The 43,491-nt window shown below is 32.6% G+C and carries 48 protein-coding genes; 21 read left to right on the plus strand and 27 right to left on the minus strand.

All coding sequences use genetic code 11. The annotated features are described in order from the left end of the window. The 3 genes from AC9UFV_RS04970 to AC9UFV_RS04980 form a co-directional block, all read left to right on the plus strand. Window positions 1-3,138, plus strand: a 3,138-nt coding sequence (locus AC9UFV_RS04970) for a PKD-like domain-containing protein (protein ID WP_509573411.1), incomplete at its 5' end; no start/stop codon positions are given. Between the two features lie 127 nt (window positions 3,139-3,265). Next, the gene (locus tag AC9UFV_RS04975; RefSeq protein ID WP_509573413.1) at window positions 3,266-5,245 is read left to right on the plus strand and encodes an endonuclease; all 1,980 of its coding nucleotides are present in this window, start codon (window positions 3,266-3,268) and stop codon (window positions 5,243-5,245) included. Window positions 5,246-5,272: 27 nt separating this feature from the next. Next, window positions 5,273-5,818: a hypothetical protein gene (locus tag AC9UFV_RS04980; RefSeq protein WP_509573415.1), complete on the plus strand. Its 546-nt coding sequence runs from the start codon at window positions 5,273-5,275 to the stop codon at window positions 5,816-5,818. Between the two features lie 230 nt (window positions 5,819-6,048). Here AC9UFV_RS04980 and AC9UFV_RS04985 read toward each other — a convergent pair whose 3' ends face one another. Then, entirely contained in the window at window positions 6,049-6,348 is a 300-nt protein-coding gene (locus AC9UFV_RS04985; RefSeq protein WP_396138726.1) for a type II toxin-antitoxin system RelE/ParE family toxin, read from the minus strand. Next, the gene (locus tag AC9UFV_RS04990) at window positions 6,348-6,593 is read right to left on the minus strand and encodes a type II toxin-antitoxin system ParD family antitoxin (protein WP_396138725.1); all 246 of its coding nucleotides are present in this window, start codon (window positions 6,591-6,593) and stop codon (window positions 6,348-6,350) included. Before AC9UFV_RS04990 ends, AC9UFV_RS04985 begins: the two co-directional genes overlap by 1 nt. A 31-nt stretch (window positions 6,594-6,624) precedes the next feature. Between AC9UFV_RS04990 and AC9UFV_RS04995 the strand changes: the two genes are divergently transcribed. Beyond that, entirely contained in the window at window positions 6,625-6,750 is a 126-nt protein-coding gene (locus tag AC9UFV_RS04995; RefSeq protein ID WP_509573418.1) for a hypothetical protein, read from the plus strand. A 74-nt stretch (window positions 6,751-6,824) separates the two neighbouring features. Here AC9UFV_RS04995 and AC9UFV_RS05000 read toward each other — a convergent pair whose 3' ends face one another. From AC9UFV_RS05000 to AC9UFV_RS05020, 5 genes are all read right to left on the minus strand, one after another. After that, complete coding sequence (locus tag AC9UFV_RS05000) at window positions 6,825-7,343, minus strand: hypothetical protein (RefSeq protein ID WP_509573420.1); 519 nt, start codon at window positions 7,341-7,343, stop codon at window positions 6,825-6,827. Window positions 7,344-7,689: 346 nt separating this feature from the next. Then, on the minus strand, window positions 7,690-8,559 hold the full coding sequence (locus tag AC9UFV_RS05005) for a hypothetical protein (protein WP_509573422.1): 870 nt from the start codon (window positions 8,557-8,559) through the stop codon (window positions 7,690-7,692). Window positions 8,560-8,730: 171 nt separating this feature from the next. Next, a complete protein-coding gene (locus tag AC9UFV_RS05010; RefSeq protein ID WP_509573424.1) occupies window positions 8,731-9,303 on the minus strand; it encodes a PhnA domain-containing protein in 573 nt (190 codons plus the stop codon). Between the two features lie 68 nt (window positions 9,304-9,371). After that, on the minus strand, window positions 9,372-9,830 hold the full coding sequence (gene coaD, locus AC9UFV_RS05015) for a pantetheine-phosphate adenylyltransferase (RefSeq protein WP_509573425.1): 459 nt from the start codon (window positions 9,828-9,830) through the stop codon (window positions 9,372-9,374). 71 nt (window positions 9,831-9,901) lie between these two features. Further along, window positions 9,902-10,873: a D-alanine--D-alanine ligase gene (locus tag AC9UFV_RS05020; RefSeq protein ID WP_509573427.1), complete on the minus strand. Its 972-nt coding sequence runs from the start codon at window positions 10,871-10,873 to the stop codon at window positions 9,902-9,904. A gap of 183 nt (window positions 10,874-11,056) precedes the next feature. On the opposite strand from AC9UFV_RS05020, the gene AC9UFV_RS05025 reads away from it, so the two are divergent. Both AC9UFV_RS05025 and AC9UFV_RS05030 read left to right on the plus strand, forming a co-directional pair. Beyond that, the gene (locus AC9UFV_RS05025) at window positions 11,057-11,659 is read left to right on the plus strand and encodes a PASTA domain-containing protein (protein WP_509573429.1); all 603 of its coding nucleotides are present in this window, start codon (window positions 11,057-11,059) and stop codon (window positions 11,657-11,659) included. After that, entirely contained in the window at window positions 11,649-12,692 is a 1,044-nt protein-coding gene (locus tag AC9UFV_RS05030) for an RluA family pseudouridine synthase (protein ID WP_509573431.1), read from the plus strand. The genes AC9UFV_RS05025 and AC9UFV_RS05030 overlap by 11 nt, the downstream gene beginning before the upstream one ends. A gap of 33 nt (window positions 12,693-12,725) precedes the next feature. Here AC9UFV_RS05030 and AC9UFV_RS05035 read toward each other — a convergent pair whose 3' ends face one another. Then, on the minus strand, window positions 12,726-13,292 hold the full coding sequence (locus AC9UFV_RS05035; protein ID WP_509573433.1) for an autotransporter outer membrane beta-barrel domain-containing protein: 567 nt from the start codon (window positions 13,290-13,292) through the stop codon (window positions 12,726-12,728). A gap of 125 nt (window positions 13,293-13,417) precedes the next feature. Here AC9UFV_RS05035 and yaaA point away from each other — a divergent pair, with 125 nt between their 5' ends. Then, complete coding sequence (gene yaaA / locus AC9UFV_RS05040; protein WP_509573436.1) at window positions 13,418-14,176, plus strand: peroxide stress protein YaaA; 759 nt, start codon at window positions 13,418-13,420, stop codon at window positions 14,174-14,176. 155 nt (window positions 14,177-14,331) lie between these two features. Here the strand turns inward: yaaA and AC9UFV_RS05045 are convergent, their stop codons facing one another. The 4 genes from AC9UFV_RS05045 to AC9UFV_RS05060 form a co-directional block, all read right to left on the minus strand. Next, window positions 14,332-14,901, minus strand: a complete 570-nt coding sequence (locus tag AC9UFV_RS05045) for an anthranilate synthase component II (protein ID WP_509573439.1) — start codon at window positions 14,899-14,901, stop codon at window positions 14,332-14,334. A gap of 122 nt (window positions 14,902-15,023) precedes the next feature. Then, complete coding sequence (locus tag AC9UFV_RS05050; protein ID WP_509573442.1) at window positions 15,024-15,587, minus strand: YceI family protein; 564 nt, start codon at window positions 15,585-15,587, stop codon at window positions 15,024-15,026. Between the two features lie 26 nt (window positions 15,588-15,613). Continuing rightward, window positions 15,614-16,246, minus strand: a complete 633-nt coding sequence (locus AC9UFV_RS05055; protein WP_509573445.1) for an NAD(P)H-dependent oxidoreductase — start codon at window positions 16,244-16,246, stop codon at window positions 15,614-15,616. 20 nt (window positions 16,247-16,266) lie between these two features. Further along, the gene (locus AC9UFV_RS05060; RefSeq protein ID WP_509573524.1) at window positions 16,267-16,722 is read right to left on the minus strand and encodes a MarR family winged helix-turn-helix transcriptional regulator; all 456 of its coding nucleotides are present in this window, start codon (window positions 16,720-16,722) and stop codon (window positions 16,267-16,269) included. 186 nt (window positions 16,723-16,908) lie between these two features. Between AC9UFV_RS05060 and AC9UFV_RS05065 the strand changes: the two genes are divergently transcribed. Both AC9UFV_RS05065 and rocD read left to right on the plus strand, forming a co-directional pair. Continuing rightward, the gene (locus AC9UFV_RS05065) at window positions 16,909-17,214 is read left to right on the plus strand and encodes a rhodanese-like domain-containing protein (protein ID WP_509573448.1); all 306 of its coding nucleotides are present in this window, start codon (window positions 16,909-16,911) and stop codon (window positions 17,212-17,214) included. A gap of 78 nt (window positions 17,215-17,292) precedes the next feature. Next, window positions 17,293-18,573 carry an ornithine--oxo-acid transaminase gene (gene rocD, locus AC9UFV_RS05070; protein WP_509573451.1) on the plus strand — a complete coding sequence of 427 codons (1,281 nt, stop codon included), beginning with the start codon at window positions 17,293-17,295 and terminating at the stop codon, window positions 18,571-18,573. 38 nt (window positions 18,574-18,611) lie between these two features. On the opposite strand, the gene AC9UFV_RS05075 is transcribed toward rocD, so the two are convergent. Further along, window positions 18,612-18,950: a CCC motif membrane protein gene (locus AC9UFV_RS05075; RefSeq protein WP_509573454.1), complete on the minus strand. Its 339-nt coding sequence runs from the start codon at window positions 18,948-18,950 to the stop codon at window positions 18,612-18,614. Between the two features lie 11 nt (window positions 18,951-18,961). Then, window positions 18,962-19,228 (minus strand): DUF2752 domain-containing protein, encoded by a 267-nt coding sequence (locus AC9UFV_RS05080; protein WP_509573526.1) that lies wholly within the window; start codon window positions 19,226-19,228, stop codon window positions 18,962-18,964. 119 nt (window positions 19,229-19,347) lie between these two features. Here AC9UFV_RS05080 and AC9UFV_RS05085 point away from each other — a divergent pair, with 119 nt between their 5' ends. Beyond that, the gene (locus AC9UFV_RS05085; protein WP_509573456.1) at window positions 19,348-19,530 is read left to right on the plus strand and encodes a hypothetical protein; all 183 of its coding nucleotides are present in this window, start codon (window positions 19,348-19,350) and stop codon (window positions 19,528-19,530) included. Continuing rightward, window positions 19,523-20,074: a DUF8465 domain-containing protein gene (locus AC9UFV_RS05090; protein WP_509573459.1), complete on the plus strand. Its 552-nt coding sequence runs from the start codon at window positions 19,523-19,525 to the stop codon at window positions 20,072-20,074. The genes AC9UFV_RS05085 and AC9UFV_RS05090 overlap by 8 nt, the downstream gene beginning before the upstream one ends. 12 nt (window positions 20,075-20,086) lie before the next feature. Here the strand turns inward: AC9UFV_RS05090 and AC9UFV_RS05095 are convergent, their stop codons facing one another. Next, window positions 20,087-20,617, minus strand: a complete 531-nt coding sequence (locus AC9UFV_RS05095; RefSeq protein WP_509573462.1) for a hypothetical protein — start codon at window positions 20,615-20,617, stop codon at window positions 20,087-20,089. A gap of 183 nt (window positions 20,618-20,800) precedes the next feature. On the opposite strand from AC9UFV_RS05095, the gene AC9UFV_RS05100 reads away from it, so the two are divergent. Beyond that, complete coding sequence (locus AC9UFV_RS05100) at window positions 20,801-21,925, plus strand: cysteine desulfurase family protein (protein ID WP_509573465.1); 1,125 nt, start codon at window positions 20,801-20,803, stop codon at window positions 21,923-21,925. Here AC9UFV_RS05100 and dnaB read toward each other — a convergent pair whose 3' ends face one another. After that, window positions 21,926-23,479, minus strand: coding sequence for a replicative DNA helicase (gene dnaB, locus AC9UFV_RS05105; RefSeq protein ID WP_509573468.1), 1,554 nt, complete (start codon window positions 23,477-23,479; stop codon window positions 21,926-21,928). A gap of 140 nt (window positions 23,480-23,619) precedes the next feature. Further along, a complete protein-coding gene (locus tag AC9UFV_RS05110) occupies window positions 23,620-24,573 on the minus strand; it encodes an acetyl-CoA carboxylase carboxyltransferase subunit alpha (RefSeq protein ID WP_509573471.1) in 954 nt (317 codons plus the stop codon). A 266-nt stretch (window positions 24,574-24,839) separates the two neighbouring features. Here AC9UFV_RS05110 and AC9UFV_RS05115 point away from each other — a divergent pair, with 266 nt between their 5' ends. Beyond that, window positions 24,840-25,529, plus strand: coding sequence for a phosphatase PAP2 family protein (locus AC9UFV_RS05115; RefSeq protein ID WP_509573474.1), 690 nt, complete (start codon window positions 24,840-24,842; stop codon window positions 25,527-25,529). Between the two features lies 1 nt (window position 25,530). Here AC9UFV_RS05115 and AC9UFV_RS05120 read toward each other — a convergent pair whose 3' ends face one another. The 6 genes from AC9UFV_RS05120 to AC9UFV_RS05145 all read right to left on the minus strand — a co-directional run bounded on the left by AC9UFV_RS05120 (window position 25,531) and on the right by AC9UFV_RS05145 (window position 31,372). Then, the gene (locus tag AC9UFV_RS05120) at window positions 25,531-27,171 is read right to left on the minus strand and encodes an ArnT family glycosyltransferase (RefSeq protein ID WP_509573477.1); all 1,641 of its coding nucleotides are present in this window, start codon (window positions 27,169-27,171) and stop codon (window positions 25,531-25,533) included. Further along, window positions 27,153-27,893, minus strand: a complete 741-nt coding sequence (locus tag AC9UFV_RS05125; protein ID WP_509573480.1) for a glycosyltransferase family 2 protein — start codon at window positions 27,891-27,893, stop codon at window positions 27,153-27,155. The genes AC9UFV_RS05120 and AC9UFV_RS05125 overlap by 19 nt, the downstream gene beginning before the upstream one ends. A 121-nt stretch (window positions 27,894-28,014) precedes the next feature. Continuing rightward, window positions 28,015-28,899, minus strand: a complete 885-nt coding sequence (locus AC9UFV_RS05130; RefSeq protein WP_509573483.1) for a DMT family transporter — start codon at window positions 28,897-28,899, stop codon at window positions 28,015-28,017. Next, on the minus strand, window positions 28,886-29,968 hold the full coding sequence (locus AC9UFV_RS05135) for an LptF/LptG family permease (protein ID WP_509573486.1): 1,083 nt from the start codon (window positions 29,966-29,968) through the stop codon (window positions 28,886-28,888). Before AC9UFV_RS05135 ends, AC9UFV_RS05130 begins: the two co-directional genes overlap by 14 nt. 7 nt (window positions 29,969-29,975) lie before the next feature. Continuing rightward, window positions 29,976-31,106, minus strand: a complete 1,131-nt coding sequence (tgt, locus tag AC9UFV_RS05140) for a tRNA guanosine(34) transglycosylase Tgt (protein WP_509573489.1) — start codon at window positions 31,104-31,106, stop codon at window positions 29,976-29,978. A gap of 143 nt (window positions 31,107-31,249) precedes the next feature. Then, window positions 31,250-31,372 (minus strand): hypothetical protein, encoded by a 123-nt coding sequence (locus AC9UFV_RS05145; RefSeq protein ID WP_509573492.1) that lies wholly within the window; start codon window positions 31,370-31,372, stop codon window positions 31,250-31,252. Between the two features lie 113 nt (window positions 31,373-31,485). Between AC9UFV_RS05145 and AC9UFV_RS05150 the strand changes: the two genes are divergently transcribed. Continuing rightward, window positions 31,486-32,334 (plus strand): transketolase, encoded by an 849-nt coding sequence (locus AC9UFV_RS05150; RefSeq protein ID WP_509573493.1) that lies wholly within the window; start codon window positions 31,486-31,488, stop codon window positions 32,332-32,334. 53 nt (window positions 32,335-32,387) lie between these two features. Then, window positions 32,388-33,341, plus strand: a complete 954-nt coding sequence (locus AC9UFV_RS05155; RefSeq protein WP_509573496.1) for a transketolase family protein — start codon at window positions 32,388-32,390, stop codon at window positions 33,339-33,341. A gap of 53 nt (window positions 33,342-33,394) precedes the next feature. Here the strand turns inward: AC9UFV_RS05155 and AC9UFV_RS05160 are convergent, their stop codons facing one another. Then, window positions 33,395-33,916, minus strand: a complete 522-nt coding sequence (locus AC9UFV_RS05160) for a DUF7935 family protein (RefSeq protein ID WP_509573499.1) — start codon at window positions 33,914-33,916, stop codon at window positions 33,395-33,397. A 95-nt stretch (window positions 33,917-34,011) separates the two neighbouring features. Here AC9UFV_RS05160 and AC9UFV_RS05165 point away from each other — a divergent pair, with 95 nt between their 5' ends. The 3 genes from AC9UFV_RS05165 to AC9UFV_RS05175 all read left to right on the plus strand — a co-directional run bounded on the left by AC9UFV_RS05165 (window position 34,012) and on the right by AC9UFV_RS05175 (window position 37,868). Beyond that, on the plus strand, window positions 34,012-34,782 hold the full coding sequence (locus AC9UFV_RS05165; RefSeq protein WP_509573501.1) for a sulfite exporter TauE/SafE family protein: 771 nt from the start codon (window positions 34,012-34,014) through the stop codon (window positions 34,780-34,782). A 98-nt stretch (window positions 34,783-34,880) separates the two neighbouring features. Then, window positions 34,881-37,205, plus strand: a complete 2,325-nt coding sequence (locus tag AC9UFV_RS05170) for an ATP-dependent helicase (protein WP_509573504.1) — start codon at window positions 34,881-34,883, stop codon at window positions 37,203-37,205. A 42-nt stretch (window positions 37,206-37,247) separates the two neighbouring features. Further along, window positions 37,248-37,868, plus strand: a complete 621-nt coding sequence (locus tag AC9UFV_RS05175; protein ID WP_509573507.1) for an L-threonylcarbamoyladenylate synthase — start codon at window positions 37,248-37,250, stop codon at window positions 37,866-37,868. 80 nt (window positions 37,869-37,948) lie between these two features. On the opposite strand, the gene AC9UFV_RS05180 is transcribed toward AC9UFV_RS05175, so the two are convergent. Genes AC9UFV_RS05180 through AC9UFV_RS05190 form a run of 3 tightly spaced genes read right to left on the minus strand, consistent with a single transcriptional unit; the run spans window position 37,949 to window position 40,274 of the window. Further along, window positions 37,949-38,779, minus strand: a complete 831-nt coding sequence (locus tag AC9UFV_RS05180; protein ID WP_509573510.1) for an OmpA/MotB family protein — start codon at window positions 38,777-38,779, stop codon at window positions 37,949-37,951. A 57-nt stretch (window positions 38,780-38,836) separates the two neighbouring features. Then, the gene (locus AC9UFV_RS05185; RefSeq protein WP_509573513.1) at window positions 38,837-39,817 is read right to left on the minus strand and encodes a glycosyltransferase family 2 protein; all 981 of its coding nucleotides are present in this window, start codon (window positions 39,815-39,817) and stop codon (window positions 38,837-38,839) included. 10 nt (window positions 39,818-39,827) lie between these two features. After that, window positions 39,828-40,274 carry a type I restriction enzyme HsdR N-terminal domain-containing protein gene (locus AC9UFV_RS05190; RefSeq protein WP_509573515.1) on the minus strand — a complete coding sequence of 149 codons (447 nt, stop codon included), beginning with the start codon at window positions 40,272-40,274 and terminating at the stop codon, window positions 39,828-39,830. A gap of 88 nt (window positions 40,275-40,362) precedes the next feature. Here AC9UFV_RS05190 and holA point away from each other — a divergent pair, with 88 nt between their 5' ends. The 3 genes from holA to ettA all read left to right on the plus strand — a co-directional run bounded on the left by holA (window position 40,363) and on the right by ettA (window position 43,399). After that, window positions 40,363-41,367, plus strand: a complete 1,005-nt coding sequence (gene holA / locus AC9UFV_RS05195) for a DNA polymerase III subunit delta (protein ID WP_509573517.1) — start codon at window positions 40,363-40,365, stop codon at window positions 41,365-41,367. Between the two features lie 86 nt (window positions 41,368-41,453). After that, a complete protein-coding gene (locus AC9UFV_RS05200) occupies window positions 41,454-41,636 on the plus strand; it encodes a CAL67264 family membrane protein (protein WP_509573519.1) in 183 nt (60 codons plus the stop codon). Between the two features lie 68 nt (window positions 41,637-41,704). Continuing rightward, complete coding sequence (gene ettA / locus AC9UFV_RS05205) at window positions 41,705-43,399, plus strand: energy-dependent translational throttle protein EttA (protein WP_509573521.1); 1,695 nt, start codon at window positions 41,705-41,707, stop codon at window positions 43,397-43,399. The last annotated feature ends 92 nt before the right edge of the window (window positions 43,400-43,491 follow it).

Below are 43,491 nucleotides of genomic sequence, written 5' to 3' on the forward strand. Positions count from 1 at the left end.
ATAACGGCATTACCAACAGCTGCTATATCTTACGCAGGAACCCCATTCTGTACTACCTTAACTACCGGTCAAGCGGTTACTTTAACAGGAACAGCAGGCTACACTGGAGGGGTTTATAGTGGAACAGTAGGATTGACTATTGATGCTACTACTGGAGCTGTAACACCAAGTACAAGCACCCCAGGAAACCACACTATTACTTATACAATAGTTGCCGCTGCAGGATGTGCTCAGGTTGTAGCTACTGCAAATATTATTATTACAAAAGCACCAACAGCTACTATATCATACGCTGGAACCCCATTCTGTACAAGCTTAACAACAGGACAGGCGGTTACATTAACAGGAACGGATGCATATACAGGAGGAGCCTACAGCTCAACTGCTGGTTTATCAGTTGATGCTACCACAGGAGCGATCACACCAAGTACAAGTACTGCAGGAAACTATGTAGTAACTTACACAGCACCAGCAAGTGCAGGTTGTGCTTCAGTACCAACAACCACTAATGTGGTTATAACGGCATTACCAACAGCTGCTATATCTTACGCAGGAACCCCATTCTGTACTACCTTAACTACCGGTCAAGCGGTTACTTTAACAGGAACAGCAGGCTACACTGGAGGGGTTTATAGTGGAACAGCAGGATTGACTATTGATGCTACTACTGGAGCTGTAACACCAAGTACAAGCACCCCAGGAAACCACACTATTACTTATACAATAGCTGCCGCTGCAGGATGTACACAGGTTGTAGCTACAGCAAATATTATTATTAACCCAATTCCTGTTGCAACAGCTACACCATCTGCAGTTACAATTTGTTCATTGGATACAACTAATATTGCAATAAGTAGCAACGCAATTGGAGCTACCTATGTATGGACTTCAACAGTAACAAATGCATCAGGAGCTTCATCAGCATCTGGAACTAGAATTGCTGACGCTTTGACAGTAACAGGCAATACACCTGGAATAGTGGTCTATACAATTACTCCAACTGGAAGCGGATGTACTGGATTACCAATAACTGCAACTGTAACCGTTAATCCATTACCAACTGCAACAATATCTGGTAATGCTAGAATATGTTATAATACTTCAAGTACTATTAGTTTTTCAGGAACTCCAAATGCAACAGTTACTTATACTGTTAATGGAGGTGCAAATCAAACTACAATTCTTGATAATGTTGGACAGGGGATAGTTTCTACAGGTAATTTAACAGCAACAACGACTTATCAATTGGTTAGTGTTCGATCTGCAGGTATTCCATCTTGTAGTCAATCGCAATCAGGTTCAGTAGTAGTAGCTGTGATTCCTGTTCCATTGGTTAATACAGTTGTTTCTTCACCAACAATTTGTTCTGGTCAACCAACAGGTATTTCTCTATCAAGCAATGTAGCTTCAGCAACTTATAATTGGACTATAACTCAATCAGGTGTTATTGGAGCAACTGCAGGAAACGGATCGATTATTTCTCAAATTCTAACAGCTACGGGAGTAGTTCCAGGAACTGTTACTTATTCTGTAATGGCAAATGAAGGAGTATGTCAAGGGCCTGCTACACCAATAACAATAACTGTAAATCCTATTCCATTAGTGATTCCATCAACTATATTACAATCGGTTTGTTCAGGGAGTGTTTCACCAATTCAATTGACAAGTAATGTTACTGGAACAACATTCAATTGGAACGTAGTTCAAACAAATGTAACTGGTGCAAGCAATGGTTCTGGAAATATAATTTCACAAGTTTTAACATCAACAAGTAACAATGTTGGTGGAGCAATATATTCAATAACACCAACTGTTGGAGGATGTCCGGGATTACCAATGTTAGTAACCGTTAGAGTTAACCCAATTCCAGTTGCAACGGCTAATACTGCTCTTACTACTATTTGTTCTTCGTCTACAACCAACATAGCATTAACAAGTTCGGTTGCGGGTACTACTTTCTCATGGACAGTAATACAATCAGGAATATTTGGTGCTTCTTCAGGTACTGGTAATACAATTGCTCAAACATTAACCACAGTTGGAACTTCTCCTGGATCTGTGATTTATACGATCACTCCATCAATTAATGGATGTTCGGGGTTACCAATAACTGTTACGGTCATAGTTAATCCAACGCCAGAAGTTTTTGGATCTTCAACATCAACGATATGTAGTGGAGAAACTCCAAATATAACATTGTTCCCTAGTATTGCTGCTACTACATTTGCATGGACAGTAAATGCTTTAAATGTTTCAGGAGCACAAGCTGGTACTGGAGTTGTAATTAATGATGTATTGACAGCATCACCAAATTTAGGAACTGCAATTTATACGGTGACTCCAACTGCCAATGGTTGTTCAGGAATTCCTTTAAATATTACAGTAAATGTTAACCCAGCACCAGCACCTCAAATAAATGATGGGGTAATTTGTGTGAATCAAGCTACCGGAGTGTCCTATAAAAATTATATTTTAGATACTAATTTAAGTAATGCTACCTATGATTTTGCTTGGTATTTCAATGGTGTTGTGATAAATGGAGCAGTAAATAATAGCTATGAAGCATCACAAGCTGGAACCTATTCAGTTGTTGTAACAAATACTGCTACAGGTTGTAAATCGGCAGTAACTCAAGCTAATGTTACAGCATCGTTCCCGGGAACAGTTATTAGCACAACAGAAACATTAGCATTTAGCGATAATGCTACAATTACTGTTGATGTTACTGGAGGAAATGCTACATTTTTATATTCGTTAGATAATGGTCCAACACAATCATCAAATGTATTTACAGATGTGTCTCCAGGTTCACATGTTGTCACTGTAACAGATGCAAATGGATGTACCAATTTAACCAAATTAGTATCAATTATTGGATATCCAACTTATTTTACTCCAAATGGTGATGGATACCACGAGACATGGAATATTATAGGTTTAGGAGATACTGCAAAAGTATACATCTTCGATAGATATGGTAAATTAATTAAACAAATAAGTCCTACAGGTGAGGGTTGGGATGGAACCTATAATGGCGAACCATTAATGTCAACAGATTACTGGTTTACTGTTGATTATTCAGAACCTCAAACAGGTGAGAGGAGAGCATTCCGTTCGCACTTCTCATTGAAAAGATAAAAGATTAAAACTATTTTTTATGAAAAGAGCTCTCACCTGAGAGCTCTTTTTTATTTAAATAAAAAAAAATAAACTTAAATAGCATTAAAGAAATTTATAAGTACCTTTGAGTACTAAAATTTCCAAAATGCGCAATAAAATTCTTTTTTTTGTTACACTACTATGGTGTATTTTTTCAAATGCACAAATAGTAATTAATGAAATAGATCCTGATACCAACTCAACGGATGTAAAGGAATTTATTGAATTAAAGTCAACTGTCCCCAATTTTCCTTTAGATGGATATGTTGTTGTTTTTTTTAATGCGGGAAGCAGTAGTCCTTATTCAGGAATTTCTAGTTATTATGCTATCGATTTAGATGGTTTGGTTACTGATGGAAATGGAATAATATTACTCGGTAATGCACAGGTAACCCCTTCAGCTTCGTTTATTATCCCACAAAATACAATTCAAAATGGCCCAGATGCCGTAGCCATATATTTAGGAAATGCATCCGATTTTCCGTTAAGTACTCCTGCAATCGCAACTAATCTAATAGATGCATTGACCTATAGTAATAGCGGCTCGACTGCTGCTTCAACCCTAATGTCAATATTTGGAGAAATTGTTTCTTATAATGAGAATAGTAATGGTTTGGCCTCAACTCAGTCTATCCAGCGTAAAACAGATGGAACCTACGAAGTTAAATTACCAACCCCAAGAGCAAATAATGATGGAACCGGAATAATTTATAATGGAATTGCGATATCATTTGCTTCAAATTCAATTACTGAAGGTCAAAACTATACAATAACGTTTACCACGGACACACCTGTTTTAAGTACATTAAATTTGACAATGACTTTGAGTAACGGAAGTTTTAATTCAAATGATTTTTCAGGTAATTTGAATGTTTCAATCCCTGTTGGATCAAATTCTATATCAACTACAATTCAGATTTTAAATGATGGAAATAATGAAGGTGACGAAAATATGAAAATTTCTATCGGTGCTGTTCCAAGTGAATATATTTTATTAAACAATAATATTTCCATTAGAGTAAACGATATTAATTTTGTTGTCCAACCATGGGGAACACCAGTTCGTCCAACCTATGGATTGTGTCCTAGAGCTATTCCAGCAGGTTATTATAGTACATTGGAAGGTAAGTCGGGAAATAATTTGCGCCAAGCAATTCAAGACATTATTGCAAATCCTAATAGTGTTCGAGTTCAAAATTATGGTGATGCATATGCCGTACTTAGAGATGCCGATCAAAATCCAGAAAATAGCGGTCAAGTATGGATGATTTATGACGAACAACCGATTTCTAAAATTGATTATCAAACCGATAATAGTATAATTGGCAAATGGAATAGAGAACATATTTATTGCCAATCAAGACTTGGAATTCCATCAGCTTTTGTTCCAAATAGCATTCCTGACGGTATAAATAATTGGCGTTTAACCACTGGAAGTTCTGATATTGAAGCGAGTCACGACGATACGCATCATCTTCGCGCGGTTGGTGGTCAAGAAAATAGTACCAGAAATAATAGAAATTACGGTGTTGATTATAACGGACCATCAGGGAATATAGGAAGTTGGAGAGGGGATGTTGCCCGTGCGATTTTTTATATGGCAATACGATACACTAGTTTGAATGTCGTTAATGGTGATCCTGCAAGTTCGCCAACAGGTCAAATAGGAGATTTAGCAACATTATTGGCATGGAATACTCTAGATCCTGCTGACGATTTTGAAATGAATAGAAACAATGTAATTTACAATTGGCAAATGAATAGAAATCCTTTTATTGATTACCCTGCATTGGTTAATTATGTATTTGGAAATTTAACGAATTCCACCTGGAACGCGGCACTTTCAACAACCGATTTCGCTCAAAAGTCGCCCAATATTTATCCCAATCCAGCTAAGAATCAAATTGTTATTGCTGGCTTAGATCAATTGAGTAATTTAGAAATTTATACTATTTCAGGTGCAAAAATTAGTAGTTATTTAGTTTCTAATGAATCGCAAGTAGATCTTAATTTGCCTTCTGGAATATACTTACTTAAAATCACTTCTCCTACGCTTTCAACTACTAAAAAGCTAATTATCAATTAATTTGTTTTCAATTTACTATATTTGAAAATGGACGATAAATTTCAATTACCAGCTGGGTTTTTTAAAAATACTTTTTGTGTTTTTAAAGAAATTTTACCGCCAAATTTTACCAATAAAAAGTTTGATTATATAAGTAAGTCGGGGAGTAGTTACTATTTTACAAAACAAGGAATGTTCCGACTTTCAAACCATTGGGGTCGTTTGGCAAATAGTAAATGGAGATTGGTTTCGTCAGATATTACCACCGATTCAAAATACAAATGGGGTTATGCTCCTTGGGAATCTTTTTACCCAGATAATTCAATTGATAAATTGTATTTTATTCAACCTGATTTCACGAATAATACGGTTAACTACCAACATAAAAATGCCCCTGAATTTGACCATAAAGCGATACTTCGAACAAGTTTTGAAACAGCAAAAAAGCTCAAGCAAATTCGCAACTTAATGAGCTTAACCTCCTGGGCTAAGTATTTCGATTATGATGATATCAACGAATTAAGAAAAAAAATCATTTTAGAATTGGTTTATACAGAGAAATCACTTGAAGAAATAAAACGAGAGTTTCAATAAAATATAGAATATTGTGAGCAGAAATACTGAAAAAAATATAAAAAAGCACAACGATAAATTGCATAAAGCAAAGGCTAAAGTGAAAAGTGCTTCGGTTGCCAGGAAAGAAATGTTAAAGAAAATAGTTCGGAAATTTAACTCGGAAAGTAATTTGTAAGAAACTCGCGCCAGAGCGAAGCGAACGAACGAAATAATTGATATAAACTGCTGTTAGCGGTTCGGTTTTCTGTTTATTCGCTTATTCTATTTTTTATATCCATTCTTTCGTGTAAAATTCTAACAACTTCCATTTCTGTATTTTCAGTTTTCTTGTAAAACAATAAATGTGATTTCACTTTTGAATATTTATAATCTTTTCTAACGTTTCCAAAATCTTTTGTTGTTCCAAAATTTTCCGAAACATATTCTATTTCATCAACAATTAAATTGTAATATCTGTTTGCTTGTTCAACAGACCAATTTTCTGCCGTATAAATCCAAATATTATTTAAATCTTCAAGAGCTTTTTCACTGATAATATATTCTGCCATTATTTTTGGAAGTTTTTATTCAGCATTGCTAAATTTTCATTTCTGTTGAAATCTTTTATTTTTTTGCTTTTCTCTCCAATTTCTAATTCGCTGATTAAAGATTTTTTTTGAATTTCTTCTTCTTCAAAATGTCGCAATGCAGTTCTAACAACTTCACTTACAGAACTATATTTTCCTGTTGCGATTTGTCCGTTTATAAAATTCTCATAATATTCTCCAATTAATATTGATGTATTTCGTGCCATAATTTAAAGTTTATAGCAAATATACCAATTTATGGTATTCGAACAAAAAATTTCTATTTTATTTATGTTTTTCTGTGCGCCGCGACAAAGTGACGCCTACGTTCCGCCGCTTCATGAAGTGGCGAACTTCGTAACGGCATATTTTCCACTAAGATAAAAATTCTTGCAAAAGAAAAATGTGAATTTTGCAAATTTTTCGCCATTTCTTGAAACGGCTGTTAGCGGATGTTTTTATTTTTTAAAGTAAATATTCTTTAAAAATTCGATTTTTTCGGTTCTGCTTTTCGGCTTTTTTTTATTATTGTCAGACAAACTTATTCCAATTAATTTATCATTTCTTATTCCGCTAAAAATAAAATTTTCAGTATTTTTATCAATAACTTTTAACCTCCAAATTATATATTTTTCTTGTTCGTTTGTTTCAATTTTTTCTATTTCTATATTTTGGTCATCTTTTCCCCAAAATTCGGTTTCCCAGATATAAAATTTATTTAAAAATTCAAATTCGGAAAATTCTTTGTTGTAAAATTCAAAATTTTCTGTTTTTCTTACATTTATAAGCAAAGTAAGTTTTAACTTCTCATTTGCAAAACCCCATTGTGCAGAATTTTCAATTTTCCCAATATGTTTCCATTTTCCTGGTAACTCAAATAATTCGTTATTAATTAAAAACGGTGATTTAGATTGTCCAAAAGATAAATTTGAAATTGTAAATATTGCAAAGACTATTTTTAAAAGTTTAAATTTCATAACGTTATACTCAATGTTTCAATTTCGATTTTTTTATATTTCCTTCTGTGCAGTTTTTGGTCCAAACTGACGGCTAACGGTATGCAGCTACAAGAAGTTGCGTACTTCAATCACTGTCAATTACAAATATAGACAAAACTTTGATTCAACAATTACCAATTCTGATAAATCCCATTCCTAGCAATTTCTTGTAACTGCTGTTGTGCGTTCGTTCTTCATATTCTGTATGGCAAAATTAGCTGTTTAAATCCAACCTGTTTATTCTTAAGTTCATAAAAACACACATTCTAAAATTGTAATATTAATTTTATTGCTGTCAATTTTAATTTCATTCAACTTTTATTACCTATTTTCTTTCCCAAGTGGGAATCAATCCACGTAACCCCATATCTACAACATTTTCTCCTGAATTTGCATCTACATCCCATTTGCCGTTTCCGTTCACATCTATCCATTCAAAGCTTTTGTTAATAGATAAATTCATTGTTATTTCAATGTTTTTGGTTTCATTATTATTGATAATCAAATTATTAGCAAATTTCCCTGTTACTACACACGAACCTGCGGGTATGGGTGAGGTAGCAAATAATGGATTAGGAACAGTTGTCGCTCCTTCTGGGATTTGCCCTGTTTGAACACCTGAAATAGATTCAAAACCCCAATATCCTTGTTTTTTATTAGTATTTACGGTTACATTTTGATTTTTTACTTTATAAGTGGTGATATAATTATTAAATCCTACAAAACTTGCAATTGTGCCAGTATAAGGAAGGTTATTATAATAAAATTGAACATCATAATTTTGGTAGGATAAAGATAAACGAACCCATTCATATTCGCCAACTGCAATGTTTTTTAAAGGAATTTCAAGATAAACTTCATTAGATTTTTTAACGATAGATTTTGAAAAATCAATTGCATTTTCGCCTCCTAATGTCGTTTCTGGTGCATGATATACTATTGTTCCACTTCCTAAAAGGGTATATGGTCCTTGTGCTAATTCTAAATAATGAGCAGAAATTCCGTTAAATATTGGGTTTTGTCCAGCATTTCCTAATGGTAAAGATACAGGACTACCATTATTCCCTAATCTTTCTTGATTTTCGTTTAACACTAATTTTACTATTAACTTTGGCTCTGTAAATTGAATATCGTCATCCTTTGAACAAGATGAAAGAATAAATAAAGTTGATAATACAATAATTAAATTTTTCATTTTTTAGTATTTTAATTGTTTTGATAAATTATTTTAATTTAGTGTAGTTTTTGTAGAATGACGCACAACGTTCTGCCGCTTCACGCAGTTGCGAAGTACGGAACCGATTATTTTCTGTTAAAGATAAAATTTCTTACGAAAAGTAATTCACATCTTTCAATCATTGAATTCTTATATCTTCTTCACATATTGTGTGATAATCACAATCGTTTGTCCGTCTACACGGCCTTCTATATATTCGGCATTTTCGTGGTCCAAACGGATATTTCTCACTGAGGTGCCTTGTTTAGCAACCATGCTCGAACCTTTAACTTTCAAATCTTTGATTAACACTACCGAATCTCCGGTAGCCAAAATAACTCCATTCACATCTCGGTGAACTATTTTATTTTCGTCGTCTTCACCTTCGCCGGTTGCTTGTGCCCAGGCCAACGTGTCGTCGTCAAGATACATCATATCCAATAATTCTTTTGGCCAACCCGCTGCACGCAAACGGCTTAACATTCTCCAAGCCACCACTTTAACAGCTACATTTTCGTTCCACATGCTGTCGTTCAAACAACGCCAATGGTTTAAATCTTCGTTTCCTGGGTTTTCAATTTGGTCAATACACGTTTTGCACGCCAATATATTTTCGTCCAATCCGCCTTTTTTGGTGGGTAACACCGTGAATACTTTTAAGTTTTCTGTTGCTGCACACAATTCACATTTTGATTCACTGCGTTTGTTTAATGCTCTTTCCATAAATTAATTTTAGGCTGCGAATGTACAGTTATTATAATGCTTCCGCAAATAGTAATTCGATTCTAGTTTTACTCTTTTACTCGAACTGCGTCTGGAACAAGTTTCTCATATTCGCCGCCATTTCGTATCACGTCCCGAACAATGCTGGAACTGATATAGGATGTTTTCGCTGCCGTTAATAAAAATACAGTTTCTATTTTGGAGAGTTTCCTGTTGGTGTGGGCAATGGCTTTTTCAAATTCAAAGTCGGCTGGGTTTCTCAAGCCACGAAGAATATAGTTGGCCTTGATTTTTGAACATAAATCGATGGTCAAACCTTCATAAGTGATCACCGAAACTTTAGGTTCGTTTTTAAAAGTTTCCTCAATAAATTTCTTGCGTTCTGCCAACGAAAACATGTATTTTTTTTCAGCATTCACCCCAATAGCGATCACAATTTCATGAAACAATGGAATGGCTCTTTTTATAATGTCTTCGTGTCCTAAAGTTAAAGGGTCAAATGATCCCGGAAAAACGGCTTTTTTCATAAGTTTTAAATTGATTCAAACATTTAAAGATTCAAATATTAATATATTAAAGAATGAAATTAAGATTTTAATTAGCTTAACGCCAATTCAATTGCGTTGGTGAATAAATCTTCCAATGAAATTCCAGCTGCTTTGGCTTGTTGTGGAATTAAACTTTCGGTGGTTAAACCAGGAATAGTATTCATTTCTAGCATATGTGGTTCTCCGTTTACAATAATGAATTCGCTTCTTGAGAAGCCTTTCATTTTTAAAACTTCGTAAGCTCGTTTGGCAATTTCTCCTGCTTTTTGGGTCATTTCATCAGAAATTCTTGCCGGTGTAATTTCCTGAGATTTTCCTAAATACTTGGCTTCATAATCGAAGAAGTCATTTTCGGAAACTATTTCGGTAATAGGTAAAACGGTAATTTTTCCTTGGTAATTGATCACTCCCACAGAAACTTCTGTTCCGTCAAGGAAACTTTCAATAATAATTTCGTTATCTTCTTTATAGGCTACTTCAATAGCAATAGGCAATTCGGAAGCCGTTTTTACTTTGGAAATCCCAAAGCTAGATCCCGATTTATTTGGTTTTACAAAACAAGGCAATCCTACTTTATTCACAATTTCGGTAGTGTCTATAAGATCTCCTTTATTAAGATAAAAGGAAGTTGCGGTTTTTATTCCGTAGGGTTTTAATACCGATAATAAATCACGCTTGTTGAAGGTAAGTGCTGCTTGGTAATAATCGCAAGAAGTTTGTGGTATTCCCAATAATTCGAAATAGGCTTGCATTAATCCGTCTTCTCCTGGAGTACCGTGAATGGCGTTGAATACGGCATCAAAGGTAATTTTTGTTCCATTTACGGTAGTCGAAAAATCGTTTTTATCAATTGGAAATTCGGCATCATTAGCATCAACATAAACCCATTTTTCTTTGAAAATATGAATGCGATAACCCTTAAATTTCGTTTGGTCTAAAAAGTTATACACTACGTTTCCACTCACTAACGAAATTTTGTATTCGCTAGAATAGCCTCCCATGATGATTGCAATATTCTTCATTTTTAATCTTTAATTTTTATAGTACTTCAAATGCCCTAGCCCTGACAGAAGGGAAAATCCCACGCTTTTTTGCGTGGATTGGAATGATGGCAGGAAATAGCTCCTAACAATTAACAAAAATATCATTTTTTTTCAAACGAATTACCTTTACAATTTTTATATCTTTGCAATAAATCGAAGATTATGAGTTTAAAAGATTATCTAAAGAGTAAAGTTTTTGCGGTTCAAGTTTTTGTAGCCTTATTAATCGTATTTGTTTTGGGCTATTTATTCATGCATTGGTTAACGTTTACAACAGATCATGGGAATGAAATTACCGTTCCTAATTTGGCTAAAATGACGGAAGAGCAAGTGGAAGAAACGGTTGATGATTTAGATTTGGACTATGTACTTTTAGACAGTGTCGATTTTAATCCTGCCTTTCCAAAGCACACTGTGGTGGAGCAAGATCCTTTGCCGGGTGCAAAAGTGAAGGTGAATAGAAAGATTTATATCAAAATAAATTCATCGGGGTTCAACATGGTTAGAATTCCGAATTTAATCCAAAAAACATATCGTCAGGCGGTTCCAACACTTAAATCATTGGGGCTTGAACCAGGAGAAATTACCTACAAACCAGATTTTGCAGAAGTGGTTTTAGAAATGCATTGTAACGGTAAGAAACTAAATCCTGGTGATAAAATCTTTAAGTCTTCCAAAATCGATTTGGTTATAGGTGATGGAAGTGGAGTGTTTGAAGAAGAAATTGACAGTATAAGTGCTGAAACCCCTCCAGATGAACAGTAACAACACCGACATTGAGGAAATAGAAGAGGAGTTATTTGAGCATTTTAGATTTGACGTTCCTAAAGGGCAATTGCTGTTGCGAATTGACAAATTTTTAATGAATTTGATTCCCAATGCCACTCGAAATAAAATTCAAAATGCGGCTTCTGCGGGCGATATTTATGTGAATGATATTCCGGTGAAATCCAATTACCGCGTGAAACCATTTGATGTGGTTCGGATCATGTTATCGCACCCACCTTTTGAAAATCGTGTCGATCCTGAGAATATTCCTCTAAATATTGTTTATGAAGACGAGGCTTTATTGCTAATTAATAAACCCGCAGATTTTGTTGTTCACCCTGGACATGGAAATTATACGGGTACTTTAGTGAATGCCTTAGCGTATCATTTTGAGAACTTGCCGATGAATTCTAGCGAACGCCCGGGACTAGTTCATCGAATTGACAAAGACACAACAGGTCTTCTTGTAATAGCCAAAACCGAAGCAGCAATGACACATTTGGCAAAGCAATTTGAAGCTAAAACTACTGAAAGAGAATACATTGCAATAGTTTGGGGAACGATAAAAGAAGATGAAGGTACCATTGAAGGAAATATAGCACGACACGTGAAAGACCGAATGCAAATGGCGGTTTTTGAAGATCCTACCATTGGAAAACCTGCGGTTACCCATTACAAGGTTTTGGAGCGTTTTGGGTATGTAACGTTAGTTTCTTGTATTTTAGAAACGGGACGTACACACCAAATTCGGGTGCACATGAAACACATTGGTCACCCACTTTTTAATGATGCTCGTTATGGTGGTGATTTAATTTTGAAGGGTACTACATTTACAAAATACAAGCAGTTTATCGACAATTGTTTTAAGATATTACCACGACAGGCTTTACACGCTAAAACACTTGGATTTGTTCATCCAACTACTGGCGAAATGATGCGTTTTGATACTGAGTTACCTCAAGACATGCAGGATTGTATTGAAAAGTGGAGAAACTACTCAAAGTCACACGAAGTGCTGGAAGAGGAATAATATATAAGGGGTTCAATTTGAACCCCTTTTTTATTAAAAACTATATCCTACTCTAATTCCAATTCTGGGTACTAGGCTAGAAAAAGACCGGTTGTCAACATTTTCAGTACCGCGCCATTCTATTTTCCAAAGGCAACCCATTGAAGGATCTATACTTAACTCTTTAGAAACTTGCCATTTGTAACCTAATTCTGGATTAAAAAAGGAAATGTATTTGTAGGTTCCTGAATAATTTTCTTCACTAAAACGGATGTAACCAAATTCCAAACTGTTTTGGTAATAAAAATCATTCCAACTTTCTTTCTTTAAATAGGTTCTAGAGCCTGAAGACAATACTATTCCTGTTCCATTATAATTTTCGCCACCGATATTTACAGTAGTTTTTCCATAGCCTAATTTTAATATTCTTGAATGGTTGTTACCAAAAAAATTTTTTAAAAGGTGTTTTTTTTCACTAGTTAATTCAAAGGCACTAGGTTCTGAATTACTAAATCCAAGACTTATTGTTCTTTTTTGTTCAATGTTTCGTGTAAGTTTAATTTTGTCTTGAGCAAAACTAAAACTACTAATTAAAAGTGCTAATACTACTATTTTTTTCATTTTTGATAAAATTGGTTTACAGTTACAAATGTACTGAAATTATATAATTATAGAAAAATACTATGGTAAAGAATTAGCAATCTTATTTTGTTATTTGTAATTTTGAGTTTCAATAATTGACTACTATGAAAATTGTAATATCTCCGGCTAAGTCCTTAAATTTCGAATCTGAATTACCAACTCAGACTTTTTCTGAAGCTTCTTTTTTAAAAGAGGCGCGACAAGTTCATAAAGAATTGAAGAAATTGAAACCTAAAGATTTATCTAAACTGATGGATATTTCGGATAAATTGGCAGAATTGAATTGGGAGCGCAACCAAAGTTGGAAAACCCCATTCACTCCTGATAATTCACGTCCTGCAATTTATGCATTTGATGGAGAAGTTTATTCAGGCGTTGATGCTTATTCGATTCCAGAGGGTAAAATGGAAGATTTACAAAGCCGATTATTCATCCTCTCCGGGTTGTATGGCTTATTGAAACCGCTGGATTTAATTCAGCCTTACCGATTGGAAATGGGAACTTCAATTGCTATTGGTGAATCCAAAAATTTATATGCATTTTGGAAAACAAAGATTACTAAAGCGTTAAATCAATCACTTTCAAAAGGAGAGTTTTTATTGAATTTAGCTAGTAATGAATATTTTTCAGCAGTTGATATTAAATCGCTTAAAGCAAATGTAATCACGCCAGAATTTAAGGATTACAAAGACGGAAAACTCACCATGATTAGTTTCTTTGCAAAGAAGGCTAGGGGATTAATGGTGCGTTATATTATAGATACCAATGCTCAATCTATTGAAGATATCAAAGGGTTTAACTATGAGGGTTACGCTTTTGATGCTAATTTATCGAGTGAAACAAAACTAGTTTTTACTAGGTAAAATTAAACCTCAAAAGAAACAAAGAATAAAAAAAGATCAAAGTAAGTTAAGACTCACTAAGTTTTAGTTCTAAATTTTTTCTATTGTGTCTATTGCTTTTTTCTTCTGCTTCTTTTGTGGTAAAATATTTTTTTTGTGGTGAAAAGTCATAGAATTTATAGTTTCAACCAATTTTCTAAAATCTGCTTTCCATTTGGAGTTAACAGACTTTCAGGATGAAATTGAACCCCGCGAACATCTAAATTCCGATGTCTTAAAGACATAATCTGATTGTTGGCATCAACAGAAGTAATTTCCAAAACATCAGGGAAATCAACTGGATTTACTACCCAAGAATGGTATCTTCCAACTTCAATCTCAGGTTCTAAATTTTGAAAAATAGGATCGTCTGGCGCAATTATTGAAATGGTGCTTGAAACACCATGATGTACTTTTTCTAAGTTGATTAAGCTTCCGCCAAATACTTCGGCAATAGCTTGTTGCCCTAAACAAATACCGAGAATGCTTTTTGTTTTCGCATAGGTTCTAACGACTTCAAGAAGTAATCCGGCTTCTTTTGGAACGCCTGGACCAGGGGAAAGTACGATTTTATCAAATTTTTGTAATTCATCAATATCAAATTCGTCGTTTCTAAATACAGTAACATCCGCATTTAGATCTTCAAAATAGTGAACCAAATTGTAGGTAAAACTATCGTAATTATCGATGATTATAATTTTTTTCATTTCTTTAGTATGCGAATTTCGGTAATTAAATTAGGCAATGCAATTTAGGATTTTTTAAATTATTAGACCTAAAAAAAAGCCCTAACATTTGCTAGGGCTTTAATTTTAATATTTTTATGAAATTAGAATTTTAAAGCTACAGATAATTCAAATTCATCATCAATTGCTCTATCTGCAATAGTATCAGCCAATGATTTAGAACCGTATTTAATTCCAAATTTAGTTCTATCGATGTTTAATTTTGCAGTAGCAGTATTTGCTGAAGCAACAAGTTCAAAATTCACTGAATTAGTCACTCCTTTAATAGTTAAATCAGCAGTTACTGAATAAACTCCAGCGCTTTTTTCACCAATAGATTTGAAAACTAAAGTTGCAGTTTGGAATTTCTCCGTACCGAAGAAATCTTCTGATTTCAAGTGACCGTCTAATTTTTCTTTACCTTGACCCGCTTTTAAATCAGTTGTTGTCATAGAAGTCATGTCAACAGTAAAGTTTCCACCAACTACTTTTTTTCCTTTGAAAATCAAGTTTCCTTCTTTAAGATTAACTGTTCCTTCATGTTGTCCTGTTACTTTTTTTCCTACCCAAGAGATAGTACTTTTAGCAGCGTCAACTTTTTTTGTTTGTGCATTTACAGTTCCAAAGGCTACTAATAATGCAATTGCGATTGTCTTTAAATTTTTCATTTTTTAAATTTGATTTTAGTTAATAATTATAGTGTGATAAATAAATCCTCGTTTGATTTTCTTACTTTTTTGTAATGTTGGGTAGCGTCCTCTTCATGACGGTAACCAATCGTTGCAATTACAGCTGCATTTAGGCTTAGTGCGTCCAATCCTAAAATTTCATTAACTTGTTTTGCATTAAATCCTTCCATCGGTGTTACGTCAATTTTCAATTCCGCTGCAGCATTAAGTAGATTCCCCAAAGCTAAGTAAGTTTGTTTTGCCGTCCAAATCGCTTTTTGTTCTACTGGGATTGGATTGATATTTCCTTTCATATAATCTCCGAATCCAGATAAAGATTCAACAGGAATACCTCTAGTTTCGCTAATATTTTTAATGTAGGTATCTATATCAGCATCAGTTACAGTGGTTTGATTTGCAAACACAATCACTTGTGAAGCATCTACAATTTGTGATTGCCCATAGGCAGCAGGAAGTAATTTTGCTCTTAGTTCTGGGTTTTCAATTATAAACACTTTGTAAAGTTGTAATCCATAGGATGAAGTACTTAGTCGGATCGCTTCTTTAAGTAAGTTTAAATCATCAGTCGAGATTTTTTTGGTAGCGTCGAATTTTTTCGTTGCGTAGCGCCAGTTTTGATTTTCAATGAAAGTACTCATAATTTTGTGTTTGTTATTTGTTATTTAGTCCTAATTTTTTCTAAAAGTTCATTTAATTTTTCCAATTCACTTGTGGTTAAATTGGCTACGAAATTATTTTCATAATCATTTACTTTAGGATCTAATTCTTTTAAAATAGCCAATCCTTTTTCAGTGATTAATACTTCGATTTTTCTTCTATTCTCTTTACAAACTTTTCTGGTTACCAATTCTTTTAAAAGCAATTTGTCTACTAATCGAGTGGTGTTGCTAGTTTTAGCAAGCATTCGTTCTTGAATCACACACATGTTTGCAGGATTTCCCTTTTGGCCTCTTAATATTCGTAATACATTGTATTGTTCGTTAGATAAATCATATGGTTTAAGCACCTCAATCAAACGTTCATTGATATTATTTTGAGTATAAATAATATTTAAAACCGCCTTTTGAGACAATCCTAATACTACATTTGATTTTACTACTTCTTCAATTTTCATATTTGTAACTACAAAATTTGTAGGTACAAATGTATAACAATTTGTTGTACTCAATTAAATTCTGTTGTTATTATTTTGTTAATTAATTTAAGGCTGAATTTATTTAATAAGTTCTAATTTTAAATGTGATGAATTATTAATATATTCGCTTTAAATTATTTTATAAATTACAATTAATTAATACCAATGAATTTAGAGCAAGATGTATGGAGAGATCAGCTAAAAGACGATGCAAATGCCGTTATTTTAGATGTTAGAACCGAAGACGAATTTAGCGAAGGAATAATTCCTGGAGCAATAAATATAGATATTTACAAAGGACAAGGATTTATATATGCAATCGAAGAGTTAGACAAATCGAAAAACTATTATGTATATTGTAGATCGGGAGGTAGAAGTGGTCAAGCATGTTCTATTATGAGTCAATTAGGGTTTGAAAATGCTTATAATTTATTGGGAGGAATAATGAATTGGGAGGGTGAAGTTGTTTAGACTTTTTAACTAATTTTAATCGGGATGATTTCTCTCCATAAGAAGGAATTGAGTTTTTAAAAATTTAAATATTTTGAAATGTCAGTTTTAGAAAAAATAAATACCGAGGGATTAATCGGATTAGAAAATGAATTTGGTGCGCACAATTACCACCCGCTTCCAGTGGTATTAAATAGAGGGGAAGGAGTTTATGTTTGGGATGTAGAAGGAAAGCGTTATTATGATTTTTTATCTGCTTATTCTGCTGTAAATCAAGGTCATTGTCATCCAAAAATTGTAGGAGCGTTAATCAATCAAGCTCAAAAACTTACTTTAACTTCGCGTGCATTTTACAACGACCAATTGGGTTTGTTTGAAGAATATATTACAAATTACTTTGGATTTGACAAGGTGTTACCAATGAATACAGGAGCTGAGGCTGTTGAAACGGCTTTAAAGCTTTGTAGAAAATGGGCTTATGAAGTTAAAGGAATTCAAGAACAAAAAGCTCAAATTATTGTTTGTGACGGAAATTTTCACGGAAGAACAACTACAATAATTTCTTTTTCAAATGATGAAAATGCAAGAAAGAATTTTGGTCCCTACACCGAAGGATTTATTAAAATACCTTACAACGACATTGATGCATTAGAAATCATACTTAAATCCTCAGATTCCATCGCGGGATTCTTGGTTGAACCAATTCAAGGTGAAGCCGGTGTTTATACTCCCTCAGACGATTATATGCTTAAAGCAAAAGAACTTTGTAATAAATACAATGTTTTGTTTATAGCAGATGAAATTCAAACTGGTATCGCAAGAACGGGATCGTTACTTGCAGTTTGTGGCAATTGTGCTTGCGAAAATAAATGTGAAAAACAAAGTACTTATGCTACTCCGGATATTCTGATTTTAGGAAAAGCGTTGTCAGGCGGAGCTTATCCAGTTTCGGCTGTTTTGGCAAATAATTCCATTATGAAGGTGATTAAGCCAGGCCAGCACGGATCTACTTTTGGTGGTAACCCAATTGCTGCTGCTGTTGCAGTTGCTGCTCTTAAAGTAGTTAATGAAGAACATTTAATTAAGAATGCCCGTGTTTTAGGAAAGCTGTTCAGAAGTAAATTAAATGAATATATTTCAACCTCAAATGTAGCGATATTGGTTCGTGGTCGCGGTTTGTTAAACGCAATAGTAATAAACGACACAGAAGAAAGCGATACCGCTTGGAATATCTGTATGGCTTTGCGTGACAACGGATTATTGGCTAAACCAACACATGGAAACATCATTCGTTTTGCACCACCTTTGGTAATTAACGAGGAACAATTATTAGATTGTGTGGACATTATAATCAAAACGCTAAAGCAATTTGATAGATAAATAAAAACCCTCTAACTAGAGGGTTTTTTATATAACAACTATTGTTCTTGTTCTTGTTGGTATTTTGCTTTCGCTTCTAAATTCTTTTGGAATTCTAATAATTTTTCTGGTCCAAGAGAATATAAATAAACAAACGCAAGTAAAGTCAATGCGCTTAGTACGATTCCTACAATTCCTAATATTCTACCAACATTCAAATTTTTATAATTCAAATACAATTCAGGACTTTCTTTATATAATTTCAAATCTTTGTTGGCCAAAACCACTGCAATAATACCTAAGGTTAAACCAATAAAGCCGTAACAACAGCAGGTTACAATTGATAAAATTCCTAAAACTAGAACTGCGGTTCCGTTGGGTAGATTTCTTTTTTCCATAGAAGTAATTATTAGATATTTGTTATTTTGTAAATATAGGAAATAATCATAATTATTGCATTAATTATCACTAATCCGATTATTATTTTTTGATAGTCTCGTTTCTTATTAACTACGTGTAACCCAATAAAAATAAAAAGTAGAATAGTAGTGTAAATAGCCGGAAATTGATAAAATGCTTTAGTAAACTCGCCATTAATTAAATAAAGCAGCGATCTTTGTGTGCCACAGCCAATGCAATCGACCCCAAAAAGCGATTTATTCATGCAAGGAAACATATATTTTTCTACATCCAATCCTTAGTAATTTTGAGCTGCAATTTAATAATATATTCAATATAGTTATTGCTTGTTATTATTTCAAAGTTACTTACTTTTGAATTATTAAATCAAATACTATGAAAAAAGTCTTACTTCCAATAATGATAATTGCAATAATTATTGCTTTTTATGAGCAAAGTTTGGAGAAAAAAAACGTCTATATTCAAGTGATTTCTATTGTAGTTTTTATGATTGGAATGATGAAATTAAGCGCCAAAGTACCAAGTAAAAATCAAGAAAAAGAAGAAGAGGATGTTTAGCATAGGAGACAAGGTTTCAGTACTAGATGACGATATTAATGGTGTTGTTATTTCTCTAAACAATAAGGAAATTACAATCGAAACTACCGATGGATTTACGATGACATTTTTTGTCAATGAATTAATTAAAGTAAACGATACCAGTATTTTAAGTAAAAATATAGGAAGTTTTAATTCAAGTAAAATAAAAATTGAAAAAGAAGAGCCAAAACCTCGAAGTTTTGTAAAAGTTAAGAAAAATAAGAACGAAATTCCTGCTCCAGAATTTGATTTACACATTGAAAAATTGGTTCCAAATTTCAGAGGAATGAGCAATTATGACATTCTCACATTACAAACAGATACGGCAAAAAGACACCTCGAATTTGCAATCAGAAATCGCATTCCAAAAATCGTTTTTATTCATGGAGTTGGGGAGGGTGTTTTGAAAGCAGAACTTGATTTTCTGTTGGGAAGATACGACCAAGTTTTTTTTCAAGAAGCCAATTATCAGAAATACGGTTTAGGAGCAACCGAAGTATTTATAAAGCAGAATGTAAAATAATCATTTATTGTTTTAAAGAGCAGTTACAAAGTTACCATAAACATAATTTTCATAAGTAAAAGTATTTATACCATTTGAAAATGTGATATTTTTAAATACCACGTAATGGTTGTAACCTGTTAAAGCATTTGTGGTCGGATTTATTATTTGAGTCGTTGTTACTTGAATTAGACCGCTAGTTCCCGCGATGCCATCTGAAGCAAACCATTCGTCAACAACTGCTGGAGTTGCAGGAGGCAATGTTCCACAAAAATAAGAGCTACTTATAATTGAGTTGAACAATCTATAAATAACCTGATTAGTACTATTAATTACTATAGTTCTTGGAGTATTTGCAGGAGTTACAGTATTTGCAAATGTTGAAATTGGCGTTTTTAAAATTAGAGCTTCATTATTTTTTACTTTAAAAAACAATCCGTTATTGGTAGTGCAACTATTAATAGGTGCTGCTGAATCAAAATTAAAAGTGTCTAATGCTATTTCCCCGTCATCACAACCATTGAAAATAAAAGCACATACGAGTAAAGTAATTAATTTTTTCATGATACAATATTTGTCACAAAAATATAATTTTATTTGCAGGTATACTGCAGTTTCCATAATCAATTTTTTATAACTCAATTTATTTATTGTAAAAGCTATTCCACATTGAATTGATTTCCTATTTTTGTACCCAAAATTGATAAAGTTTTTTTTCTGTAATTTATCAATAAAGTTTATAATCCCATGAATAAAGTATATTTAGATAATGCAGCTACCACACAAATTCGCGAAGAAGTAATTCGTGAAATGGTAGAAGTAATGTCAAACGATTTTGGAAATCCTTCTTCTACACATAGTTTTGGTAGAAATGCAAAAAACATAATAGAGCTTTCTAGAAAAGCTATTGCTAAAGAGTTGAATTGCAACGCTCAGGAAATTATTTTTACTTCTGGCGGAACAGAGTCCAACAATATTATTCTTCGTTCGTGTGTAAAAGATTTAGAAGTTAAAAGAATTATTACTTCTAAAATTGAACACCATGCCGTTTTGCATACTATTGAAGCATTGCAAAAAGAATTTGGAATACAAGTTGATTACGTTGCGATTAAAAAAGATGGAAGTATTGACATTAATAATTTAGTAGAATTGCTTTCGCAAAATGGGAAAACCTTAGTGAGTTTGATGCATGTAAACAATGAGGTTGGAGCCGTTTTAGATATTGATTTAGTAGCAAGAATTTGCCAACAAAATAACGCTTTGTTTCATTCAGACACGGTTCAATCTGTTGCAAAAACAGAATTGGATTTACAAAATACCCCAGTTGATTTTATAGTTGCAGCTGCGCATAAATTTCATGGACCAAAAGGAATTGGATTCGCATTTATTAGAAAAAATTCAGGGTTGCAACCTTTAATTTACGGAGGTGAACAAGAAAAAGGGTTGCGTCCAGGAACTGAAGCGGTTCACCAAATTGCTGGAATGGCAAAAGCAGTTGAATTGGCTTTAGCCAACTTAAATGAGGAAAGAAAAGGAATTCTAGAATTAAAGAATTATCTTATTGAGCGTTTAGAAAATGAATTCCCAGATTTCAAAATCAACGGTTCCAAAGATGGATTTTATAATGTATTGAATATAATTTTACCCTTTTCTGAAGACAAATCGGCAATGATTTTATTTGGTTTGGATATTAAAGGTATTGCAGTTTCTCGCGGAAGTGCTTGCCAATCAGGAAGCGCAAAACCATCGCATGTATTAGCTGAATTTTTATCTGATGAAGATTTGAAAAAACCAAGTCTTAGAGTTTCCTTTAGCCATTATAACACTAAAAACGACATCGATTTATTAATTGATGGTTTAAAAGGAGTTTAATTAAAACGGCACTTCGCTATCGTCTTCCTCTTCGTAATCGTTTAAATTACTTCCAAAGGCTTCATTTGGCGTTGGTAAATTCTTTGTTTGAAATGGATTGTCGTCATGGTTCATTTTTGAAGGTAAATCATCAAATGTACCGCTGTAGGTTTCCAAATTATCAAATTTTCCTAAGCTTCCAATAAATTTCAATTTCACGTTTTCCAAACTACCATTTCGGTGTTTAGCGATAATAAATTCGGCTTGACCATGAGTTGGTGAATTTCCTTCATCATCCCATTCGTCTAATTTGTAGTATTCTGGACGATAAATAAACGATACAATATCGGCATCTTGCTCAATTGCACCTGATTCTCTAAGGTCGGAAAGTAGAGGTCGTTTGTGTCCTGGACGTGTTTCTACCGCACGTGACAATTGCGAAAGTGCAATTACTGGTACTCCTAACTCTTTTGCCAAGGCTTTTAAGTTTCTTGAAATAGTTGATATTTCTTGCTCTCTATTTCCGGATCCTTTACCGTTATTTCCTCCTGCAGTCATTAATTGAAGGTAATCCACAATAATTAATTTGATTCCATGTTGTGAAGCCAAACGTCTAGATTTTGCTCTTAAATCGAAAATGGATAGGGAAGGGGTATCGTCAATGAACAAAGGCGCTTTCTCTAAATTCTTCACCTTGATGCTCAATTGTTCCCATTCGTGTTTTTCTAATTTTCCTGTTCTCAATTTTTCAGACGAAAGTCCTGTTTCTGAAGAAATCAATCTAGTAATTAATTGTACAGATGACATTTCAAGTGAAAATAGCGCAACAGGATGCCCATAATCTATAGCTACATTTCTGGCCATAGAAAGTACGAATGCGGTTTTTCCCATACCTGGTCTTGCAGCAATGATAATTAAATCACTTGGTTGCCATCCAGATGTCACTTTATCTAGACTATCAAATCCAGTTGCAATTCCGCTTAAACCTTCTTTTCCTGCAATTTCTTCAATTCTCTTTTTCGCTTGAATTACCAAACTTTGAGCCGTTTCAGAACTTCGTTTGATATTTCCCTGCGTGATATCGTATAATTTTGATTCTGCTTTGTCTAATAAATCAAATACATCGGTAGATTCATCATAGGAATCTTCGATTATCTCTGAGGATATTTTGATTAAGCTACGTTGAATGAATTTTTGTAAAATAATTCTAGAGTGAAATTCAATGTGTGCCGATGAAGATATTTTTTGCGTAAGTTGGATCAGATAATAATCTCCACCAGCAATTTCTAATTTGCCACTTTTTCTAAGTTGCGCAGAAACCGTCAATAAATCGACAGGTTGAGAATCGGTGAACAACTGAAATATAGCTTCAAAAATATATTTGTGCGCATCTTTATAGAACGCCTCTGGTTGTAATATATCAATTACTTCGTCAACCCCTTTTTTATCAATCATCATCGCTCCCAATACCGCTTCTTCTAATTCTAGAGCTTGTGGTGGGAGTTTGCCTTTTTCTAAATTGATAATAGTAGTTTTTTCTACTTTTACAGGGTTGATGTTGAGAGATTTTTCCATTGAGCGAATTTACCAAAAAAATAAAAAAAATCCATAAGGAGTTATTACTATTATTTGTTGATAACTAACTATTTTTTGTTTATAAGTAAAAAAAAATCCGAAACTATAAGGCTTCGGATTTTCTAGTGGTTTTATCCAGTTTATTCTTTAAATTCGCCCATCTTGCTGTATTTGTCCATTCTTTTGGCTACTAATTCAGTTGTTGATAAGTCTTTTAGTTCATTGTATCCTTTCAAGATGTATTTTTCAACTGTTTTAAACGTAGTTTCACGGTCATAATGAGCTCCTCCAAGAGGTTCAGGGATAATATCGTCAACTAGATTTTGTTTTTTCATGTCGGCAGAAGTCAGTTTTAATGCATCAGCCGCTTGTTCTTTATATTCCCAGCTTTTCCAAAGAATTGAAGAACATGACTCTGGAGAAATTACAGAGTACCAAGTATTTTCTAACATATATACTTTATCTCCAACACCAATTCCTAATGCTCCACCTGAAGCACCTTCACCAACAATAACGGAAATAATAGGCACTTTTAAACGCATCATTTCAAGAATATTTCTAGCAATTGCTTCTCCTTGTCCGCGTTCTTCAGCTTCTAAACCTGGATAAGCACCTGGAGTATCAATTAGAGTCACTACAGGAACTCCAAATTTTTCGGCCATTTTCATTAAACGCAATGCTTTTCTATAACCTTCAGGATTTGCCATACCAAAGTTACGGTATTGACGCGTTTTGGTATTATAACCTTTTTGCTGACCAACAATCATAAAAGACTGGCCACCAATTTTTCCTAATCCGCCGATCATGGCTTTATCGTCTTTGAAATTTCTATCGCCAAACATTTCAAGGAAAGTGTCTCCGCACAAAGCGTTAACATGGTCCATAGTATAAGGTCGGTTTGGGTGACGAGACAATTGAACGCGTTGCCAAGCAGTTAGGTTTTTATATATATCGCGTTTAGTATCTTCTAATTTTTTTGCAATTTGTTTACAAGTTCCAGAAACATCAACATCTGATTCTTGACCGATGATCTCACATTTGTCAAGTTGTTCTTCTAGTTCTTTTATTGGAAGCTCAAAATCTAAATATTCCATAGGGTATGTGCATTTATTATTTTGTATGATTAGCAAAGATAAAATTTAAAATCTTGATTGAAAGTATTTTTTTTAAAATTATTATTATCTATTTACATTAAATTGATTAAAAAATAATTTTTCAACACAAATATTTTTTTTATTTAATAGTATGATAATATTAAATTTACTTTAGCAAATTCTATTCAATTATTTTTGTAGTATTAATATAATATTTGTTTCCAGCTATATAATTGTTAACAAATTCCCCTTGATTTACATTAGTAATGCAAAAATTAATTATTGATTTAAAATATTATTTTATAGTTTGTTTACTTTTTATAAGTATTGCACTTTTTGGAGTATTTACTTATGGAAAACTAAACTTTCATTTAATTATTAATCAATATAATTCTATTTACCAGGATATTTTCTTCAAATATTTTACAAATGTTGGAGATGGATTATTTGCAGTTTTAATTTTATTTATTTTATTCTTTTTAGTTAAATTTAGATTCTTTTTCATCGGTTTATCTTCTTTCTTATTGTCTGGATTGGTATGTCAATTAATGAAAAAAGTAATTTTTGTTAATCAACTAAGACCCTCTAAATTTTTTAGTCCAGAACAACTTCATTATGTTGAAGGAGTTGTTTTAAGAACTAACAACTCTTTCCCATCGGGTCATTCTACAACTGCATTTGCAATTTTTTTGTTTTTAGCCTATATCTATAAAAAGAAATATTATCAGATCATTTTTGCTTTTATTGCCTGTCTAGTTGCGTATTCTAGAGTTTATTTATCTCAACACTTTATTGGCGATGTTGTTGCGGGAAGTTTGATTGGAATTGGTTCTTTTTTAATTTCTTATTTTATCTTTATTCCAATTAGGATTAAATGGTTTGACAAAACTTTTAAATCTTTATTTAAAAATAAATCAAAAAATGAAAAGGTTTCCATAGAGCTTAATTTAAATTAAATTACTTTCTTTCAAAAAAAACGAATCCGCCTTTTTCATATAAATAATGTATATTTTTAAGCTGTAGTACTTTTTCCTTATCATACATTTTACATACAATATAAACCGGTTTATCAATTGCTCCATTCAATAACCATTCTTCATCCAACGCTTTTATATTTTGAGGTTTTTGTTTGTTTGTATAGTAAAATTTCGCATAACTTCTAAAACCATAAGTAGTTACATATTCGTTTGAATTATTATGTTTTTGAAAAAATTCAATCATACTACCTTGAGTATGTTGCTCTATTTTTGGAACTATAAATAGCATTAACAAGTTTAATATTAATGCATTTATTAAAAATAAATTTACAATATAGTTGATATTATTCTTTAATTTAATTAAAACAAAAACAAGGACTACAAGATATATAATTCCTAATAAAAATTCAAAACCTCCCCATTGTACTTGTAATAAAATATTTTGAACAGCAAATTTATCTTTGATAAACGGAATTATATAGTATTTAAATTTTACTATCAGTGGAATAGCTGTAAAAACAATTCCCAATAAAACCCCAACAACAGTTATTAATACAAACGATATTTTATGCAAATTTTTCTTCTCAATTATGTTTTGGTGGATTATGTAGGCTGACATAAATGATAATGGGAAATAGCATAAAGAAGAATAGTGAACTATTTTTGTTGTAGTTATTGAAAATAAGATCAATACGACCCAAAATAAAATAAAATTTAGGGTGTAAAAATCTTTCACCAGATTAGATTTAGAATCTAAAAAATTCTTCTTTAATATATATGGGATAACAATTAGTGAAATCGGAAAGCAACCAAAAAAGAGCACTATGAAATGATAGTAAAAAGGTTCGCCATGACCAGCTTCTGATGTAGTAAAAAGTCTAATTTGATAAGCAATAAATTCTTTAAATAGGTCTATTCCACCCCCATTAATAATTTCAGAAATAAACCAAAATGAGGTAATAATACTTACAATTAGCCCAGCAATTATCAAATCTAAAAATTTAATTTTTATAGTTTTCCATTTATAAATAACATAAAATGAAACCACTAATAATATTATCAAAACGGCGACAGGTCCTTTGGTTAATACTGCTAAACCTGCTAATATTGAGGTTGTAAAAAGATATTTTCTTTTATAATCAACTTGATATAAATAAAAAAAATAAATTGATAAGAAAATGAAAAAGTTGAACAATGGATCAATTATTCCAGTTTTAAAATAGAAATGGGGTAAGAAACTTCCGATGTATGAAAGTCCCCAGATAAAACCAAACTTATCTGATATAAATTTTTTTCCGATTAGGAAAAGGGAAAGAATTGATGCAATACCTACTAATACATTTGGAAATCTACTTGCAAATTCATTGACACCAAAAATTTTCATTGACAAGGCTTGCAACCAAAAAAATAAAGGAGGCTTTTCCCAGAAAGGCTGATAGTTAATTTGAACATTTAAATAGTTATTGTTAACGATCATTTCTCTTGCAATTTCTGCAAAATTTACCTCGTCCCAATCAAACAAATGTACCGAGCCAATGGCAAAGGGAAAGAAAACACAACTTAATAATAAGAGTATTAAAGTATAGTTATTCTTTAATTTATTTATGTTAATAGGTCCCATTTAACAATTTTATTTTTATTCAAGAAATACTTTATAGAAACTAAAATTACATGTAAACCATATATACTACTTCTTTTGAAATTGATTGAGGAAGCTTCTGGAAAATACTTTGTTGGGCACGTAACTTCTGCAATTTCGTAATCTTTATTACAAATTTGAGCAATTATTTGATTGTCAAATGCAAAATCATCAGAACATTTTTCATAATTTACATCGTTCAATACTTTCATATCGAACGATCTAAAACCAGTATGATATTCGGAGAGTTTTTGGTTCATCAAAATATTTTGAAAAAGAGTCAACATTCTATTAAAAAAATACTTGTATAAAGGCATTCCACCTCTTAAAGCGCCCTTGCCTAATATTCTTGAGCCAAATACAACAGGATACAATTCATTACCAATTATACTAACCATAGCGTCTATTAATAATGGAGTGTATTGATAATCAGGATGAAGCATTACTACAATATCTGCTTTTAATTCTTTACATTTGTTGTAACATGTTTTTTGATTTCCACCGTAACCTTTATTTATTTCATGACGAATAACATGATTTATTCCTAATTTTTTTGCCAAAGCATAGGTTTCGTCGATACTATTATCGTCAACTAAAATAACTTCATCAACAAGATTCATCGGAATTTCTAAAAACGTTTTTTCTAATGTCTTTTCTGCATTATATGCTGGAAGAACTACAACTACTTTTTTATTTTTGTACATAAATTAATTCTATTTAATCAATTTTAATTTTGATATAAAATTAACATATAAAACAATTCCATAATTGTCAAAGTAAAAAGTTAACATAGACTTCATATTGGAATTTAAAATAGATATTTAACTATTTTGAGGTTTTGAAGAAATACTTGATGACGCCGTTTAAAATTACCGTAGATAGTATTATTAACGCACCAATGTAGAAGTTGACGCTCATTTTTTCAGTTTCCTCAAATACAATTACAGCCAAAATAATCCCATAAATAGGCTCCAAATTAATGGTTAGCATTACTGTGTAGGGACTTAAAAATTTCATCACTTTTACAGATGCAATAAAGGCGTAAGCTGTACAAAAAGTACTTAGAATGATGAGGTAAACCCAATCTGAATTGGAAATTGTAAAGAATTTTGAGTTGAAACTGCCAGAATAAAATAGAAAGATAGAAAAGAATAAAACACCGCCTAAAAGTTCGTAAAAGGAGATTATGGAAGGGTCATATTCTTTGGCGTATTTTCCGTTAATCATAGAAAAAAGCGCTGATAAAAACGCTGAGCTTAATGCTAATATGATTCCGTTAATAAATTGCCCATCGATGTTAAATATGATATATAGCCCAAGAAAAACGATGATTCCAAACAAAACTTCGTACCATATTATCTTTCTACCATAGAAAACAGGTTCTAATAATGAAGCAAAAAAAGCTCCTGTTGATAAACATGCCAATGTAACTGAAATATTGGAAACTTTGATTGCTTTAAAAAAAGTAAACCAGTGCAAAGCAATTATTAAACCAGCCAATAAAAACCCAATAAGTGTTTTTTTGGGAACCTGTAAAGAAGTTTTATTGAAACCAATGTATATTAAAATGAAACCAACAGCCAATAGCATTCTGAACCAAACTAATGGCAAAGCGTCAAGGGAGATTAACTTTCCTAGAACTGCGGTAAATCCCCAAACAAATACAATAAAATGGAGATGTAAGTAGCTTTTTAGATTATCGTTTGGCATTTTTAAGTAGGTAAATTGCTAGTATTCCAAATAATACGTTAGGCAACCAAACCGCAATAAACGGGTTTATGGTCGATTTTTCAGCAAGTGCACCAAATATCTTATCGAAAAACACAAACGCAAATGCAATTGCAATTCCAATTGCTAAATTGATTCCCATTCCGCCTCTTCGCTTCATCGAGGAAACTGCAAGCGCAATAATAGTCAATATAAATGCTGAAACTGGTAAGCTGTATTTTTTATAAAGCACTACTAAATAGACGCTAATATTCGAGTTTCCTTTCTTTATTTCTTTGTCGATGAAATGATTTAATTCTAATATAGACAACGTTTCGGCTACATAAACCATTGGTGTTAAATCTTCTAAATCAAAACTAAATACAGTGTCTTTTCTTTCAGCAATTTCAATTTTGTCAGATAATTCACCAACCGTTCTCTTTGTGTAATCATAAAGAGTGTAGTTTTTTTGTTTTTCATTCCACATTATTCTGCTGGCATTAATTTTATATTTTAGTTGGTCTTTATCAAATTTCTCCATTGAAAAATTAAAGGCCATTTTTGAGGCTTGATTAAAACTACCAACATAGATGTATTCGTCTTTGCTAACTTGGCGGAATACATCAGAATTTTCTCGCATTTTTTCAACACCACCAGGATTTAAATAGGTATATCTAAAATTATTGAATCCCTCACTTGCTTTTGGCAATAAAAAAATTCCCATTAAAAAAGCTAAAACAGATACAATTGTCGCACCAATTAAGTAAGGACGCATGAATCTTGTAAATGATATTCCAGAACTCAATATTGCAATTATCTCAGTATTGTTAGCCAATTTTGAGGTAAACCAAATTATTGATAGAAATAAAAATATAGGAAAAAGTAGATTGGCAAAATAAATGGTAAAGTTACAATAGTAAATAACAATGACTGAAAATGGAATTTTATATTCTATCATTCTATTAATTTTTTCGGACACATCGATGATAATTCCAATAGGAATAAACATCATAAGCATCACAAAAAAGTTACTTAGATAGCGTTTTAATATGTATTTATCTATTATTTTCATTAAGTAATTATAATCTTTGGCTCATGTTTTTAACCATCATTTCCTTCCAAATTTTGAAATCTCCAGCTAAGATATGCTTTCTAGCTTCACGAACCAACCAGATGTAAAAACCAAGGTTGTGAATAGTAGCAATTTGCTTTCCTAAATATTCGTTGGCAGCAAATAAATGACGTAAGTAAGCTTTGGAATATTCTCTATCCACAAAGGTGATTCCCATTTCATCTACCGGTGAAAAATCATCCTCCCACTTTTTGTTTTTAATATTAATAGTACCATTGGCTGTAAATAACATCCCGTTTCTGGCATTTCTTGTTGGCATAACGCAGTCAAACATGTCAATTCCAAGCGCTATATTTTCCAAAATATTTATCGGAGTTCCAACACCCATTAAGTATCTTGGTTTGTCTTGTGGTAAAATTGCCGTAACAATTTCAGTCATTGCATACATTTCCTCAGCAGGTTCCCCTACAGAAAGTCCACCAATTGCATTTCCTTCCGCACCAGCATTAGCGATATATTCCGCCGATTGCATTCTCAAATCTTTATAAGTACTTCCTTGAACAATAGGAAAAAACGTTTGGTTGTAACCATATTTCACAGGCACTTTTTCCAGGTGATTGATGCAGCGATCCAACCAACGATGCGTCATGTGCATCGAGCGTTGTGCATATCTGTAATCACATGGGTAAGGAGTACACTCGTCAAAAGCCATAATGATATCAGCTCCGATGGTACGTTGAATTTCCATTACATTTTCTGGAGTAAAAAAGTGATACGAACCGTCAATATGAGATTTAAATTTCACTCCTTCTTCCTTAATTTTTCTATTTGCCGAAAGGGAATACACTTGATAACCACCAGAATCGGTCAAAATATTACGATCCCAATTCATGAATTTGTGTAAACCACCCGCTTTTTCAAGAATTTCTGTTTGCGGACGTAAATATAAATGATAGGTATTTCCAAGAATAATATCCGGGTTGATTTCCTCTTTCAATTCGCGTTGGTGTACCCCTTTTACCGAAGCAACTGTCCCAACAGGCATAAAAATAGGCGTTTCTATCACCCCGTGATCAGTAGTAATTGTCCCCGCACGAGCTTGAGATTGCGGATCAGTCTTTAATAAATCAAACTTCATAATGGCTTTTTTCAGTCAGCAAATATAAGAGAATTGTAATTTAAGAGTGGGGAAATACCAAATAAATTAACATGAATTTCAAGTTTTCAAGGTTTTTGGGCGTGCCCTCGTTTAGAACCTCATTGCAAAGTACAATGCAACCATTAAACTCGGTCGTGCTGTACACTGCAATCTCTTGCTCCACTTTGTTCCGCAAAAGGATTTCCATTTCCATCACTCACGCAAAATATTGCATTAATCAAAATCCCATTGTAATTCAACTTCAATAATTATAGAATTGTTAATAAAATGTACCATTTTGTTAGGATTTAATTTTTATAGATTCTCACCAACAAAGTAATCTGATTATCTTTGCATCAGTTTAACTATAATTCACACAATGAAGCCCAACACACAACAATTAAACGATTTTACAATCCAAGTTAGAAGAGATATTCTTCGAATGGTACACGCAGTAAATTCAGGTCATCCAGGAGGTTCTTTAGGTTGCGCCGAATTTATTGTAGCCTTGTATCAAAGTATCATGAACAGAAAAGATACTTTCAATATGGACGGAATAGACGAAGATTTATTCTTCCTTTCCAACGGACATATTTCTCCCGTTTTTTACAGCGTTTTAGCTAGAACTGGTTATTTTCCAGTTGCCGAATTAGCAACCTTCAGAAAAATTAATTCAAGATTACAAGGACATCCAACTACTCATGATAATTTACCAGGTGTGCGAATGGCTTCAGGTTCTTTAGGTCAAGGATTATCTGTTGGTATTGGTGCCGCATTGGCTAAAAAATTAAACGGTGATAAAAATCTAGTTTATACACTTCACGGAGACGGTGAATTGCAAGAAGGTCAAAATTGGGAAGCAATTATGTATGCTTCAGCTTACAAAGTAGACAATATTATTGCAACAATCGATTTTAACGGTAAACAAATAGATGGTTCTACCGATGAGGTATTGGCAATGGGAAGTATTCGCGCCAAATTTGAATCTTTTGATTGGGAAGTTCTTGAGATTAAAGAAGGGAACAACATTGAAGCTATAATCGCCGGAATGAATGAAGCCAAATCAAGAACTGGAAACGGAAAACCAATTTGCGTTCTACTCCATACAGAAATGGGGAACGGTGTTGATTATATGATGTATAGTCACGCTTGGCACGGAAAAGCGCCAAATGACGAACAATTAGAAACTGCATTAGCTCAAAACCCTGAAACTTTAGGAGATTATTAAAATTAGATTGAGATTTTTGATTGAATCTTTTAATCTTTCAATTTTTAAAAAAAATGAAAAAATATACCAACACAGGAAGTAAAGATACCCGCTCTGGTTTTGGAGCAGGAATGACAGAATTAGGACAAACCAATGATAAAGTGGTCGCACTTTGTGCCGACTTAATAGGTTCTTTAAAATTTGACGATTTTAAGAAAAACCATCCGGAACGTTTTTTTCAAATCGGGATTGCTGAGGCAAATATGATCGGAATTGCAGCTGGTTTAACCATCGGTGGTAAAATTCCATTTACAGGAACTTTCGCTAATTTCTCAACTGGTAGAGTTTACGATCAAATTCGTCAATCGGTAGCTTATTCTGATAAAAATGTAAAAATTTGTGCTTCCCACGCAGGATTAACTCTTGGGGAAGACGGTGCAACTCACCAAATTTTAGAAGACATCGGATTAATGAAAATGTTACCGGGAATGACTGTAATTAATACATGTGATTACAATCAAACCAAAGCGGCAACTATTGCAATTGCAGACCACCACGGTCCTGTTTATTTGCGTTTTGGACGACCTGTAGTTCCAAATTTTATGCCTGCTGACGAACCATTTGTAATTGGTAAAGCTATCGTTCTAAATGAAGGAACCGATGTAACAATTGTTGCTACTGGTCACTTAGTTTGGGAAGCATTATTAGCCGCTGAAGCTCTTGAAGAAAAAGGAATTTCTGCAGAGGTTATAAATATTCATACTATTAAACCATTAGATGATGCTGCAATATTAAAATCATTGGCTAAAACAAAATGTATTGTAACTGCTGAAGAACACAATATTTTGGGTGGATTAGGTGAAAGCGTTGCAAGAGTTTTATCATCAAATCATCCTGCACCTCAAGAATTTGTTGCAGTTCACGATTCATTTGGCGAAAGCGGAACACCTTCACAATTAATGGAAAAATACAAATTAAACAATCAAGCGATTGTAGAGGCGGTTGAAAAAGTAATCGCTAGAAAATAATTTTGAATTTTATAAAATAAAAAAAAACCTTTCAATTGAAAGGTTTTTTTTATTTAGAATAAGTATTTGACTTCATTTTTAATGTAGGATAACGCAACAGCTGAAGGGGATTGTTTGTCCATTAAATCACTCATGATTACCTCACGAAGTTTATTTGCTGAATCTACACGATCACTCATATTTGTTCTGCGTATCATTTGAATCGTGGCGTTTTTAGCGGTAACAATCACGGTCCAGCACTCATCTGACATATAAATTTGTTGTGTTAAATTGTGCTCAAACTCTTGCTCGATACTTGAAATCAATAAATTCTCGTAATCGTTTTTATCTTCAGAATTTGGAGAAACTCTTATTAATAATTTCCCTGGGTTAATTCTCTCTAAAAATAAAGTCATTCTTTCAAAAGCTTGCAATCGCAATGGTAAAGAATCTTTTTGTGTGTCTTTGTTTAATAAATATCGACGTCTGCCTTCTTCGTTTTTAGTATGTAAGTTGAAAAAATAGTAGGCAACAACACCTGTAATTATTGCGGGTAATGTGTAACTTAGTAATTCAATTAATTTTGTTGTTTCCATTTTTTTATTGTTTTTTTTATTTTATTATTTAAAAAAACAAATTAACGAATAATCGAATAAACTTATAGCTTACATTTGATAAATTTTTTTAAATAATGGATATCCTAGTAATTGTATTATTATGTGTAGCTGCATTTTTAGCAGGATTTATTGATGCCATAGTTGGAGGTGGAGGATTAATTCAAACACCAATGGGAATAATTTTATTGCCTAATCTTCCAGTTTCAACAATAATTGGGTCTTTAAAAATACCTTCATTTAGCGGAACTTTTTTTGCAGCAATTCAGTATTTGAAGAAGATTGAAATGAATTGGAAATTGTTATTTGTTATGATGATTTTAGCAGTTCCTTCTGCGTATTTAGGTTCTTCATTGTTGGTGTATATGAGTAATAATTTTATGAAACCTTTACTTCTAGTAATTCTTTCTTTATTATTGATTTACACCTATGTTAAGAAAAATTTTGGTATGCACGCTGACAAATCACATTCTCCTATTAAACAATTATCATATGCCGTTTTAATTTCAATTATTATTGGATTTTATGACGGATTTATTGGGCCAGGAACGGGAAGTTTCTTGGTATTGGCATTTGTGGTAATTCTAGGTTTTGATTTTTTACAAGCTTCCGCAAATGCTAAAATGGTTAATTTGGCAACCAACTTTGGTTCTATTTGTTTGTTTATTATCAAAGGTAAAATCATATGGATGATTGCAATACCAATGGCAGTATGTAATGCATTAGGTGGATATATAGGAGCTAAACTGGCAATTAGCAAAGGAAACAAATTCATTAGAATTTTCTTTTTGGTGGTAGTTTTAGGTACTTTATTCCGATTCGCATACGATGTTTTTCAAGGGAAATAAGCATTCTGAAAATAACTTAAAATTGTTAAGATATAGTTTGTTTTCATAACTAAATCCTCATTCTAAATTCTTATTTTTGTATTCCTATAAAATTAAAAATGCAACAATACATTAGCCAACTTAACTCAGCGCAACAAGAGCCAGTTCTTCAAAAGGACGGTCCTATGATAATTATTGCCGGTGCTGGTTCAGGAAAAACAAGAGTTCTAACCATTAGAATTGCTTATCTAATGAGCTTGGGAGTTGACGCTTTTAGTATTTTGGCATTAACATTCACGAACAAAGCTGCTCGTGAAATGAAAAAAAGAATCTCTGATATAGTTGGAACCAATGAAGCAAAAAATCTTTGGATGGGAACGTTCCACTCTGTTTTTGCAAGAATTCTTCGATCAGAATCCGACAAACTAGGTTATCCTTCCAATTTTACCATTTATGACACCCAAGATTCAGTAAGGTTAATATCAGCAGTAATTAAAGAAATGCAGTTGGATAAAGATATTTACAAACCAAAACAAGTATTAAGTAGAATTTCTTCATACAAAAACAGTTTAATTACGGTTAAGGCCTATTTCAATAATCCAGAATTAATGGAAGCAGATGCGATGTCTAAAAAACCGCGATTAGGCGAGATTTATCAAAATTATGTAGATCGCTGTTTTAAAGCGGGTGCCATGGATTTTGACGATTTGCTATTAAAAACGAATGAATTGTTAACTCGTTTTCCCGAAGTTTTAGCAAAATACCAAGACCGTTTCAGATTTATTTTAGTTGATGAGTACCAAGATACCAATCATTCTCAATACTTAATTGTTCGCGCTTTATCAGACAAATTTCAGAATATATGTGTGGTAGGTGATGATGCCCAAAGTATTTATGCTTTTCGTGGTGCCAATATAAATAATATCTTAAATTTTCAAAAAGATTATGATGGCGTAAAAACCTATCGATTAGAGCAAAATTATCGTTCAACCAAAAATATTGTTGAAGCCGCCAATTCCATTATTGAAAAAAACAAAACAAAACTGGATAAAATTGTTTGGACTGCAAATGATTTTGGACCAAAAATAAGAGTGCACCGAAGTTTGACAGACGGGGAAGAAGGTCGATTTGTAGCGAGCACCATTTGGGAACAGAAAATGCAAAACCAAATGACAAATGGCCAATTTGCTATTTTATATCGAACCAACGCACAATCTCGCGCCATGGAAGATGCTTTGCGAAAAAGAGATATTCCGTATCGTATTTATGGTGGTTTGTCTTTCTATCAAAGGAAAGAAATAAAAGATGTTTTGTGTTATTTGCGTTTGATAATTAACCCAAAAGACGAAGAAGCCTTAATTCGTGTGATTAATTATCCAGCGAGAGGAATTGGTGATACAACAGTTGAAAAACTAACTATAGCAGCCAATCATTATAAAAGATCAATATTTGAAGTAATGCAAAATATTGATAAAATTGATTTAAAATTGAATTCTGGTGCGAAGCAAAAGCTAACTGATTTTGTAACGATGATTCAGAGTTTCCAAGTGATAAATGAAAATCAAGATGCCTTTTATATTGCCGATCATGTTGCGAAGAAAACTGGATTGGTTCAAGAACTGAAAAAAGATGTAACTCCTGAAGGAATTGCCAGAATTGAAAATATTGAAGAGTTGCTAAACGGTATTAAAGATTTTACCGAAGGTCAAAAAGAAATTGATGGTGCTCGCGGTACATTAGCTGAATTTATGGAAGATGTGGCTTTGGCAACCGATTTAGACAATGATACTGGCGACGATGATCGTGTGGCTTTAATGACGATTCACTTGGCAAAAGGTTTGGAATTTCCAACAGTTTTTGTAGTAGGAATGGAGGAAGATTTGTTTCCAAGCGCGATGAGTATGAGTACCAGAAGTGAATTGGAAGAAGAACGTCGTTTGTTTTACGTGGCCTTAACTCGTGCAGAACACCAAGCTTATTTAACTTATGCGCAATCACGTTATCGTTGGGGTAAATTAACCGATAGCGAACCTTCCCGATTTATCGAAGAAATTGATGGTCAATATTTGGAATATTTAACTCCAGAAGAAAATAATTACAGGTACAAACCAATGATTGATAGCGATATTTTTGGAGATGTCGATAAATCAAAATTGCGTTTGGCTAAGCCAATAGGAGGAACACCCCCGAAACAATATGGTGATGAACAACCGGCAACTGTTAGAAAGTTAAAACCAGTAAATTCAAATGCTTCTTCGGGTGCAGCCAATTTATTTGACAACAAATTAACTATTGGAAATATCGTAATGCACGAACGCTTTGGAAAAGGCGAAGTCATTAATTTAGAAGGTGTAGGTGCTGATAAAAAAGCCGAAATCAAATTTGAAGTCGGTGGAATAAAGAAATTATTACTACGTTTTGCAAAATTGGATGTAATAGGGTAAACACTTATTCAATTGGCATAAATCTTAAATCTTGAATCATTTATGGCTCAATTCATAAAAATATACGAAAACAATCCCAACGAAATCGCTATTAAAAAAGTGGTTGAGGTTTTGAAAAATGGTGGTTTGGTAATTTATCCTACTGATACCGTTTATGGTTTGGGTTGTGATATTACGAATTCCAAAGCATTGGAACGAATTGCTAAAATAAAAGGAGTGAAGTTAGAGAAAGCCAATTTTTCATTTATTTGCTCCGATTTAAGTCACATATCCGATTATATAAAGCAAATTGATACTTCCACATTTAAAATTTTAAAAAGAGCCTTGCCAGGTCCTTATACTTTTATTCTTCCAGGTAATAATAATTTGCCAAAAGAATTTAAGAAAAAAACTACAGTTGGAATTCGCGTTCCTGACAATGCCATAGCCTTGGAAATTGTACGACAATTAGGAAATCCAATCGTTTCAACATCTATTCATGATGATGATGAAGTTTTAGAATATTCTACCGATCCGGAATTGATTTTTGAGAAATGGCAAAACCTTGTCGATTTAGTGATTGATGGGGGTTATGGTGATAATATCGGTTCAACCATAATTGATTTATCTGGATTTGAACCATTAGTTATTCGAGAAGGAAAAGGAAGTTTGGATATATTATAAATAAAATTAGTGAATATTTTGTATAAAAAAACGTCTTGAATTATCAAGACGTTTTTTATTAAGCAAAGCTGAAAGCTATATTACTGTTTTTTCATTTCTTTTTCGATCATTTCGTAAAATTCATCAATTTTAGGAAGTATTACGATACGAGTTCTTCTATTAATTGCTCTGTTAGTAACTGAATTATTTTCAACTAATGGTATAAATTCACCACGACCCGCAGCTATTAATTGCTTAGGATTAACTTTTAAATCTTTTGTTAAAACTCTAACAATTGCTGTTGAACGTTTTGCGCTCAAATCCCAGTTGTCAATTAATACATTGTTGCCAATGAAAGGAACATTATCAGTGTGACCCTCAACCATACACTCAAATGTTGGTTTGTCATTAATAATTTTAGCCACTTTTGCAAGTACTTCTTTGGCACGATCACTAACTAAGTAACTTCCGCTTTTGAAAAGTAATTTATCTGCAATTGATATAAAAACAACTCCTTTTTCAACATTTACTTCAATATCTGGATCCGTAACACCTACAGAACTCTTAATGCTTGTAACTAATGCTAAAGTAACACTGTCTTTCTTGGTTAAAGCATCTTGCATTCTAGAAATTTTGATGTCTTTTTCCTTGATTGTTTCTAAAGCTTTTTCAATATTTTGAGCCCCTTTTGTAGATAAGGTAGTCATGTTATCCATGTTTTGAATCAAATTCTCATTATTTTTCTTAAGAAATTCAATTTGACTTGCAAGCGCATCTTTTTCAGTTAGACACATGTTCAATTTAACAGTGCATGAATTTAGTAAATCTTGGATTTCTTTGTTCTTGGCTTCTAAGGCAACAAATTTCTTTTTTGAAACACAAGAAGTTGTCAATAAAGTAACTAATGCTAATGCTAATACGATTCTTTTCATGAGGGTTTATTTTTTTACAAAATTAAATAAAAAACAATTATTATGACTTTAAATTTTTCAAAAATTATGCCGTTTTTTTATATAATAATTATATACAATGCTATTTATATAATAATAGGAATTTAATTGAAAATCATTTCGTTTCTTTAAATTTCTATTTATCAAATGATAGTAATGAAAGTGGGCTTTTAGTATGGCGAATAAATGCGCGAATTTACCTTGAAATAAAAAGCGAATTCCTGCAATTCCATCCAATACCATTCTGATAAAGATAATTCTAAACAGCTTTTCTTTTGGTAAATTCTTAGTCAACATAAACAATGAATTCCTAAAATTCAAGAATGTTTTTTTAGGATTTTCTTCATTTAATGTAGCTCCACCAACATGGTAAATAGTAGATAAACCGTTGTATTTAGTTGTGTAATTTTTATTTTTCGCACGCCAACACAAATCTATTTCTTCTTGGTGTGCAAAAAAATCGGCATCAAAACCATTCAATTCTTTGTAAACAGAACTTCTAATAAAAAAACAAGCGCCTGATGCCCAAAATATTTCGCAGCTATCATTGTATTGTCCAAGGTCTTTTTCTATCGATTCAAATATTCGACCTCGGCAAAAAGGATAACCATATTGATCAATAAAACCTCCTCCAGCACCAGCATATTCAAAATAATCTTTGCGTTTAAAGTCTAATATTTTAGGTTGTATAATTGCTGTTTCTGGTTCGTTATTGAAAGTTTCTATTATTGGTTGCAACCAATTTTGTGTTACTTCAACATCTGAGTTAACCAATGCAAAAATATCCGCATCAACATATTTTAACGCTTCGTTATAACCATGGGCAAATCCAAAGTTGTATTCGTTTTTAATTATTTGAACAGAAGGAAAATGAGTAGTTATAAATGAAATCGAATCGTCTGTAGAGGCATTGTCCGCAACATAAACAGTGGCTTCAGGAGAATTTTGAACAACAGAAGGTAGAAACTGTTCTAACAATTTCTTTCCATTCCAATTCAAAATTACAACTGCGATTTTCATTTAATTCTAATTAATATTGATATTCTGGTAATTCCGTTAGAAAATGATATTTCTCATTCTCATAATCCATTTTGCAAAAGTAATGATTAAGTCCGTTGGTTACCATTAAATAATCTGCATTCAAAGTCATATTGTATCTTGCAATTTGATCGAAAGTGCTTTGAGTAATTTTAACTTCCGGTGCTTTACATTCTACAAGCACATTAATATTCCCATCCGGTTTATAAACTACAACGTCGTATCTTTTAGTTAAATTATTGATTTTTAGTAGTTTTTCTACGTTTATATATGACTTTGGGTATTTTTTATCTTGTAATAAAAATTGAACTACATGTTGGCGAACCCATTCCTCAGGTGTAATTATTATAAATTTTTTCCTGATTTCATCGAAAATAGCTACTTTATTTTCACTATTTTTGAAACGGAATGAATAAGTTGGAAATTGCAATTGCTTCATATCGCAAAAGTATAAAATAAGTTTAAAAGTTTAAGGTTAAAAGTTCAATCGATTATCATAACTTTTACCTTAAATAACAGCACAAATAATGGATGAAGTTTTAAAAATTGTAAACGACATTAAAGCGGGAAAGATAAAACCTATCTATTTTTTAATGGGTGAGGAGCCATATTATATCGATAGGCTTTCAGATTATATTGAAAAAAATGTCCTTACCGAAGAGGAAAAGGGTTTTAATCAAACGGTGCTTTACGGTCGCGATGTTACTGTTGAAGATATAGTTTCAGCAGCAAAGCGGTATCCGATGATGGCTGAACGACAAGTTATTATTGTTAAAGAAGCTCAGGATTTGGCTAAAACAATTGATAAATTTGAAAGTTATGCTTCTGATCCAATGCCTACAACTGTTTTAGTACTTTGTTATAAATACAAAACGCTTGATAAACGAAAAAAAGTAACTAAACTTTTTGAAAAATCAGGATTGGTATTTGAAAGCAAAAAATTATATGATAACCAAGTTGGGCAATGGATTACTAGAGTTTTACAAACAAAAAAATATTCAATTGAACCAAAAGCAGTCGCTATGTTGGTCGAATTTTTGGGCACTAATTTGGAAAAAATTAATAACGAATTAGAAAAACTTCAAATAATTTTACCTGTAGGAAGCACCATTTCAGCTAATCACATTGAAGAAAATATAGGATTCAGCAAAGATTTTAATATTTTCGAATTACGAAAAGCAATAGGTGAAAAAAACCAGTTAAAATCCTATAAAATAGCACAGTATTTTTCTGAAAACCCGAAAGACCATCCTTTAGTTATGACAACGGGTATGCTCTTTAGTTTCTTTGTTCAATTACTACAATACCACGGATTAAAAGATAAAAATCCTAAAAATGTGGCTGCAGTTTTAAAGGTAAATCCATTTTTCTTAAAAGACTATGATGTTGCATTAAGAAATTATCCAATGAAAAAAGTAAGTAAAATTGTTACTCTACTTCGAGAAATTGATGTAAAAAGCAAAGGTGTAGGCGCTAATTCTTTGCCGCAACACGAATTATTGAAAGAAATGTTAGTTGGAATATTTAATTAATTCCAACAATTATTTACTATCACAATTACATTTGAAATAAAAACTATTTTGTCGATATTTGCCATTCAAATTTTTAAATTTCAGTTATGGGAATGAATAAAAATACCGTTTTAGGTTGGGCAACTATTCTAATGGTTGTTATGGGGTTATTGCTGATAGGATTGGGAGTTTTTAAATACAGTGAAATTTCAGGATGGGGATTTGTTGCAGTTGGTGTTGGTTTTCTCGCAAACGCTTGGGTTTTCAACGCTTTAAAAGGAAGAATTTAAAATTTCAAAAGCAATTAAATGAATATTACAATTCAATAAAAAAATAACATAATACTAATAAATATAAAATGTCAGACGATAGAAAAGTAATATTTTCAATGCAAAAATTGAGTAAAACCTACTCAAGCAGTGATAAACAGGTTTTAAAAAACATTTATTTAAGTTTCTTTTATGGAGCTAAAATAGGTATTCTAGGACTTAACGGATCAGGAAAATCATCATTATTAAGAATTATTGCTGGTGTTGATAAAAATTATCAAGGAGATGTAGTTTTTCAACCGGGCTATACCGTTGGATATCTAGAGCAAGAGCCCATTTTGGACGACACTAAAACAGTTATTGAAATTGTTAAAGAAGGAGTTGCAGAAACGATGGCGGTTTTAGATGAATTCAACAAAATCAACGATAGTTTTGGTTTGCCGGAAGTTTACGAAGATGCCGATAAAATGCAGCAATTGATGGATCGTCAAGCGGATTTACAAGACAAAATTGATGCTCTTGGTGCTTGGGAAATCGATACCAAATTAGAAATTGCAATGGATGCGCTTCGAACTCCTGAAGGTGATACTCCAATTAAAAATTTATCTGGTGGTGAAAGACGTCGTGTAGCGTTATGTAGATTGCTATTAAAACAGCCTGATGTTTTATTATTGGATGAACCAACAAACCACCTGGATGCGGAAAGCGTACTTTGGTTAGAACAACATTTAGCACAATATTCTGGAACTGTAATTGCAGTAACTCACGACCGTTATTTCTTAGATAACGTGGCAGGTTGGATTTTAGAATTGGATAGAGGAGAAGGTATTCCATGGAAAGGAAATTATTCTTCTTGGTTGGATCAAAAATCGATTAGAATGGCACAAGAAGAAAAAGTGGCTTCTAAGCGTAGAAAAACACTTGAACGCGAGTTGGACTGGGTTCGTCAAGGATCAAAAGGACGTCAAACCAAACAAAAAGCGCGTCTTCAGAATTACGACAAACTATTAAATGAAGATCAAAAACAATTGGATGAGAATTTAGAAATTTATATTCCAAATGGGCCTCGATTGGGCACAAATGTTATCGAAGCAACTAGTGTTGCTAAATCTTTTGGAGATAAATTATTATACGACAATCTAAATTTTACACTTCCTCAAGCTGGAATTGTTGGAATTATTGGGCCAAATGGTGCTGGTAAATCGACTATTTTCAAAATGATAATGGGTGAAGAAAAATCGGATGGTGGTGAATTCAAAATTGGTGAAACAGTAAAAATCGCCTATGTAGATCAATCGCATTCGAATATTGATCCTAATAAATCAATTTGGGAGAATTTTGCTGATGGTCAAGAATTAATTATGATGGGCGGACGACAAGTCAATTCTAGAGCTTATTTAAGTCGATTTAATTTTGGCGGAAGCGATCAAAACAAAAAAGTTTCAATGTTATCTGGAGGAGAAAGAAACCGCTTGCATTTAGCAATGACATTAAAGGAAGAAGGTAACGTATTGTTATTGGATGAGCCAACTAACGATTTGGATATCAATACACTAAGAGCATTGGAAGAAGGTTTAGAAAACTTTGCTGGATGTGCTGTAGTAATTTCTCACGACAGATGGTTCTTGGATAGAATTTGCACTCACATTTTAGCATTTGAAGGAAATTCAGAAGTTTATTATTTTGAAGGTGGTTTCTCTGAATATGAAGAAAATAAGAAAAAACGTTTAGGTGGTGATTTAACACCGAAACGATTAAAATATAGAAAATTGATTAGAAATTAAGATAGAAAGAGACCATTTAGGTCTCTTTTTTTAAATATATCATTTTCATTTAACATTTTTGAAATAGTTTTTATATATTCGTAAATAAAAAA

Source organism: Flavobacterium sp., assembly GCF_044349645.1.
GTDB lineage: Bacteria > Bacteroidota > Bacteroidia > Flavobacteriales > Flavobacteriaceae > Flavobacterium.

Bases quoted from the DNA above. Each gene is read 5' to 3' on its own strand.
- AC9UFV_RS04975 (WP_509573413.1), top strand. From the start codon at position 3,266: ATGCGCAATAAAATTCTTTTTTTTGTTACACTACTATGGTGTATTTTT.
- AC9UFV_RS04980 (WP_509573415.1), top strand. From the start codon at position 5,273: ATGGACGATAAATTTCAATTACCAGCTGGGTTTTTTAAAAATACTTTT.
- AC9UFV_RS04985 (WP_396138726.1), bottom strand. From the start codon at position 6,348: ATGGCAGAATATATTATCAGTGAAAAAGCTCTTGAAGATTTAAATAAT.
- AC9UFV_RS04990 (WP_396138725.1), bottom strand. From the start codon at position 6,593: ATGGCACGAAATACATCAATATTAATTGGAGAATATTATGAGAATTTT.
- AC9UFV_RS04995 (WP_509573418.1), top strand. From the start codon at position 6,625: ATGGTATTCGAACAAAAAATTTCTATTTTATTTATGTTTTTCTGTGCG.
- AC9UFV_RS05000 (WP_509573420.1), bottom strand. From the start codon at position 7,343: ATGAAATTTAAACTTTTAAAAATAGTCTTTGCAATATTTACAATTTCA.
- AC9UFV_RS05005 (WP_509573422.1), bottom strand. From the start codon at position 8,559: ATGAAAAATTTAATTATTGTATTATCAACTTTATTTATTCTTTCATCT.
- AC9UFV_RS05010 (WP_509573424.1), bottom strand. From the start codon at position 9,303: ATGGAAAGAGCATTAAACAAACGCAGTGAATCAAAATGTGAATTGTGT.
- coaD (WP_509573425.1), bottom strand. From the start codon at position 9,830: ATGAAAAAAGCCGTTTTTCCGGGATCATTTGACCCTTTAACTTTAGGA.
- AC9UFV_RS05020 (WP_509573427.1), bottom strand. From the start codon at position 10,873: ATGAAGAATATTGCAATCATCATGGGAGGCTATTCTAGCGAATACAAA.
- AC9UFV_RS05025 (WP_509573429.1), top strand. From the start codon at position 11,057: ATGAGTTTAAAAGATTATCTAAAGAGTAAAGTTTTTGCGGTTCAAGTT.
- AC9UFV_RS05030 (WP_509573431.1), top strand. From the start codon at position 11,649: ATGAACAGTAACAACACCGACATTGAGGAAATAGAAGAGGAGTTATTT.
- AC9UFV_RS05035 (WP_509573433.1), bottom strand. From the start codon at position 13,292: ATGAAAAAAATAGTAGTATTAGCACTTTTAATTAGTAGTTTTAGTTTT.
- yaaA (WP_509573436.1), top strand. From the start codon at position 13,418: ATGAAAATTGTAATATCTCCGGCTAAGTCCTTAAATTTCGAATCTGAA.
- AC9UFV_RS05045 (WP_509573439.1), bottom strand. From the start codon at position 14,901: ATGAAAAAAATTATAATCATCGATAATTACGATAGTTTTACCTACAAT.
- AC9UFV_RS05050 (WP_509573442.1), bottom strand. From the start codon at position 15,587: ATGAAAAATTTAAAGACAATCGCAATTGCATTATTAGTAGCCTTTGGA.
- AC9UFV_RS05055 (WP_509573445.1), bottom strand. From the start codon at position 16,246: ATGAGTACTTTCATTGAAAATCAAAACTGGCGCTACGCAACGAAAAAA.
- AC9UFV_RS05060 (WP_509573524.1), bottom strand. From the start codon at position 16,722: ATGAAAATTGAAGAAGTAGTAAAATCAAATGTAGTATTAGGATTGTCT.
- AC9UFV_RS05065 (WP_509573448.1), top strand. From the start codon at position 16,909: ATGAATTTAGAGCAAGATGTATGGAGAGATCAGCTAAAAGACGATGCA.
- rocD (WP_509573451.1), top strand. From the start codon at position 17,293: ATGTCAGTTTTAGAAAAAATAAATACCGAGGGATTAATCGGATTAGAA.
- AC9UFV_RS05075 (WP_509573454.1), bottom strand. From the start codon at position 18,950: ATGGAAAAAAGAAATCTACCCAACGGAACCGCAGTTCTAGTTTTAGGA.
- AC9UFV_RS05080 (WP_509573526.1), bottom strand. From the start codon at position 19,228: ATGTTTCCTTGCATGAATAAATCGCTTTTTGGGGTCGATTGCATTGGC.
- AC9UFV_RS05085 (WP_509573456.1), top strand. From the start codon at position 19,348: ATGAAAAAAGTCTTACTTCCAATAATGATAATTGCAATAATTATTGCT.
- AC9UFV_RS05090 (WP_509573459.1), top strand. From the start codon at position 19,523: ATGTTTAGCATAGGAGACAAGGTTTCAGTACTAGATGACGATATTAAT.
- AC9UFV_RS05095 (WP_509573462.1), bottom strand. From the start codon at position 20,617: ATGAAAAAATTAATTACTTTACTCGTATGTGCTTTTATTTTCAATGGT.
- AC9UFV_RS05100 (WP_509573465.1), top strand. From the start codon at position 20,801: ATGAATAAAGTATATTTAGATAATGCAGCTACCACACAAATTCGCGAA.
- dnaB (WP_509573468.1), bottom strand. From the start codon at position 23,479: ATGGAAAAATCTCTCAACATCAACCCTGTAAAAGTAGAAAAAACTACT.
- AC9UFV_RS05110 (WP_509573471.1), bottom strand. From the start codon at position 24,573: ATGGAATATTTAGATTTTGAGCTTCCAATAAAAGAACTAGAAGAACAA.
- AC9UFV_RS05115 (WP_509573474.1), top strand. From the start codon at position 24,840: ATGCAAAAATTAATTATTGATTTAAAATATTATTTTATAGTTTGTTTA.
- AC9UFV_RS05120 (WP_509573477.1), bottom strand. From the start codon at position 27,171: ATGGGACCTATTAACATAAATAAATTAAAGAATAACTATACTTTAATA.
- AC9UFV_RS05125 (WP_509573480.1), bottom strand. From the start codon at position 27,893: ATGTACAAAAATAAAAAAGTAGTTGTAGTTCTTCCAGCATATAATGCA.
- AC9UFV_RS05130 (WP_509573483.1), bottom strand. From the start codon at position 28,899: ATGCCAAACGATAATCTAAAAAGCTACTTACATCTCCATTTTATTGTA.
- AC9UFV_RS05135 (WP_509573486.1), bottom strand. From the start codon at position 29,968: ATGAAAATAATAGATAAATACATATTAAAACGCTATCTAAGTAACTTT.
- tgt (WP_509573489.1), bottom strand. From the start codon at position 31,106: ATGAAGTTTGATTTATTAAAGACTGATCCGCAATCTCAAGCTCGTGCG.
- AC9UFV_RS05150 (WP_509573493.1), top strand. From the start codon at position 31,486: ATGAAGCCCAACACACAACAATTAAACGATTTTACAATCCAAGTTAGA.
- AC9UFV_RS05155 (WP_509573496.1), top strand. From the start codon at position 32,388: ATGAAAAAATATACCAACACAGGAAGTAAAGATACCCGCTCTGGTTTT.
- AC9UFV_RS05160 (WP_509573499.1), bottom strand. From the start codon at position 33,916: ATGGAAACAACAAAATTAATTGAATTACTAAGTTACACATTACCCGCA.
- AC9UFV_RS05165 (WP_509573501.1), top strand. From the start codon at position 34,012: ATGGATATCCTAGTAATTGTATTATTATGTGTAGCTGCATTTTTAGCA.
- AC9UFV_RS05170 (WP_509573504.1), top strand. From the start codon at position 34,881: ATGCAACAATACATTAGCCAACTTAACTCAGCGCAACAAGAGCCAGTT.
- AC9UFV_RS05175 (WP_509573507.1), top strand. From the start codon at position 37,248: ATGGCTCAATTCATAAAAATATACGAAAACAATCCCAACGAAATCGCT.
- AC9UFV_RS05180 (WP_509573510.1), bottom strand. From the start codon at position 38,779: ATGAAAAGAATCGTATTAGCATTAGCATTAGTTACTTTATTGACAACT.
- AC9UFV_RS05185 (WP_509573513.1), bottom strand. From the start codon at position 39,817: ATGAAAATCGCAGTTGTAATTTTGAATTGGAATGGAAAGAAATTGTTA.
- AC9UFV_RS05190 (WP_509573515.1), bottom strand. From the start codon at position 40,274: ATGAAGCAATTGCAATTTCCAACTTATTCATTCCGTTTCAAAAATAGT.
- holA (WP_509573517.1), top strand. From the start codon at position 40,363: ATGGATGAAGTTTTAAAAATTGTAAACGACATTAAAGCGGGAAAGATA.
- AC9UFV_RS05200 (WP_509573519.1), top strand. From the start codon at position 41,454: ATGGGAATGAATAAAAATACCGTTTTAGGTTGGGCAACTATTCTAATG.
- ettA (WP_509573521.1), top strand. From the start codon at position 41,705: ATGTCAGACGATAGAAAAGTAATATTTTCAATGCAAAAATTGAGTAAA.